The sequence below is a fragment of the Nonomuraea aridisoli genome (assembly GCF_003236395.1).
Taxonomy (GTDB): domain Bacteria; phylum Actinomycetota; class Actinomycetes; order Streptosporangiales; family Streptosporangiaceae; genus Nonomuraea; species Nonomuraea aridisoli.
In genome coordinates this window covers 1-52870 of the sequence record NZ_POUD01000025.1, presented here as the reverse complement: position 1 = coordinate 52870, position 52870 = coordinate 1, and the positions used below count along the sequence as shown (strand labels likewise).

The window sequence follows — 52870 nt, the reverse complement described above, 5'->3', positions numbered from 1 at the left end:
GGCCGCCTCCGCGCAGCGGCGCAGGATCGCCACCGCGCGGCGGTCGTCCCAGTCGTGCACGATCGAGCTCAGCAGGTACGTGTCGGCACCGCGCACCGGCAGCGGCTCGAAGAAGTCGCCCGCGCGGAAGTCGCACCGGTCCGCCACCCCCGCGGCGGCCAGCACGGCCCCGGCGGCCTCCGCCGACGAGGGCCGGTCGACGACCGTGCCGCGCAGGTGCGGGTGGGCGGCGAGCACGCAGGACAGCAGCGTGCCGTTGCCGCCGCCGACGTCCACCACGTGCCGGGACCGCCGCCAGTCGAGCCCGGCCAGCGCGGTCGCGGCCCAGTCGCGCTTGCCGCCCATCAGCGCGTCGTAGGAGGCGGCGAGCGCGGGATCGGCGGCGAGGTCGTCCCAGAAGCCCCGCCCATGGGTCATCGGGTAGCCGGGCTCGCCGGTCCGCACGACGTCGAGCAGCGCGCCGAAGGCCAGGTCGGCGCGGCCGATCGGGCCGGTGAGGTCGAGCCAGTCACGCAGCCGCCCGGGACCGCCGTCGCGCAGCTGCTCGGCGGCGGGGCTCAGCCCGAACCGGCCGGGGGCGGGCTCGCTGAAGACGCCGCGCGCGACCAGGTAGCGCAGCAGCCGCGTCAGCGCCGCCTCGTCGGCCCCCGCGGCGGCGGCGAGCGCGGCGGCCTCGCCCTTGCCGTCCGCGATGTGGTCGGCCAGCCGCAACGTGGCGGCGACGCGCAGGGCCATCGGCGTCACCAGGTCCGCGGCGGCGAGCAGCGTGCGCATCGCGTCCATTCAGGACACCCAGCCCATCGCGGCGAACGTCCGGGACAACACGTCGGAGCGGTCGTCGTCGGCCAGCCGGATGCCGTCGCGGTCCACCACCAGGTCGCCGAACTCTCCGGCCCGCGTGAGGAACGCGTTCAGCTCGGGCTCCTCGCACGCCGCCCGCAACGACACGCCGGTCCGGCGCTGGAACGTCGCCGCGTCGATGCCCTCTGCGGTGCCGAGCGCCCTGGGCAGCCACTGCACGGTGAGCGCCCCGGCCCCGGCGGGCACGTTCACGTCGAACTCCGCCGGCCTGCTGGTGAAGTCGCGCATCCGGCCCCGATGGTTCAGCAGGTAACGCTGGTTGATCAGCGAGTTCGCGCCGGTGCCGAAGCCGATCCAGTCCATGCTGAGCCGGTAGTACGCCTCGTCCGCGAGACAGCGGGGAGCGCCGAAGTACGACACCGCGTACTCGGGATGCCCGGCCGCGGTGAGCAGGCCGGCGGCGAGCCGGTAGGACCGCAGCTGATGCTCCAGCACGATCGGGGTGCCGCTGCGCTCGATCTGCCTGCGCATCACGGTGCCCTCGGTCGCCCGGTAGGCGTAGACGGAGAAGTGGTTCACCGGCAGGTCGAGCGCCCGCCGTACGGTCTCCTCCACCTCTCGCAGCGACTGGTCGGGGAAGCCGACGATCAGGTCGATGTTGACGTTGCCGAACCCGGCCTCGCGCGCCGCCTCGACGCTGCTCACCGCCTGCCCGACCGAGTGCGCCCGGCCGATCCGGCGCAGCCTCGTCTCGTCGAACGACTGCACGCCGAGGCTCACCCGGTCGAACCCGAGACCGCGCAGCAGCTTCAGCTTCGCCAGGTCGACCGACTCCGGGCTGCCCTCGATCGTCGCCTCCCGCAACGTGGACAGGTCGAACTCCGCGGCCAGGCACGCGTACGTCTCCTCGATCTCCCGCTCCGTCAGGACGGTCGCCGTGCCGCCGCCCCAGTACATGACCTCGCCGCGGTAACCGGCCGCCCGCAGGGCGGGCGCGTGCGCCCGGATCTGGGCGCGCATGGCGGCGAGGTAGCCGGCCCGGGGCGACGACTCGGGCGCGAGCCGCAGGTCGGAGACCGGCACGTCCACCACCCAGTCGCAGAAGTGGCACTTGGAGTTGCAGAACGGGACGTTCACGTAGAGCAGCAGCGGCTCGTCCGTCCGGCGCGCCGTCAGCGGGAGCGCGCTCGTGGTCGTCTCAGCGGTCATGTCCGCCTCCCACCAGGCTCAGCCCCTGCCGGCCGAGCGCCTCGATCCCGGCCAGGCCGTCGGGCCCGGTGACGAACGCCTCCAGCTCCAGGAACATCACCGACGTCGGCCGCGTGCCGACCGGGCCCGTCCTCCCGTCGGGCAGCAGCGGGATCTTGTCCCGGTCGAACGACGACATCGACTCCACCAGGTACACCGCCCCCCAGAGCCGTTTGCGTTCGTCGGAGAACCACGCCTTGAAGCGCATCCCCGGCAGCCTGGAGTAGTCGTCGGCCGCCCGGGAGCGCACCCAGGCGCGCAGCTCGGCGAAGTCGATGTCGACGTCCTTCAGGTCGAACGCCACGATCGCGACGTACACGCGAGATCCTTCCTGGTCACGGGAACGGGTGCGGATCGGTCGTACGCACGGCCGCCAGCCGCGGCAGGTTGTCCAGCCGCCGGTAGGCGTGGCCGAACGTCATGGGCAGCGCGCCGGGCACGAGCACCTTCACGCAGCGGAAGCCGCCCGCCAGGTGCTCGGGCGTGGTCTGGTCGACGACGACCACGTCCATCCCGGCGGCGATGACCGCGTCCGTCATGGCGCGCAGGTCCGCGGTGAGGTCGTCGCCGGTGAACCGGTCGTCGCCGAACCCGCTCTTCGGGCCGTCGGCGCGGCCGGTGAGGAACGCGAGCCGCGCGGCGGCCTCCGGCGCCGCGTAGAGGAGCGAATGGTCGTGCATGGTCGTGACGAGCTCCGGGTCGGCGGCCATGGCCCGCGCCCGGTCCTTCTCCTGCGGGTAGCGGCGGATCACGTCCGCCAGCAGCGGGCCCAGCTCGCTGAGCGCGTTCATCGCGGCCTGCTCCAGGGTGAGCGCCGACCCGGCGGCGTGGGCGGTGGCGGGCTGGTCGGGGCGCCGCTCGGTGTCCACGGCCATCACCCACACGCTGGGGATGCCGTGCTCCGTCGTGGTGTCGAAGCAGAGCACCCGGTGGCCGGTGTCCGCGGTGATCGCGGCGGCCTGCATCGGCAGCGCCGGATCGTCCGCCAGGGCGGGGTCCAGCACCGGCACCTGCCGCCGGGCGTGCCAGGTGAGAAGGAACGCGTCCCGTTCGGCGACCTCCAGCAGGCCGTGCAGGATCGCCTCCTCCAGGCACGAGCCGAGCGCGCAGCCGTTGGAGACCTCGAAGACGAACGGCTGCTCGCCCTCCGGCATGTGCCGCGCGTAGTAGTAGACCTGGTTCTCCGGCACGAGCACGGGCTGCGCCTTGGCGAAGGAATAGCCCCACACCCACCGGCACACCGTGTCCTCGGTGAAGCGCCGGAAGCCGAAGCCGGGGCGGTCGTAGTTCTCCTCCGGGTGCGTGCCGAAGCTGTCGGGGTGGACGGCGTGGCCGGCGATGGCGCGGTAGGCGGACTCGACGACGGTGCGCCGGCCGCCGGGGCTCACCCCGCCGTAACGCTCCAGCGCCTCCAGCACGGCGACGAGCTTGCTGGAGCCGTAGCTGCGGGTACGGCCGACGCCGGGCTCGAGGCCGGTGCCGGCGCGGATCGGCAACATCGCGCTCGCCACCGTGAGACCGCCCTGCACGCCCGCCTTCAGCGGCCGGATCATGCCGGTACGGTCGTCCACGTACGTCTCGATGAGGGCCTCCAGCTCCGGTCGCCTGGTCCTGGGGGCGCCGCCGAGCTTGCGCCGCGGGCGCAGGGCCGGCTCGGCCGGGCCGTCCGGCGGCAGGCCGCCACAGGAGGGGCAGAGCGGCTCCGGGAGGAATCGGTGCCTGGTGACCTCCAGCGTCCCGAGGTCGATCTCCAGTACGGCGTTGACCGTGCGGGGCTCCGCGCCGCTCGCCAGCGCGGCGGTCTCGCCGGAGACGAGCGCGTCCACCAGGTCGGCGGCGAGCGGAGTGAGCCACTCGCTCGGCGCGGGCGCGCGCCGCGCCCGCACGGCCTCCGCCTTGCGCCCGTCGGGCTGAACCCGGCTTCCTCGGATGCGCACGCAGGTACGGCACCCGGGAACGCCCGGCCGTTCCAGCGGCCCGACGGTGACGCGCCCCAGCTCGGTCCGCACCGGCAGCACCGGCCCCGCCCCCAGCGCCACGGTGACCTCCCCGCTCTCCGGCACCCGCGTCGGACTTCCTGGTACGCCCGTGGCGGGCGCACTCGGGCGACTTTCCGCTTCGCCCGTGGCCGGCGCACTCGGATGACTTTCGGGTACGCGCATCACCGGCACACCACCCGCACGACGAACGGCAGGACGGCGTGGACGGCGGGGTCGTGGTCCAGCGGCACCACCAGCGGCCGGTGTCCCGCCGCCGCCATCGCCGCCGCGAGCCCGTCCACGTCCATCTCGGGCCTGGCGGCCGCCTCATGGTCGCCGCGCAGCGCCGGCGGGACGGGCCGGCACGGCGGCGGGGCGTAGACCGGCTGGTCGTTGAGCTGCGCCTGGCGTATCAGCAGGAGGTCGCGCAGGCACGCCGCCACCGCGCCGTCCATGGTCAGCGCCGCCCCGTACGCGACGGCCCCGCCGGACAACATCCCCACCACGGTCGGCACGCCGAGCGGACCGGTGACGTCGTGCACGGTCAGCTCCTCACCCAGCGCCTCGATCATCGACAGGTGATACGCGGGCGCCCCGGCCGGATTCGCCCGCCCGTACGGCCGCGCGGCCCGCTCGACGGCGTCGAGGGCGAGCGCGGCGGCCTGCGCGACCAGCCCCTCCGCGACGGCCTCCTCCCACGAGTACGCCGCAGCGGTCCCGACCGGCACCCGGAAACCGACCCCCGCCGACGCCCCGGCAACGGCATCGCCGCCCGGCCCCCCGCCGGCCACGGCGTCCGGCGGTACGCCTGGCACCGCTCCGGCGTCCGGCGGTGCGTCTGGCACGGCGCCGATGTGCGGTGGCGCGCCCTGCATGGTCGCTGCGTTCGGCGGGCCGCCGAACACGGTCTCGGCGGGCAGCAGGCATGACGTCCGGTCCACCAGGTCGTAGGCGCGCACCTGACCGTCGACCAGGCGGCGCTCGTCGAGTGTCAGCGCGCCGGCGCACGCCAGGGCGGCGAGCGCCGCGCGGTAACGGGCCTCCTCGAAGGTCAGGCCCGCGCCGGTGACCACCGGGCGCGGTGCGGCGCCGAGCCGGCCGCACGGGTCGGACACCGAGGTGGACGTCACGTGCAGCGGCAGTTGCGCCAGATCACCCTCGTCGATCTCGGCGAACAGCCCCACCTCGGCGTCCATGAGCCCCTTGGCCCGCCGGGAGAACTCCGCCTCGCTCAGCGCGGGCGCGGCGCGCAGCTCGCCGATCCGTTCGAGGAACGCCGCCTCGTCGGACGGCGCGGCGGGCAGCTCGTACGGGTGCGCGACCACCTGGTGGGTGGTGGCGGCCAGGGTCCTCGGGTCGAGCACCACGATGCGGGGCGCGTCCTCGGCGCGCAGCCCGGCCAGCAGCCGGAACAGATCGTGCGCCACCTGGTTCGCCACCACCCGGACCACCACCGGATCCAACGCAGGCCCTGCCCGGTCCGGTGCGGGTCCGATCAGCGCGTGGTGTCTGCGCCAGGCGCTCGCCCAGCAGCCGCCGCGGGCGGCCGGCTGCCACCAGATGCCGTCCCCCGCGGGCATGACCTGCGTGAGAAGCACCCCTGAGGCGGCGCAGGCCCGTTCCAGCTCCGCCGCCCGCTCGGGCCGGGCGCGTTCGGCCACGTGGATCACGATGCGGGCCCCGTTCGCGTCACCGTCCACGTCACCGTTCACGTCACCGTTCACGTCACCGTCCGCGTCACCGTTCGCGGCGACGTTCCTCAGCCCGGCGGCGGCGCAGGCGCGGCTCGTCTCGGCCACCAGCGGCCCGGAGCCGACGATGACGGCCGGGACGTCGCGGACGTCCTCGAGGACGCGCCCGGGCGAGTCGTGGAAGTAGCCGAGGTAGGACAGCAGATCGCGGTGCTCCTCCCGCTCGGCGTCGGTGAGGGTGTCCGGCTCGGCGGGGCCGACCTCGCGGACCAGGCCGCGTTCGGTGAGCGTGCCGACGAGCCGGGCGACGAACGCGGCCCGGTCGGCGGGCAGGCCCTCGGTGAGCCGGTCGAGGGTACGGGTGCCGTCGAGCAGCGGCGCCAGGCGGTCGAGCCACCGGTGCAGCGAACCGCCGGAGATGAAGGTCTCGCCCTGGTGACTGATGACGTACACGCCGCCGTCGACCTCGGCGTAGTGGGCGTCGGGACGGAGAAGCAGGTTCAGAGCCGCCATACCGGGGTCTCCTCTCGCCGGCTGCCGAGCATGAACTCGCCGACCGCGCACTCGACGAGCCGGTCCCGGCCGGTGGCGGCGGTGAAGGCGGGGTCGTCGCCGCTGCCGAGCGCGCAGGGCGCGAGGTCCATGGCGCTCGCCACCGCGTACATCGTCTGCTGCAGCACGCCGACGTGCTTCAACATCAGCGCGTAGCCCATGGCCTCGTACTTCCACAGGATCCGGCCGACCCTCGCGCTGATCACGAACAGCACCTGCGGCGGCGACTTCGCGACCGACGACTCGGCGGCCACCTTCAGCATCCTGCGCACCGCCGGATGGTCCGCGCCGCGCACCGGGCGGAGCAGGTGGTCGTGGGCGTCGTAGTGGTACATGCCGGGCTCCAGCCCGTCCGCCAGCCGCACGACCGGATAGACCTCCAGCTCGTACGCCGAGCCGCCGCCCGGATAGGGCTTGCCGGCGTACTCGAAGCCGTCGAGGGTGCGCAGCAGCCGGACCCGCGCGCAGCGGTAGAGGAACGCGCCGAGCTGCTCGGCCGTGATCGGGTGGTCGTCGTCGTGGTCGCGCACGCTCTGCCGGTCCTCCAGCACGGCGGTCAGCGTGGGGTCGGTACGGCGCAGCGCGGCCAGGTCGGGCCGGGCGAGGGCCGTCGGCTCACCGGGATAGGGCGACGGCCGGGCGGGAGGCGGCTCGTGCGCACCGCGCGCCCAGAACGTGCCGCCGAAGCCCGCGCCGAACCAGCCGCGGTCGCCGAGCCGGCTGCGCTCGTGGAACCACAGCTCGTGCGTGCCCCACTGCCGCCGTTCGAACGGCTCGTCCTGCCCCGCCGCCACCAGCATGCCCGCGGCGACCAGGTCGGCGCGGAGCGTCGCGGCGGCCTCGGCCGGCAGGCCGGCGTCGCCGGACGGGTCGGCGAGCAGCGCGGCCACCGCGGGGTCGTGCACGTGGACGTCGCACCACGAGCCGGGCATCTCCAGCACCAGCCCGCCGGAGGCGTCCGTGCGCCGCAGCACCGCGAACCGCGACAGCGTCGGCTCGCCGTCGGGCGGCGCGGGCGGCGCGGGCGGCGCGGGCGGCTCGGCGGGCGCGGCGATCGGCGTGACGGTGTAGAGGACCCGCCCGGCGCAGGAGACGGTTCTGGCCAGCCAGCCGCCGTCGCGCAGCCTCTCCACGTCGGGGTCGGCCTCGTCCAGGGGCACGGGCCCGGCCGCCAGGGCGTCCAGCAGCGCCAGCAGGCGCGGTGACGCGCGGCCGAGCAACGTGGCGTGCGGCCAGGCGGCGAGCATCAGGTCACCGCCGGGGGCGGTCGCCCGGTAGACGCCGGGCCGCAGCGCCCACCGGTGGGTCACGGCCGACTCGATCTGCACGGACATCAGGCGCCTCCCACGGCGATCTCGATGGCGGACACCCCGTACTCCTGCTCGACCGCCGAGGCGGCGAAGTGGCACAGCAGCGACCGCTGCACGGCGCTCACCCCCAGCCGCGACAACTGCAGGTACGTCAGGTTCAGCAACAACCGGTAACGGCGGAACGGCCCCGACCGCAGCACCTCGTCGTGCCAGACCCGGTTACCGCGCAAGGCCCGATGGAACGCGGTGTCCGGCTCCACGGCCGCGCCCGGCTCCACGAGAAGCGCGCCGGAGGCGATCAGGTCGTTCCCGCGTTCGGCGAACTCGTCGAGCAGCTCCACCCACGCCTGCCCGCGCGGCGTCCCGGCCACGACGGCGGCGACCTGCGCGCGCAGCGGGCCGGCGCGCAGGGCGTACTGGGCGTCCCAGCGTTCGCGCATGTGCGGCACGTTCGCCAGGAACGCCTCGGCGTGCGAGCGGAACGACACGAACCCGCCGGTGATGCCGCCCTCGGCGTAGGCGTGCGCGGCGGCCACCATCAGCTCGAACGCCAGCCCCAGCCGCGACTCGCCCGCCGCCACGGCGTCGAGCTGCCCGAACGCGGCGGCGCTGGCCGCGGTGTGGAAGTCGTGGAACAGCTCCTCCGCCGCCGCCCCGCCGAGCACGTGCGCCCGGGACCGCGGAAGGGCCCGGTGCACCGAGTTGTCCGGGTAGAACGGCAGCAGCGGCTCGTCGATCTGCTCGGCGACGGCCAGGTGGCGGTGCTGCGGCAGCAGCCGTTCAGGGTCGATGCGCGCGCGGGACGGGTGGGCGCGCAGATGAGCCTCCATCACGTCGCGCACCCGGTCCCACGACGGCTCGGCGGTGCCGAACCACAACTCCAGGTGCGGCCCGCGTACCCAGTGCCGCTGGAACCACGCCCGCCCCGGCGCCCGCGCGAACAGCGGCCGGGCGGCCAGGATCACGCCGTCGAGCTCGGGATCGTGGTACGCCACGTCGATCCGCCGCCAGCCCATCATCGCCTCCCCGAAGCCGTGACCTCGTGCAGGGCCCGCGCCGCGAGCAGCCGCAGGCGTACCTCGGCCGCCATCGACACGCCCAGCCGGTTGGCCGCCAGATGCGCGCAGTTGTCCAGCACCCGCAGCCGGTCCGGCGCGGGCAGCGCGGCGGCGAGCCGCTCGAACGTCGCCGCCCACGCGTGCAGGCTCGTGCCGGGGTCGTCCGGTTTCGGCGGCAGGCCGCGCAACGAGCCGGCCAGCCGCAGCACCCGCTCCCGCACCGTGGCGAACTCGCCGTCCACCCGGTCCGCGGGCAGGTCCTGGCCGCCGCGCCAGCCCCGGCACAGCAGCTCCACGTCGCCGACCGGCCGCTCGTCGGGGACGCCGGAGGCGTACCAGGCCAGCAGCAGGACGCCGAGCACGGCCAGCTCACGCTGGTTGCCGGTGGGGCGGCGGCCGAGGACGTCGAGCGCGAGCCGGCTGGAGTCCGCGAAATGCCGCTCGACGGCGCGCAACGTCTCCCCGGTGCCGTACTTCTCGGTCTCGGGCCGGTACGGGACGAACTCGACGGAGTTGTTCGGCCGCAACGACGTGAGGTGGTCCGTCACGCCCTCACGGGCCGCCAGCACCGCCGCGACCTGGGCGTACTCCTCCTGAGTCGTGGTCTCCGGTGCCGGGTGCGCGGCGAAGTGGGCGTGCATGCGGGCGGCGACGGCGTCGCGGTCGCCGCCGCGCAGGCGCAGCCGCACGTGGCTGCCGCCGTCCCAGTAACGCAGGAAGAAGAAGTCGGCGCCGAGCTCGCGGACCAGCGGCGCCACCGCGTCGCGCAGCAGCGCGTCGAGGTCGCCGCGGTAGTGCAGGTGCACCCCCAGCCAGGTCATCGGCTCACTCCGATCTCGACGTGGTACTCGGTCACGTGCGCGGGGGCGCCCTCGGCCAGCGGGTCCGGCAGCGCCTCGTCGATGACCAGCACGGCGTTCGAGCGCGCCTCCCGCTCGAACAGCGCGACGAGATGCCAGGAGGAGAAGTCGACATAGCCGGGTTTGCGGGCCTTGCCCAGCTCGGCGCCGGGTTTCCAGCCGCGGACGAAACACCGCTCCGGGATGCCGAGCTCCGCACGCCAGCCGGCCAGCGCCAGCAGGTGCTCGCCGTCCGGCCCGGACCGTGCGGGCACCTGGTCGGCGGGGACCGTCCAGCGGGCGCGCTGCACGACGACGTCGCCCACGGACACCCGGGGGAACCGCTGCGGCGTCCCGGTGCCGGCGAGCTCGCGCAGCGAGATCAGCGGCGGGACGCTGGGGTGGAACAGGTACGTGGGCGCGAAGGCGCGTTCGAGGAACCCGGCCACGGCGGGCAGCGCCAGCTCGCCCATCATGCCGAGGTGGACCGGGTCGATCCGCCCGTGGCGCTCGCTGAACAACGAGACGAGATCCGTCCGCGGGTCGTGCTCGACGAGCAGCTCGCCCAGCGGCACCCGGTGCCGGGGGTCGCGGCCGGACGCCGCGCCGGGGAGGTCGATCTCGTGGACGGTGCTCGGGGTGCGGGTGTTGAGCGCCGAGCCGAACCTGCCGCCGAACTCGGCCAGCGGCAGCCCCGCGCGCTCCGGCCGCTCCGGGGCGACGCCCGCGCGGCCGAGCAGGTGGTGCAGCCGTCCGGAGGCACGGCCGTGACCGGCGTGCACGGCGTTCACCACGACCTTGCCGGGCCGGCCCTGCGGGCGGAGCCCGGCGGACTCGCCGGGCAGGGTCTGCAGGTAGAAGCCGGCGGCGGCGGGTGAGGTCAGCCACGCGGGCCAGTCGGCGGTGTCGGCCAGCACCTGCCCGCGCTCCAGCGTCGCCGAACGGGCGAGCGCCCGGGCCCGCTCGCGCAACCGCTCCAGCTCGCGCAGCCGGTCTTCGCCGGTCAGCTCCAGGAACCACGGCATGGCGGCCGGCCCGAACAGGTGCGGCAGCGCCGCCGTGGCCTGCCGGCACACCTCCAGGAACGGCGTGCGCGATCCGGCGCCGAACCGTTCGCGGCAGAACGCCCCCACCTCGACCCGTACCGGCACCTTCCAGTCGAACACCGACAACCACCGGCGCACGGCGTCCAGGTCGGCGAGCACTTCAGCGGAGAGGTCGGGCGGCGCCGGCCGGGCGGCGCTGACCTCGATCTCGTGCGCGGGCTCGGCGGGCGCGGCGACGCCGAGCCGCGCGGCCACGGCGGCGCTAGCGGCGGCGACGCGCGCACGGCGCTCACGGCCGTCGTCCGGGCCGGGCCGCACAGGCCGCAGCGCGGCCGCCAGCTCACGCAACTCGGGCGCGAGACCCAGCGGCGCGTCACCGAGTTCGCGCTCATTGCCCGACTCGGGCGCGTCGCCCAGCCAGCGGGCCCAGCCGCCGAACGGGTCCGGGTCGTCGTCCGCGACCGGCGACCAGGGGATCAGCAGTTGCGCCGCCACCAACCGGGCGACGAACCGGCCGGCGTCGTCAGGCTCGGCTCCTTCGGCGGCCAGCAGCTCGGCCAGGCGTGGCGCGGTCGGCGACGACCCGGCGTGCCGCAGGCAGAGATCGATCGCCGGCGTGCGCCTGACCGTGACGATCCGTTCGCCGGGCGACCTGCGCACGAACAGGCATTCGTCACCGGCGAGCCGCGTCAGGCTCGGATTGGCACGCAACGGCACCCGTTCCGCCAGCCGAGGATCGGCGAGCAGCGTGTCCCGTACGGCATCGAGGAAAGCGCCCGGCACCTCGGCCACCGTGACGGGATCGAGCGCACCGGCGGGATCGAGCGGACAGTCGTCCCAGCCGGTGAGCGCGCTCACCATGAACGAGCCGAACGGGCTGGTCTTGGCGGAGGCACGGGCGAGGTACTTGACCAGCCGCAGCACCTTGCCCTGTCGCGGCGGACGGCCGGGGTCGGCGAGCCAGCGGTCCAGCGTCGCCGACAGTTCCTCACCGGACAGCAGCAGGCCGCGCCGGAACACCGGGCGGGAGCAGGCGGCGCGCACCCGGTCGAGCGCGTCGGCGTGCTCCTTGGCCAGCACCTCGGCCAGCTCGGCCCGTCGTTCGTCCCACTCGTGCCGCCCCCGCAGCCACGCGGTGACCCGCTCGGCCAGCGGCGGCGGCAGCGGGCACAGCTCCACCAGCCGCGCCGAAGGAGGCCGATGGCCGGGCGCCAGGGCGCGCCGCAGCCCGACCAGCGCGGCCCGGGCGGAGTCGGCGCGCCCGATCAGGTCGAAGAGCTCGCCGGACAGCGCGGCCGCCTCGGCCGCGAGCCGGCGCCGTTCCACGGTGAGGTGCGCGACCAGCTCGGCGGTGTGCGGCAGCCGCAGCTCGGCCAGCACGGCCGAGGGCAGGCCCGCCACCCGGACCGCGATCTCGCGTCCCGCCTCCACCCGCATGCTCTCCATCCCCTCACCCGCGAATGCACCGGCTGGAGCGCCGCCGGCCGGATGCCGGCGGCGCTCCCGACTGCTAGGCGGACGGGCTGCAGGAGCAGCAGAACCCGCACACGCAGTTGCACGATGCGCCGACCTCGGGCATCCCGTGACCGGCGGTGAGGGACTCGACCTCCATGCCACTGTCCGCCATCTCGAAGACGTCCATGGGCAGGTCGTTGAGGTCCAGCTTGGATTCCATCTCGCTCATCTCCTTTCTCGGTGACCCTCATTCCTTCGCGAGCCCGCGGCGGTCGACCGGCGCACCCGTCCCCACGTGGGAGGGCACACGGAATCGCGAAGACTTGTGGAGCAGGGCGTCGGCGTCTACCCGCCGAGCTGCTCGGTCGCGGCGTACAGGTCGACGCTGTTCATCGTGATGTAGGTCGAGGCCATGTCCTCGCGGTGCAGGCGGATGCCGCGCGAGTCGGCGATCAGCCGGCCGCGCCGGTTGATCTGCTCGAGCATCGGCCGCACCGTCGGCTCCTCGCACGCCGCGCGCAACGAACGGCCGGTGCGCAGCTGGAACGTGCGCGCGTCCATGCCGTCCACGGTGGTCAGCGCCTGGGCGAGGAAGTGCCGCGTCAGCTGCGGCGAGGAGGCAGGGATGTCGGAGTCGAACCGGTGCGGCGCGGAGTTGAAGCGGTGCAGCCCGCCCCGGTCGTTCAGCAGGAACCGGGTGCCGATCAGGGAGTTGGCGCCGGAGCCGAACCCGATCCAGTCCATCGTGAGCTTGTAGTAGACCTCGTCGGACTCGCATCGGGGGCCGCCGAAGTAGGCGGTCGCGTACTCGCCGAAGCCGTGCCCGGCCAGCAGGTCGCGGGCGTGGGCGTACGACCGCAGCTGTTCGTCCACGTCGATCTCACTGAGCCCGCGCCGCACCTGCTTGCGCATCACCGTCCCGTTCGACGGACGGTACGGGTAGACGGAGAAGTGGTTGACCGGCAGCGTGACCGCGCGCTGGATCGTGCGCGACACCTCGTCGACGTCCTGGCCGGGGAACCCGACGATCAGATCGATGTTGATGTTGCCGAACCCGGCCTCGGCGGCCATGTCCACCGCGCGCGCCGCCTGCTCGGCGGAGTGCACCCGGCCGATGCGGCGCAGCCTCGCGTCGTCGAACGACTGCACCCCGATGCTGATCCGGTTGAACCCGGCCGCGCGGAAGAGCCGCAGCTTGACGGGGTCCATGGACTCCGGGCTGCCCTCGATCGTCGCCTCGGTCACGCCGCTGAGGTCGAACCGCGACGACAGCGCGCCGGCCACCGTCTCGATCTCGTCCGTCGTCAGGATGCTCGCCGTGCCGCCGCCCCAGTACATGATCTGCGGCCGGTAACCGAGGCCGGCCAGCGCCGGGGCGTGCGTCGTGATCTGCTCCGCGAGCGCGGCGACGTAACGCCGGCGGGGCGAGGACTCGGGGGTGAGCCGCAGGTCCGCGAGCGGCACCTCGGTCACCCAGTCGCAGAAGTGGCACTTGGAGTTGCAGAACGGCACGTTCACGTAGATCAGCAGCGGCTGCTCCGCCGGCATGGGGATCCCCTGTCCGATGGGTGGTGGTCAGACGAACCAGACCTCGGCGGATCGTTTGGTGGCCGAGACGTCCGCGAGCCGAGCGGAGCCGCCGCCGCGCCGCGCGCACAGCTCGTAGAACGCCACGTGGGAGCCGCCGAGCTCGGCGTAGTCGGCCGCGTAGCGCTCCAGCAGCCGGTCGGCGGGCTCACCGGAGATGGCGCTCGACATCAGCGACATGCTGCGCAGGAAGGACGAATCCCTGTCGGCCTCGACGTGCGCGGTGACGGTCAGCAGCACGTCGAAGTCGTGCTTCGCCGCCCAGTCGCCGAGCCCGTTCATCACGACGGGCACGTAGCCGTCGCTCAGCACGCAGCCGACGATCCGGCACGCCCCGCGGTCGGACAGGTGCTCCGGCAGGCCGTCCAGGATGGTCCAGGAGACGTCGAAGCCGTCACGGCCGCCGTCGCCGACGAACGCGAACTGCACGTCCTCCGGCACCGGCAGCAGCGGCGGGTTGGACACGATGTCGTCGAAGACCTCGCCCCGCACGACGTCGTAGAGGTCGCCGAGGCGGACGTCCATCCGGTCCGTGAGGTCGTTCATCGCGATGTTGGTACGGCACAGCGCCGCCGCCACCGGGTTGATCTCGACCGCGGTGACGCGCTCGCTGCGCAGCGCCGCCGTCAGCGCCTGCACCCCGGGCCCGGCGCACAGGTCGAGCGCGTGCCCGCCGCGGTGGGTGACCATGCGGTGGACCAGCGCGAGGGAGTCGTCGCCGAAGTACATCGTGGGGGAGGGGTGCGGGCGCTGGCACCACAACCACTGGCCCATGGGGCGCAGCAGGATGAGGTTCGGCAGCCACACCGCGCCCTGCCCGGTCTGCACCAGGCCCGCGGACGCCAGCCCCGGCAGGACGTCGGCGATCCGCGACGGCAGGTCGTCCTGCGGCACCGCCCGGCCCAGCAGGAACAGCTCCATGAGCGTGCGGAGCGGGCCGTCGATCTTGGCGGCGGTCTGGGCCCAGACGTGCGCCTGCGCCTTCTGCGGCAGGAAACACGTCAGGATCTCGCCGTAGCCGCTGCGGTCGAGCGCCGCCGCCAGCTCCCTGAGGTCGGCGGCCACGGCCGCCTCGTCGATGTCTACTTCGAGCGCGCTGCTCAGCATCCCGCCTCCGTGGGGTGTCGTGGTGTCGTCGTGTGTGGGGGCGCTAGCGCACCAGCGCGGCGACGATCTCGCGGTCGGCGCCGTCGGCCCTGGTGTGCAGCTCGAACTCGACGCCCTGGTACCGCGACCGGTTCACGGTGATGCCCTCACCGGCGTCCGCGTCCTCGGCGAGCGTGCTCGGGTCGAGGACGACGCGCTTGAGCAGCGTGCGCTGGTAGAACGTCGACAGGTAACACTCGGCCAGCCGCGCCGACAGCTCGCTGGTCGCGTATTCCGGGTAGATGCGCAGCGCGCCGCCCGGCTGGTGTTCTTTTTTCGTGTGGAACGGGTTGGGCTGCACCTTCTTGGCGATGTCGCCGCGATTGGCGATGGCGGTGACACCGCCTTCCCGGGAAATCCGGAACGAAATGTTGGGCCCGGCGGGCGGCTGCGTCTCGGCGCCGATCTCGCACAATTCAATCATCGAGTGAACGGTCGCCAGCCACGCCTCCCCGCTCAGCGCCGCCAATTTGCCGACGAAAGCCTGAAAAGCCTCCGGCCGGTCGAACGCCTGGTCCACACCCGCTCTACGCAGGGCGTTCTCCGGGTCGGCGCGCAACTCCGCGGCCACTGCGGGGTCGTTGTCGACCTCCCGCAGATATGCTGACAACGCGCGGACCCTGTCGCGATAGCGGTGTTCTGCCGACACGATTCTCCCTCGGTTTGTCGCACCGAATGTCTCGCTGTTTCGACAGTATGACTCCGCCGCGACACCCGACAAGAAATCCGAACCCGCTGACCAGATCCGTGTTTTCGGTATTCCGTCCACTACACCCGGATCGGAATTCCCGCAAGCGGGCTGACCGACAATTCCGCGCACGTCCGCTCGAGCCGGCCGGGGTCGGCGGACAGCCGGAGGCGGGGGACGTGCACGGCGAGCGCGCCGAGCGCCACCCGCAGCTCCATCCGGGCGAGCGCCATCCCCAGGCACGCGTGCGGCCCCCGGCCGAACGCCAGATGCCGGGCCGTGCGCCCGTTCACCGGCCGGTCGGGGTCGCGGTTGGCCGCCGCGATGGACGGGATCACCAGGGCGCCGGCGGGCAGCCGCACCCCGTCCAGCTCCACCGGCTCCGTGGTGCGGCGCAGCAGCGTGCGGTCGCCCGGCGGCGCGCGGCGGAGCGTCTCCTCGACCAGGTCGCCGATCCGCGCCGGGTCGCCGGCCAGGCCGGGCAGCGGCGCCTCCAGCGCGGCCAGCAGGCAGTAGCCCAGAGCGGCCACCACCGCCGCGTGCCCGCCGAAGACGATGTTGAGCACCACGCCGAGGGTGTCGGCGTCCACCTGCGCCGCCAGCCGACGGCGCAGCTCGCCGAAGGCCGCCGCCCGCTCCCCGGCGGGCACCGGCGCGAGCGTGAGAACGGTGGCCATCGGGCTCAGGTCGTCCGCCGGCAGGCCCACCAGCTGCCCGACGAACAGGCCGAGCACCCGGTGCGAGAACGGCTCCGCGAACGCGTTCACGAACTCGGCCCGCGGCGGGATGCGCGCGGCCAGCTCGGCCGCGATCTTCTCGGCCTGCGGCCTGAGCCGCTCCACGTGGGCGGTCCCGGTGTGGGCGACCACACGTCTGCGCAGCCTGTCGTGCTCCGGCGGGTCCGTGTTGAGCAGGACGCCGCCGTCGTCCTGCGCGGCGGCGGCCGCCCGGCTGAACCGCGCGTCGGTGAGCACCGCCGCCACGTCCGCGTACCGCGTCACCAGCCAGGCCGGGCCGTACGGCGAGTCGACCCGCGCCACCGGGCACTCCGCGCGGAGCCGTTCGTAGCCGGGGTGGACGCCGAGCGGGTGCGGGCGGTGCAACGGGTAGCGCGTCACTGCTCTCTCACCTCGATGGCCAGCTCCACGGCGCGTTCGCCGTCGGGCAGCGCCTCGGTCACCTCCAGGTCGCCGGCCGCCCGCGCCACGATCCGGTCGAACTCCAGCACCGAGGCCCAGCTGCCGAAGTCGACGAACACCGGCTTGTGCCGCTTGTCGAAGGCGAGCCCGTCCCTGCGCACCTGACGGTCGCGCATCCGCACGAAGCAGCGGCGCGGGAGGCCGGTGGCGCGCAACCAGGCGTGCAGGGCGACGAGATGATCGGCGTCGTCGGCACCCCGCCTGGGCGCGGTGGCCGGGCCGACCGTCCACTGGGCTCGGGCGAGGGTGACGCGCCCGAGGTCCAGGCGCGGCCCGGCGTCACGCCGGATCGCCGGGAGCGTCGGATGCGTCAGGTGCGTCGTGCCGAACGCCTCCACCAGCAGGCGTGCCGGCGGCGGCAGGAGCGTCTCGGACATCATGCCGGCGTGCACGGGAACGACCCGCCTGCCCGCCCGCGGCCACCACAGATCCACGACGCCTCGGGCGGGATCGTGCCGGACCTCCAGCTCGGTGAGCGGGATGCGGCGCTCGGGCGGCGCCTGGCCCACCGCGCCCGGGTATTCGAGCTCCCATGCGGTGGCGGGAGCGTGCAGGTTGAGCGTGTGCCCGAAGACGCCTGGCAGCTCGGCGGCCAGGTGGTCGGGGCGGCTCGGGGGCCGATGGTGCGGCAGGAGCCGCGTCCAGCGGGTGATGCCCCGCCCGTGGCCGCCGTGCGCCGCGTTGAGCACCAGCCGCAGGCCGTCGTCGCCGACGTACGGCTGGACGTAGCAGGTGACCGGCCCGGGATCGCGGACCCACGCGGGCAGCCCGCGTACCAGCGCCTCGGCCTGCCCTTCGCGCAGCGCCGCGACCGCTTCCTCCCGCAGCTCGCGCAGGCGGCGCAGCCGGGGATCGGCCGCGTCCGCGAGCGGATCGGGGCTTTCCAGGAAGTCCGCATGCAGCGGGGACCCCGGCGGCGCGTCCGCCGCCCGCGCGTACACCGCCGGCAGCGGGGTGCGCGAGCCCGGCCCGAACCAGTCGCGGACCCGGTCGGCGAGGGTGAGCCGGAGCGGCAGCATCGGATCGTGCACGGCCAGCCAGCGCCGCACCAGCTCCAGATCGTCCAGCGCCGGCCGCCACCACGGCAGCGCACACCGCACCGGCCCCCCGATCGCCGTCTCCCGCAACACCCGCCGGCGCAGGTCGGGGAGCGGCATCGTCGCCAGCCCCAGCGAGGGAAGCGCGCCCTCCATGGCCCTGGCCACGCCGGCACATGCCGACGCGGCGGGGTCGCCGGTGCCGAGCGCGCTCGTGCCGCCGTCCAGTGCCCGCTGGACGCGGCGCAGCGGCTCGGCCGCGGCGTCGTCGGCCGCCCAGTCCGCGAGGTCGGCGAACGGGCGGGCCGACTGGCCGGGCACCGGCACGACGGCCTCGGCGAGCCCGCCGCGCACCAGGCCGGTCAGCGCGCGGTCGGCCCGCGCCGGGTCGTCCGCGAGCTTGCCGGCCACCACGTCCCACCGGGCGCCCCCTTCGGCCCGCAGCAGCTCGACCAGGGTGTCCAGCGCCGGGGTCCGCGCGATCGTGCGCGTCCGCCCGTCCGGGCCGACCACGAGCAGCCCGTCCTCCGACACGTACGTCGCCGGCGACAGGCGTACCACCCGCGCGGCGGCCACACCCGGCCGGCGCGCCAGCACCGACTCGACCAGCGCGCGCAGCCCCACGTCGGCCTCCACCACCACGTCCGGCGGCGCGTCCGGCACCTGCCAGGCCGCGCCGTCGGCGCCGTCCGTGGCCCACCTGACCTCGTGGACGGTCGTGAACGTGCTGAACGGGCTCGTCTTCGCCGCCGTCCGCGTCACGTAACGCACCAGGCTCGCCAGCGTCCCCGCCCGAGGCCGCCGCTCCGGATCGGCGAGCCATTTCTCCAGGTCGGCGGAGAGGTCGGGGCTGGCGTGCGCGAGTCCGTGCCGCACCGCCGGGACGGCGGCCGTCTCACGCAACGCCGCCCATCCAGCCCGCGCCTCCCGGGCGAGCACCTCGGGCAGCTCGGCATGCGCGCGAGCCCGCTCCTCCCACAGCGCGACCCACTCCCGTACGGGACCCGCCAGCGCGGCGGGCAGCGCCTCGACCCGTTTCGGGCGGCGCAAGCCGTGCACGTCCCGCCGGATCGCCACCAGGACCGGCTTGTCGGCGCCGGCGGCCCCGATCACCTCGTACAACGCCTCGGACAACACCGCCGCCCGCCGGGTCAGCTCCGCCGTGAGCTCGACGATCCGGGCGGCCAGCGCGGTGGACTCAGGGCAGGCGAGCGCGTCCAGCGCCGACATCGGCAGCCCGCCGACCCGCGCGATCGCGTGGTTCACCGCCTTCATGGGAACGGATGGGGGTCGGGGTTGAGGTCGGCATGGGTGCGCACCGGCATGCCACGCCCCTTGACCACGGCGGGGTCGAGCAGCCGGGGCAGGCCCCACGTGCGGCGGTTCCGCTCCCCGAACGTCATCGGCACCGTGCCCGGCACCAGGACCTTGACGCAGCGCAACCCGCCCGCCTCGTGCTCCGGCGTCGTCAGGTCGACCACGATCACGTCGAGGCCCGCGTCCGCGAGCCGGCCGATCAGGAACCTCAGGTCGTCGGTCAGGTCCCCGTGCCCGAACCCGGCGGGCGGCGGGCCGAAGGCCACCCGGTCCGTGCCCTCGGTGAGGAACGCCAGCCGTCGCGCGGCCGACCGTACCCCGTACACCAGGTAGTGGTCGATCATCGACAGCACCCGGTCGCCGTCGGCGGCCAGCGCGCGCGCCCGCTCGGCGTGCTGCGGGAAGTGGTCGCGCACGGTCGGCACCATCGGGCCGAGCTCGGCCAGCGCCGCCGCGGCGGCTCCTTCGAGACTCGTGCCGGCGGCGGCCGCGCTGATCGTGGCGGGCTCGCCGGCGGGGACGCGGGCCAGCGCCCACACGCAGGGCACGCCGTGGTCGGGGGTGACGTCGTGGCACTCGACCAGGTAGCCCGTCTCGGCGGTGATCGCGGCCGCCACCGTCGGGACCTGGGGATCGGCGGCCGTCCGCAGGTCGATGCGGGGCGCGCGGGCGCGGGTGTACCAGGTCAGCAGGAACGCGTCACGCTCCAGCACCTCCAGGACGCCGTGGAAGATCGCCTCCTCCAGGCACGACCCGAGCGCGCAGCCGTTGGCCAGCTCGTAGCAGAACGGCTGGTCGTCGGCGGACTCGCCGTAGTGGACGCTCCGCTCCGGCACCAGCACGGGGCCGCCGGCGGCGAAGGAATGCCCCCACACCCACCGGCACACCGCGTCCTCCGTGAACGGCCGGTACGGGAAACCCGGCCTGGCGTAGTGCTCGGGCGGGTGCAGCCCCAGCGCGCGCGGATCCACCGCACGATCGTGTACGGCCGCGTAACTCGCCCGCACGACCGGGCGCCTGCCGCCCGGCCCCACCGCGCCGTACCGCTCCAGGGCCTCCAGCAGCGCGACGGCCGCGCTGCGCCGGTAGCTGCGCGAACGGCCGAAACCCGGCTCGAACGCCGTCTTCCCCCGTAACCTGATCGGCGCGCCCGCGACGGCGAGCGAGCCGAGGGCGGCGGGGTTGAGCGAGTGGACGAGGCCGGTGTGGTCGTCGACGTAGACCCGGGTCAGCCGGTCGAGCTCGCGTTCGGCGTCCCACACCCGATGCCGGTCCGGAGCGCTCTTCGGCCGCGGCCGCAACACGACGCGCGCCCGCTCAGGCCCGTCCTCCGGCAACCCCCCACACCGCGGACAGAAGGGGTCGGGCAGGAACGCATGACGCCTCACCCCGAGATCCGCCAGATCGACCAGCAGAACCCCCTGCCGCACCAACACGCCCGGTCCATCCGCGAGACCGGCCCCCGGGGGAACGCCGGGGGCATGGTGGAGCACCTGACCGGAGGACTCACCGACCACCGCGCCGCCCCCTCGCCCGGGCACCCCGGCGGAATCACCCACCCCCGCCGGGTCGCCCACTCCGGCGGAGTCGGACACCACGGCCGTCACCAGTGCGGACACCGTGTCGAGCGCCGTCGGCGCGAGCAGTGGTGACGCCGCGCCGGTCAGGCTTTCGCCGTGCCGGCGCCACACCGCCGCGCGTTCCGCCGACCGTGCGGCGGCGCGGTGCCTGCGCAGCTCCAAGCAGTCGGAGCACCCCGGCAGTCCCGGCCGTTCGAGGGGTCCGATCCGTACGCGTCCCATTTCGGCCACCACGGGCAGCACCGCCCCGCCCGCCGCCCGAGCGGCCACGATCACCCCGAAATCCGGCGAGTCGGAGACCGCCAGCGTCAGGCCCGCCTCGATCCCCGCCGCCAGATCCGACAGCCGACCGGCCAGCACCCCACGCCCGACGAGCCCCCTCGAACCGGCCGGGACGCGTGCGGACCTCGACGCGACCCCCGGCGAACCCGGGAAGGCGGATGCGCGCCCCACCACTACAGCGCCATGGAGCGCTCGACGTGCATGGGCTGCCCGGGCTCCATGAGCTCGTCGAACGCCTCGAACACCTCGGCGGCGGCGTGGCTGATCCAGTCCGGCTCCGGCACCGTCCTCGGTTCGAACGCCCGCTGGACCGTCACCATCACGCATCGCGCCAATTCGGAGGAACGCAACCCCTCCTGCTGCGGGCCCGCCGAGAAAGCCATTCCGCGCAGCATTTCGCAGGTGGCCGTCCGCATGATGTGCGGATCCACCTCGGGGCAGAGCAAATGATGTCTCCGGAGCGCTCCTAGATATCGGTACATCAATTCTTTGCCCGCCGCCAGCCGAGACAGAATGACCGGCGACTTCTCCGGGCGCAACGATCCCAGAGTCAGCCGGTCGTCAATAAGTAAAGCTTTCAACAATGGCCGTTCGGTGATTATCCGCATCAGATTGACCGCGGTCCGGTGGGCGAGCACCTGGATCGGGTCGCGCCTGACGTGGTCGACGGCGGCCCACGCCAGGACGGTGAACTCCCGGTCGAAGACGTCGTAGAAGATCTCGTCCTTGGTGTTCCAGTGCAGGTAGACGCTGCTTTTGGAGACGCCCGCCCGGCTCGCGATCTCCTCGACGGTCACCCGCCGGTATCCCCGTTGGCTCAGCAGCTCCGCTGACGCGTCGATGATGCGATCCACTCGTTCGGCGTTGCCTCGCGCCGGCACCGTCACGCGTTTTCCCCCCGAGTCCCCGCATCGGCACACGAACAGATACGGCTGATCATCACGCCTCCCAGCGGCGCCGTACGCCTGTCAGTGATCTCCCCGTGCGCTCGCCACCATAACGAGACGGTCACGCGAGTGTCAAGGAAAAATAGATCGTCAACGCCCTCCGGTGAGCGTCTGATCAATGGCCTGACCAGTGCGTTCACCGTATATCGCATGGTTTGTCATGCCGCCCGTTCAGGACAGGCCCCGAGCAATTACCTCGGCAAATCATGAACACTTCTCACTGCGCCGGCCGAAGCCGATAGGCAGTGCGTAAAAAGGCGGTCACGCCGCGGGCACCGCGTAGGCGGTGCCGCAGAAGTACCGGTTGAGCGCGTCGATGGCGGCGAAGATGAGCGGTGCGACCGCCGGGTCCTTGCGCTGGACGTTCATCGATATGGTCATCCGGCGCTCGCCAGACCCGTCGGCGAACGCCAACGTCTGGTAGCCGGGGACGGAGCCGGTGGCGCCCCACATCACGCCGCAGGTCAGCCCGGCCGCCTCCAGCCCGAGCCCGTAGTACGGGAAGACGGGCGCCTGCGGCGTCCCCACCCCCTCCCGCATCCGGCGCAGCGACTCCTCACCGACCAGCCGCCCGCCGAACAGCGCCTGGTAGAAGCGGTTCATGTCCCGCGCGTCCGACACCAGCCCGTACGCGGCCCACGCGAACGACGGGTTCAGCTCCGTGATGGGCCGCAGTGCCCCGGGAGCGGCGGGATCGACGCCGCCGGGCAGGTGGTAGCCGGTGGCGTGCGGCCCGCGGATGACCGGGTCGGTCAGCGGCAGGTAGGAGTGGCTCATCCCCGCGGGCCGCAGGACCCGCCGCGACACCTCGGTGGCCAGGGGGTGACCGGTGACCCGCTCCACCAGCAGGCCGAGCACGATGTAACCGGCGTTGGAGTAGGCGAACCGCCGCCCCGGCTCGCTCACCGGGCCCAGCTCCTCGGCGTACCCGACGAGCTGCTCCGGGCGGTACGTGCGCCCGCCGTACACCATGGGGTCCTCGAACTCCGGGTGGGCGACGTAGTCGGCCAGGCCGCTGGTGTGGTTCAGCAGCTGCCGTACGGTGATGCGGTCGGCTCCCGCGACGACGCCGGGCAGCCAGGCGCCCACCGGCCGGTCCAGGCTCAGCCGGCCCTCCTCGACGAGTTGCAGCACGATCGTGGCGATCACCGACTTGGTGAGGCTCGCCACCCGGAACCGCCCGTGACGCGGCACGGCCTCGCCCGTCCGGAGGTCACCGACGCCGCTCGTGGCGATCCAGTGGCCGTCCGCGTCGTCGACACGCGCCAGCACGCCGGGGGCGCCGGCCGCCACCATCGTGTCCAGCGCCTCCTGGACCAGAGCACGATCGCCCGCCGACACCACGCCGGCCTGCGACGGCGCCGCCACCGTCAGCACGCCCGCCATCAGGCACGCGAGCACCCCTGCCCGCCACCGAACACGCATGGCCACAGCCCTCTCCTCCAGAGATCGAGAACGCTTCACATCCTCCGGTCTCGTCGGAGCGCTGCCATCGGCACCGCTGAGGAACCTGAACTGCCCCTTCCGTCGCAGCCGGCCCGACGGACGTGCGACCGGGGTATGACACGGCCCGCGCTGGAGGACCGCGCCGATCGGCTCGACCGAGAGGCCGGTGGGCTCGTGTCACCGTACGGCGACGATCGCCGCCGTACGCCGCTCCAGGACGACGGCGGGAACGGCCGGCAGCGGGCGTCTCAGGAGACGCTCTGCTGCACGAAGTAGACGATCAGCGAGGCCAGGATGCCGGCGACGTACTGCAGGATCGCCGACGTCCTGATCGGCAGCGTCCGCAGCGCGGCGAAATAGGTGTACGCCGTGATGTCGGCCTCGGCAGCGCCGTGGCGGCTGAGCGCCTCGGACGGAGGGTCGCTCGGCGCCATCAGCGGCGCGATGACCTCGTCGAGGTGACGGCGGACCATGCGCGAGAGAGTCACGTACGGCTGGACGCCCACGTACAGCGCGATGGCCGCCGCCACCACCGGGAAGCCGAGCAGGAAGGCGTACAGGTACGGCCCGGGATTCTGGTAGGCCAGCACGATCGCCGCCGCTTCGATGGTGACGACGCCCAGCGCCATGGCCGCGGAGACCAGCGCGTAGCAGTGGCACAGCCGCACGATCGCGAACGTCCGGGCGGGGTCGATCCACGCCAGGCGCAGCCGGGTGTATTTGCGCAGCCGCAGCGGCAGGTCGGCCACCGTGATGAGCCAGTAGAGCGTGACGCCGCCCAGGAAGCCGAGCCAGCAGGTGTGCACGTACACGGCCGCGTTCGGCTCGATGACGTCGCCGGGCTGGACCGCGGTGAGAACCAGGATCGACGCCGAGACGGCGGCCCCGGCGAACGCGCACAGCAGCTGGCCGCGCGCCCTCAGCCGCCGGTGGAGCCAGCGGATCAGGTCCTCCCTCTCCGGCGCGTCGGCGAGCAGGTCGGCGAGCGGTGCCACGAGCTTCTCGGCGTGGTTCCAGGCGCCCCAGGCGAGGCCGAGCGCGGTGACGCAGACGAGCGTGGCCGCCACGGTGTACAGGGTGGTCCGCGTGTTGTGGAACGCCTGGTCGGGCGCGACGAACACGAGCACCAGGTCCACGAGGTACGGCCAGGAGGCCATCACCAGCACGGACACGCTCGCGGTGAACCAGTTGACCCTGGTGCGCGACAGGAGCACGGCCACCCGCCGCGCGAGCCACACGATCAAGGCCTCCCGATACCCCCGCGCCAGGGCCTCGGCGAGGCGACCGGCGTAGTCGGGGACGACACCTTCGGCCCGATCAGGTCGTACAGGCACTTCCACCGTGTCGCCGGACATATAGCCACCTCGAATAGGGGAACCGCGGAGGGGACGCTCACGTCGCCCTCCAGTATCGCGCGCCGATGATCTCCAATGCAGCGCGACCGACGAGGATCCCATCCCCGCGCCGATATCCGGGCCACCCCTCTCCAGCCCCGACACGCCTGTGTCAGCCGGCGGCTGACACGGCTTTGACGTGATGACCTCGCCGCCCCAGACGACGCAGAGCCTTGGGCGCCCGGCAGCACCGGGCGGACTGTCGGAGATGATCTCTATGGTGCCCCGCATGACGTCTTCATCTAGTGCCGCAGAAGCGGTCTCATGACGGCCTGGGCGCAGGTCCGCGACCTCATCACCGCGTGCGACGCCCGCGGTCTGGCCGACCTCGTGATCAGCCTGTCCGACGACGATCGCGCCGACGTCGCCCGGCGGCTGCCGGACCTGCGCAGAGACCTGCGCGAGGCCGCCGGCCGCCGGGAGCGCTGGTCGTTCGACGAAGGGGAGTGGGAGGAGGCGACGGATGGCATCGGCGGGCACGGCGAGGTGCTGCGCATCGCCGGGGCGGGCGTGCTGACCGGTCCCGCCGCCGCGGTCGCCTGGCTGACCCGGCGTGAGTTCGCCGGCCGCTGGGCCAAGGTCGACGAGGTGATCCGCGTGCTGACCGCGCGCCCGGCCGCCTGGCAGGCCGACGTGGCCGTCCGGCTGGCCAGGAAGATCCGCGCCGCCGACGACCGCAACGCCTCGCTGGCGCTGGCGCTGCTACGGGCCTGCGGGGCCCCGCCGCCCGAGCACGACCCGCTCGTGACCGCCTGGCTCAGCGCCCGGCCGGCCGCCGACGACCCGCTGATCGGCCCGCTGCTGCCGCGGATCTTCGAGGCCGAGGGCGCCGGCCGCGTGCTGCGCGAGGAACGCCTGGAGCCCGTTCCCACCCGCTGGTTGTCCCTGCTGCGGCAGCTGCAGGCGAGCGGCCGGGTGTCGCGCGCGGAGCTGCTGGACGGCTGCCTGCGCCGGTTCCTGCGCGGCGGGGACGCGATCGGCCTGCGCTTCTTCGTCCGGCTGCACCGGATGCTCGACCCGACGCCGCAGGAGGCCGCCGCCCGCGTCCGCGACTACCTGCGGCTGCTGCCCGCCGCTCCCGGCACGGTCGCCGAGCTCGCGCTCGCCCAGGTGAGGCACGGCGGCCCGCACGAGGAGGCCGAGGTCGTCGAGGCGATCGGCGCGCTGACCTTCCGCCCCGAGACCAAGCTCGCCATGGAGGGCCTGCGCTGGCTGGAGCGGGAGGTGCCGCGCCTGCCGAACGCCGCCGAGCTGGCGCCCGCGCTCGCCACCGCGTTCGCGCACGCGTCCTACGAGGTCCAGGGCCGGGCGGCCCGGATCGCGCTCAAGCACGCCGCGGCCTTCGCCCCGGCCGCCGAGACCGTCGCCGAGGCCGTACCGATGTTGCCCGCGGCGCTCGGAACGCGCGTGGCGGCCGTGTACGGCGGGGAGGCGGCGGCCCAGGAGCGGCGCGAGGTGTTCACCCCGCCGCCGCTGCCCCCGCCGTCGGCGCCCGAGCCGTTCCCGGAACCCACCCTGGACGTGCCCTGGAACATGTACCAGTGGCCCGACTACGAGCGCTGGCTGGCCGCGTTCGTACGGCAGGCGGCCGGCGACCGCGAGGAGATGCGGCCGGCGCTGGCCGCGAACTACGGCGGCGACCAGTCCTACCTGTTCCAGCGCGAGAGCTGGGACGACACCCGGTCGTGGTTCACCGCCCTGGCGCTGGAGGTGCTGACGCCCGGCACCGACCCCGGCCCGCCCGAGCCCGAGCCGTTCGACCCGTGGGCCGGGGCGAGCTTCCGGGTGCGCGTCAAACCCGTGCTGGACGGCGACGACCAGAGCGGGGAGGAGGAACGGGCGGAGGAGGAGGGCGAGCCGCAGCGGGCGTTCGACGACGTGCCCGAGCACGTTCGCGAGGAGATCTTCGAGCAGTTGCTGGGGATCGGCGTGTCCAAGGAGCGGGTGGCGGCCATGCGCGACGGGCTGCGCGTCCCGCCGCCGGGGCCGGGTGAGCCGCGCGGTTTCCGCGTCCGCATCGGTTACGTCGGGCACCGGCGGCCGTTCATGAAGCCCGAGCCGCCCGACCCGGCGGTGGAGCGGCGCCGCAGACGGCGCCTGCCGCAGCCGTCGCTGATCTCGCCGCCGCACCAGTTCGTGGTGCACCGGCTCAGCGAGATCTACGAGGCGCTGCGGGACGGGACGCTGCCGCCTCTGCTGCTGGCCACCCCCACCCTCATGACCGGCCACCTCGACCCGGACGTCCTGGTGGACCGGCTGGCGGAATGCGCGGCCGCGGGCGCCGAACCGCTGCCCGCCGACCTGGCGCAGGCACTGGTGCGCCTGCCCCGAGGCCGCCACCCGGAGGCCGCCGAACGAGCCGCGCGTCTCGGCTCGCGGGCCGCCGCGACCGCCGCCGCCTGGCTGGCGGGGGAGGGGCTGCCCGACCCGGAGACAGGCGTGCGCTGGACCTACCTCGACGGCGCCACCGACCGGTTCTTCGACGAGCAGGAGCCGGAGCACCCCCAGTGGGAGATCCGGCTGGTGGCGAAGGTACGGGCCGAGCCGACCGGCCACGAACTGCTCGACGAGCTGCTGCGCGAACCGTCGCGCTGGCGCTGGGACGAGCACGGCCGTGAGACGGGCTGGTGGCCGGCGGTCCTGCCGTCGCACCGGGAGGTCGTGGCCACCAACTACCTGCCGTTCCTGCTCTACCCGAGGATCGCGCCGGTGTTCGTGCGGGCGCTGGCCGACGCGGACGGCCCCACAGGCGAGGCGATGGCTCTCGCCCTGGCCTACTTCGTGGCCGCCGGCCACGCGGAGGCGGCCCCGCTGCTGCTGCGGATGGCGTCCAGAGGTGATCTGCCGGCCGAAGCGGTGGGCGAACAGCTCGCGCTGCTGCTCCGCCGAGCGTCCCAGTTCCAGGAACGGGAGACGGTACGGGTGCTGACCGACGCGGCCCGGCAGGGAGCGTACGCGGAGGTCTGGCGCATCCTCACGATCCTGCTCCCCACCCTGCTGCCGAAGCCCGGCGAGCGCCCGGCCGCCGTGCACACCGAGGCGATGACCCTCGCCGCGGACACGGCCACATGGTCCGGGGCACACGGCGCGATCCCGCAGGTGACGGCGCACGCGTCAAGCGGCGGCCGCAGCCGTTTCGTACGCGAATGCACCCGCCTGCGCGACCAACTCGCCTGACGCCGACCAGAAGGTGGGACAGGAACCCAGGACTCTGTCCCACCTTCGCCCGCCGACACTCAACGAGCGGCGGAGCCTCTTGGTACCTTTCCCCCATGTCGTCATTCAGCTGCTGGGCCGGCGTCGACGTGGCCGACGGACACAGCCCAGAAGCCTTCGTCGCCGCGCTCCGTGCGGCGAGTGACGAGTTCCTCGATGGCACGCCCGTGCGCGTGGCGGTGGTCGGCCGCAGAGTCTTCGTCCACGCGGACTTCGCTCCGCATTTCACCGCCACCATCGCGGACCTGGTCGCGGCCTGGGGCAACCGGGCGATCACGGCCGCCGACTTCGACGAGTACGGTGTCGTGAACGAGGTGCTCGGCCCGAACGGGAAAGCGGTTCATGTCGCTTCCATCAGCGAGCACGAGGCGCCGCTGCCCGACGGCGACACCCCGCGGACCCGCCGAGCCGCCGCCGAACTGTTCGGCGTGGACCCCGCCGTGCTCGACGAGGTCTCGGCGACGTGGGCCGTCGATGGCGCCATGCCGTCCTGCCCAGGGGAGCCCTACCTCAAGTGGTGGGAAGCGCTCGGCGCGCCTTGGCCGGACGACTTCGGGGAGCGTTCGTTCGATGCCCAATAGAGATCATGGTCTGTGATCATCGACGGATGAAACGCACGAGCGTCGCGCTGGTGGTGGCCGGCCTGCTGACTGTCACGATTCCCGGCGGCGCCGTGTACGCGGCTCCCGAATCGAAGTCGCTCGACTCCGTCGTCAAAGCGATCAAGAAGCAGTTCGCGAAGAAGAGCAGCGTGCGCTTCTCCGTCAGGCGACGCGGCGGGCCCCCGCCGGCCTGGGACATCAAGGCGTACGGCGCGTACCGCTTCAACGCTCCAGGCGTGTACGCCACCGACACCACGACGATCACCCAGGAGGTGGAGGGGACAGGCCGCTCCCGCGAAATCAGCATCGGCCGGAAGTTCTACTCACAGGCCTACGTGCGTTCCAAGAACGGCAAGTACGTCTGGAAGTCGCCGTCGACGGTGGGGAAATGGACCTACGGACAGAACCTGGCCGGGGTCATCTGGGGAGAGGACCTGATCAACGGGATCAATCCCGGCTTCCTCCAGCTGGTCGCCTCTCACGGTGCGACCAGCGCCGACGGCGGGATGTTCGAGGGCGTGCGGACGACTCTCCACAGCGGCACGGTGAAGGTTCCCAAGCTGGGTGAGAGGCAGGCCGGGATGACCTTCGGGACCGAGGAGGAGGAATTCGTCTGGGGCGGGCCGATCACCTGGAAACTCTGGGTGGGCCCGGACGACCTGCCGAGACGTTTCCACGCCATCCTGCGGTTCACTCCGCCGGAGGGCGGTGACGTCGACACCATGACGATGAACATCATCTACCGGGGATGGGGAAAGCCCGTCAAGATCACGCCTCCGCCCGAGCACCTCATCACCGACGATTGGTGATCGTCGATACCGCGCCGGGTTTCGGAGCCTGCGCGAAGGCGGCTGGCGCAAGCTTTGCCTCCCGCATCGGGGAAGCGGGCCGAGCACGGGGGATCTGTGTGGCGAGGCCCCTTGGAACTGCGGAGAGCTCGCCGCTTACGCGCTTCGGTTGCCAAGGTGCCGTCCGCTGACCCATGTCTTCCCCAGGAAGGAAGGCACCGCATACGGGGAGACCGCTGATGGTACGCAAGACTCGTCTGGCTCTGGTCGTCGTGCTGGGCGTGGGGGTCGTGGCGCTGAGCGCCGCCACCCTGGGCGAGATGATGCCGGGACGGGACGGCGCCCCGGCCGGTGCCGAGATCAAGAACCCCGACGGCCGGACGGTCGGCTCGCTGCGCGTGGAGGACGCCGGGAACGGCAAGTCCAAGATCACAGTAGCGGTGAAGGGCCTGCCGGCCGGCTATCACGGCTTTCACGTGCACGCCAAAGGCGTCTGCGATCCACAGTCGAAGGACCCGGCCACGGGCAGCCCCTTCTTCAGTGCGGGCGGACACTTCGACCTCGGCTCGCATCCCCACGACGACCACACCGGGGACCTGCCCAACCTGCTCGTCGGCGCGGACGGCACCGGCACCGCCACAGTGGTGACCGATCGTTTCCGCGTGGCGCAGCTCTTCGACGGCGACGGCAGCTCCATCATGATCCACGCGCTGGCCGACAATCACGCCAACATCCCGGACCGCTACCGCAACGCGGCGGGCGAGGAAGGGCCTGACGCCGAAACCCTGAAAGCGGGCGACTCCGGCGGGCGCATCGCCTGTGGTGTGATCACCGGGAGCTAGCCGCGCGGGCCGGGACGACGGCGCGCACCTTGCCGCCCGCGCTGTGCTGGGGCGGTGCGTTCCAGACGTACGTGACCGAGGCGGTGACGGATCAACAGCTCGCTCAACCGGGCCTCGACCGTGTGCCACACGGTGTCGGGGTCGGCGCCGGGAGCCGGGTGCAGTCGCAGGCGCAGCGTCGCCGGGCCGGCCTGGACGATCTGGAACAGCTCCAGTCCGGCACCGTCTCCAGCAGCGTGGCCGGCGGCAGCGGGGCCGGCGTGACCGGTGCCCCGCCGGCCCCGGGGAAGGTGAGCAGGTCGGCCGCGCGGCCTCGGACACGGACGGCCGGGCCTGTAGCGGCCGGCCGATCCGGCCGGGATCGTCGGCGAAGGCGGCGCGTTCGCCAAGGTGATGGCGGGGTCAGTGACCCATTCGTCGAAAGCCGCCATCAGACGGCGTTTGTCGGTGACCGGCAGGGCGGTCACGTCGTCCACGCCGGAGGGCACCCCGCATTCCTGATAGAGGCGGCGACAGTAGGGGGAGTGGGTTCGCGCGTGAGAGATGAGCGCGGCCAGCCGGGCCCGCTGCCGGTCGGCCATCGCGCGCTCGCCGCCCCGCCTGGCCGCTCAGGCATCGGCCCTCAACCTCAAGAGCTTGGTCGAGAACGTCACCGAGACGCCCTTCCCCGTGCGGCCGGTACGTTCTGCAGCAGCTCGGCCAGATCGGCGGGGATCGGCATGGGCTGGGTCAGGGCCACGGCGGCGCGGCCGGTGTTGCCCTCGGGGTAGCGGCGCAACGCCGAGCCCGGCGCGGCCACGATGATCCGGATGACCTGGCCGAAGGCTTCACGCCGGTCGCGCTGAGCGACGGCCGAGGCGAACATGGCGACGTGGTTGCGCGTGTGCGGCCATGGCCAGGGCTGGGAGATGACGTGCGCGCGTTCCAGGTGCCGCCACCGGGCCTCAGGGGCGGCGGCGGTGCGGGCGGCGCGCATCTCGGCCCGGTAGGCGGCCCGCACGCGGGCGGGCATCGGGCGTCCGATCATCGGGGTACTCCTCGGTTCGTCAGGCGTTGTGGCACCGGTGGGAAGGGCGGGCGTCGCGGCGCTTGGCGCTGACACACCGGCCACCCGCACAATCAATCGCCATATCGCGATGATAGCCCGATATCGTTATATCGGCGCAAGGTAGAGCGGCGGGCGCGACGTTCTGGCCTCAAGGGGCTGGTCGCGGAGAAAGCGGAACGAGTGTCGCTTCCCGGGCGGCGGGAAGCGGGCAGGTATGGAGGGCAGGTCGCTGGTGGAGGTCGTCCGGGAGAAAGGGGTGACCGATCCCCGGCTGCTCGCCGCCGTCGCCGCCACGGCGCGCGAGGGGTTCGTGCCGCCGCCCTACGCCGCCGGCGCCGGCCTGGACGAGCCGATCCCGATCGGTCACGGTCAGCCCACCACTCAGCCGTCGCTGGTCGTCGAGATGATCGACGCGCTGCGGCTGTCGGGCGGGGAGACCGTCCTGGAGATCGGCACCGGGTACGGCTACCAGACCGCCTTGCTGGCGCGCCTGGCCCGCCTGGTGTACTCCGTGGAGCGCTACGCCGACCTGGCCGACCACGCACGGGCGAACCTCTCCGCCGCGGGCGTGACCAACGTCGAGGTGGTGGTGGGCGACGGCACGGAAGGCCTGCCGGATCACGCTCCCTTCGACGCGATCATCGTGTCCGCCGCGGCCTCGAGAGTGCCCGATCCGCTGGCCGAGCAGCTCGCCGAAGGCGGCCGGCTCGTCATGCCGATCACCACCGCCGTGGCCGACATGGTCACCCTGTACGGCAAGCAGGGCGGCCGCCTGGTGCGGCGGCGTTCACTCCTGCCCGCCAACTTCGTCCGCCTTGTCGGCGCGTACGCCTGAGCGGAGCGGTGTTCTCGACGATATCTTGTGAGACAGGATATCCTGGATGGGTGAACATCACGGAGCCCATGTTTCTGGCGATGACCGCGCTGGTGGACGAGCCCCGGCACGGCTACGGGATCGTCCAGGAGGTCGATCGGCTGTCCGAGGGGCACGTACAACTCAAGATCGGCACCTTGTACGGCGTGCTCGACCGGCTCTCGGCCGCCGGCCTGGTCGAGCTCGACCGGGAGGAGGCCCAGAACGGACGGCTGCGGCGCTACTACCGGTTGACCGATGACGGCGCCGAAGCGCTCCGGGACGAGGCCGCCAGGATGGCCGCCACCGCCCAGGCCGCCACCGCCCGCCTGCGGGCCAGGATGGCCGGAGGCGCCGCATGAGCCTGCTCGAACAGCGCTACCGCTCCGTCCTGCGTCTGCTGCCGGCCTCCTACCGAGCCGAGCGCGAGGAGGAGATGGTGGACGCGTTCATGGAGCTGTCGGGCGAGGTGCCCGACGAGGCGAACCCGCGGCCTCGGTGGGGCGAGATCGCCAGCGTGCTGTCTCTTTCCATGCGGGTGCGCCTCGGCGGCGCGGGCGCCTCTCCCCGCTTCGTCGCCTGGGGCGAGGCCGTCCGGCTCGTGGCGCTGCTCGGACTGGGCCATCAGGCTGTGGGCAGCGTCATCGAGCTCCTGAACTGGGGTCACGCGCTGGCGTTCGGCACGCACGTCGCGTGGACGGGCCCGCCGGGCTCCCTCGAAAGGCTGGTGTCGATCGCCGTCTCCGCGGCGGCTCTGTGCTCGGCTGTCGCGTTCGTAGCGATCATGCGCGGCCACGTCAGGACGGCGAAGATCACGGCGTTGATCGGCGTGGCACCCCCATTGGCCTACACGGTGATCCCGATGCTCCTGGTTGAGCGGCCGCTGTCGGAGCTCGCGACCCTGGTGTTGACGGTGGCGCCGGTGATCGCGCTCCTGATGGGCTTCCACAGCGATGTCACGCCGCGACGCCGGTCGTGGACGGTCACCCTGTCACCGGCGGCCGTCGGCCTGGCGGTGCTGGGCGGCACCTGGCTGGTCGTCGCCGTGCGACCGTACGACCAGGACTGGCCCTATTTGTGGCTGGGTTTCGGCACGACGATCCTCGTGTGGGCGGCGGGCGCCGTGGTCGTGCTCGCCCGCCGGAGCTCCCCGTCATGGGCGCTGGCCATGACGGCCACCGGGCTGCTCCTGCTGGCGGTGCGGCTGCCACTGCTCGACAACCTTCCCGAGGGCGCCTCGTGGACGATGGTCTGCGCCCAGTGCGCGGTGCTCTGGGTTCTGTCCACCGCGCTCGCCTGGGTGGGGGCGCGGGGCCTGCCGCGCGCGTCCGTGGCCGCGGCCGCCGAAACCGGTCCGATCCTCCGCGAAGGCTGACCGAGACGCTGAGTCCCGGAGTCGAGACTCCGGATAGCAAGAGTCGGGCCTGGGGGTGCAGGACCGCCGGGGTGGGAAGATGGGGGGATGCGGAGCGACGCGCGGGCGAATCGGGACCGGGTGCTGGCCGCGGCCGAAGAGGTCTTCGGCGAGTCCGGCATCGCCGGTTCGACCGAGGAGGTCGCACGCCGGGCCGGTGTCGGAATCGGCACCGTCTTCCGGCACTTCCCGACCAAGCAGGCGCTGGTCAAGGCCACCGTCGTTCGGCACCTCACCCTGCTCGCCGAAACAGCGCGGGCGCGGGGCGAGGGCGGCGAGGCCGGGGCGGCGTTCCGGGAGACGTTCCGGGAGATGGTCTCAGGCGCTCCGGCGAAGCTCGCGCTCGTCGCGTTGCTGGAGGAGCCCGCCGACTCGACAGGCTCCGCCGACGAGGTGGAGTCCGCGGCCACCATGGTGCGCGAAGCCGTCGAGGAGTTGCTGTCCCGCGGCCAGCAAGCCGGTGAGGTGCGCGCGGATGCAACGGTGGATGAGGTCTACATGCTGATCAGAGCGCTGGCCGACGCCCGGGGCGACCGGACCGTCATGGACCGAGCGGTCGACATAGTGCTGGACGGCCTGTCCCCGCGGCGTTCCGAGTAGCCACCCCGCGCGGTCCGCGCCCCGCGTTGACCACGTGCCCGCGCAGTGACACGTAACCGGGCCGGGCCGGGTTCTTGACCCGGGTCCGCCATGCGCCGGAGTGCCGGGACACGGGGGTCTTCTGCCAGGTGGCACCGTCGTCGTACGACACCTCGACCCCGACCGTGCGCACCTCGCTGGCCGCGCCCTGCGAGGTGAGCGTGATCGGGATCTGCATGGTCCGGTGCGTCTCGGCGGTGTTGGTGAGATCCAGGCTCGGGGCGAAGCCGATCGCCGTGAACGGCAGGGTCAGGTCCGGGTCGGCGTGCGCCGGGGTGAACTCCAGCGTGATGTCCCGCCGCGTGGACAGCCGCAGCGAGGGGGCCCGCACGTTGAGCTCCGCCCGGTACCGGCCGGGGGTGGGATCCACGTCGATGCCCACCACCGAGCTGGTGCGCTCGGCGGCCAGAGCGCCGTCCCGGTAGAGCGTGAAGCGCGGCGCGCCGTCGCCCCAGTCCGCCTCGGCGCTGCCGACGTGGCCGTCCGCGTCCGCGTACCCGCCGAGCCGTAGCACCAGCTCGTCGCCTCGCCGTTCCACCGTCGGGTACGGGGGATACGACGGTGTCATCGGCGTACTGTGCACGGCGCCGTTCCAGCGCTCGGTGTTGGCGTCGTGCCCGTGCCGCCTCGAGGGGTGGCGCGCGATGACCTCGTCCTGTGGCCGCTGGATCCGGACAACATCGGCAGCGTGCTGCGCGGACCACGTCGCCGGTGGACGCAATCGCATGCAGCATTGCATCGTTGGATCTTCCATGCATGACCTCACTCAGCGTTGACAGTGATAGCAAGCGCTTGCATGATTGCTTGCATTGTCTCGAAGGAGGAGCGATGACGCCCGACCAGTCCAAGCTCACCCGGCGTACCTTCGGCGTGGGAGCGGCGGCCTTAGGCGCCGCGGCCCTCTTCACCCCGGCCCAGGCCAGAGCCGAGGGCGCTGCGGCGGCGCAGGTCCCGGCCTTCCCCGGCGCGGAGGGCTGCGGCATGTACGTCTCGGGAGGTCGCGGCGGCGACGTCTACCCCGTGACCACCCTGGCCGACTCCGGCCCCGGCTCGTTGCGGGAGGCCGTCAAGGGCAGCAACCGTACCGTCGTGTTCAAGGTCTCCGGCACCATCTACCTGAAGTCGCGGCTGGACATCAGCGGCTCCAACCTCACCGTCGCCGGCCAGACCGCGCCCGGCGACGGCATCTGCATCGCCGGCTATCCCACGCGCATCGCGGGGCAGAACGTGATCGTCCGCTATCTGCGCTGCCGCATGGGCGACATCGCCGGGGTGACCGAGGACGCGATGTGGGCCCGCCGTACGCAGGATGTGATCATCGATCACTGCTCGCTCAGCTGGAGCACGGACGAGGCGCTGTCGGTCTACGAGAACGCGCGCGTGACCGTCCAGTGGTGCCTCCTCTCCGAAAGCCTGACGATGTCGGTCAACCCGGAGGGGCGGCACGGCTACGGCGGCATCTGGGGCGGCGAGAACGTCTCCTACCACCACAACCTGATCGTCCACCACACCAGTCGCACCCCGCGCTTCGCGCCGCGCAGCGCCGCCGGGCCCGACATCGCGCTCAAGGTCGACTACCGCAACAACGTCGTCTACAACTGGGGCTTCAACTCCGCCTACGGGGGCGAGGACTCGGCCGGGATCAACATGGTCGGCAACTACTACCGGTCCGGGCCCGACACCCTGGCCGAGGTGCGCGACCGCATCGTGGAGCCGACGGTCAGCACGCTCGGCGGGCCCGGGTCCTGGTACGTCGCCGACAACCACGTGGACGGGTTCCCGCAGGTCACCGCCGACAACTGGCTCGGCGTGGACGGCGACGTGGCGATCACCAGGTTGACCGCGCCGGTGACCTTCCCGCAGGAGCTCCCAGCCGAGTCTGCCGTGGTGGCCTTCGAGCGGGTCCTGGCCGGGGCGGGCGCGATCCTGCCTCGGCGCGACTCCGTGGACGCCCGCGTCGTGCAGGACGTACGGCAGGGGACGGGCCGGTTGATCAACTCCCAGACCGAGGTCGGCGGCTGGCCGGAGCTCCGTTCCACGACCCCGCCGGCCGACAGCGACGGCGACGGCATCCCCGACGCGTGGGAGACGGCCAACGGCCTGAACCCGCAGGATCCGGCCGACGGCAAGGCGGTCGGCGCCGACGGCTACACCAACCTCGAGCGCTACCTGAACTCCATCGGCCGGACCGGCGCCGCCAACCCCGACGTCCGACTGCTGCAGCCCACGGGCGACGCGCTCGTCACCACCTCCGGAGCCACCGCCAAGGTCTTGCTCGTCGCCGAGGCGGCCGGGCGTGGCGTCCCGCTCGCGCGCGTGGAGTTCCGGGCGGGTGACAAGCTCGTCGGTACGGTGACCAGCCGGCCGTACCGGCTGGAGTGGAAGGACGCCCCCGAGGGCACCCACTACGCCACCGCGACGGCCGTCGACGCGACCGGCACCGCGACGACCTCGACCGCGCTGCCCGTGCACGTCAACCGGGCCACCACGATCGGCGAGTGGAAGGCGGTCGACGTCGGCAGCACGCCCATCCGCGGCGCCGCTTCGCTGGTCGACGGCGTGATGACGGTCAAGGGGTCGGGCGCGATCGGCGGCACGGCCGACCGGTTCCGCTTCGTCTTCCGGCCCTGGCGCGGCGACGGCGAGATCGTGGCCAGGGTCGAGTCGATCAGGAAGGTCTACCCCGAGGTGGTCGGCGGGGTCATGATCAGGAGCAACCTGGGCCCGTCGGCGTCGTTCGCGCTGATGCAGCTCACCTATTTCGGCAGCGGCATGGTCTCCCGCTTCGGCACGCGGGTGAGCGACGGCGCCGAGGCGCAGACGCTCCAGTATCCCGACGTCCCCGAGGACGCGAGCGTGGCCACGCCGTACTGGGTACGCCTGACCAGGAAGGGCGGCACGGTCACCGGCGCCGTCTCCGCGGACGCGCAGACCTGGCACGAGGTCGGCTCGGGCGCCGTCGAGCTGCCCGAATTGATCTTCGTGGGCCTGGCCGTCGACGGGCGGAAGGAGAGCAACGCGATCGCCAACTACGGCACGGTACGGTTCTCCGGGATCTCGCTCGGCTGACAACCGCTGTCATCCATATATTGCCAGTGTCAGGATGGGCAAATACAACAAGGCACTGCAAGTGCTGCATGCGCTTGCAGTAGGGTGGGGACGGCTAACCCCCGCACGGAGGAGACTCAGTTGCCAGCAGCACTTGCACGGTTCACGGCGGACCGGCTACCCGTCGAGGTCTACGAGAGCGAGGCCGCCCTGGGTCGGGCCGCGGCCGAGCGCGCCGCCGCGCTCCTCCGTGACGCGGTACGGCAACGCGGCGCAGCCCGCGTGGTCATCGCCACGGGAAACTCCCAGTACGCCTTCACCGACGCGTTGCGCGACCAGGACATCCCCTGGGACCGGGTGACGGTCTTCCACATGGACGAGTACGTGGGGATCCCGGCCGACCACCCGGCCTCGTTCCGCAGGTGGATCAGGGAGCGCATCGAGGAGCCGTTCGCCCCCGCGGCGGTCCACTACATCGCCGGCGACACCGGTGACGCCGAGGCCGAGTGCGCCCGCTACGAGGCGGAGCTGCGGTCGGCGCCGCTCGACCTGGTGTGCATGGGCATCGGTGAGAACGGGCACCTGGCCTTCAACGAGCCGCACGAGGCGCGTTTCGACGACGACCGATGGGCACGGGTGATCACGCTGACCGAACGCTCGATCGCCCAGCAGGTCGGCGAGGGCCACTTCCCGGCCGTCGCCGACGTGCCGCGGACGGCGATCTCGCTCACCGTCCCGGCGCTGCTGGCGGCCACGGCGGTGCAGGTGTGCGTGCCCGAGCAGCGCAAGGCCTCCGCAGTGGAGACCGCGCTGACGGCACCCGTCTCGCCGGGTTGCCCGGCGACGATCCTGCGGCGGACGCCGCACGCGACGCTGTTCCTCGACCTCGCCTCCTCCAGCAAGATCGACCTGCCGCGGTGATCATCTCCGGCGGACGCGTCCTCCTGCCGGAGGGGATCCGCGACGATCTGGACGTGTTGATCGACCACGGCCGGATCGAAGCCCTGATCCCAGCCGAGGAAAGGGGCCACAGAGCCAGGGACGGCGGCGGCAGGGTGGACGTCGGCGGGCGGCTGGTCACTCCCGGGCTGATCGACCTGCACGTGCACGGTTTCGCCGGCGGGTGCTTCGACGACGGCCCTGGTCCGGCCGCCGGTGTCCTGCGTGGCCTGGCCGCGCAGGGCGTCACCGCCGTCCAGGCGTCCCTGGTCTCGGCCCCGGTCGGCGTCCTGGCCGAGCGCCTGGCGGCCTTCGCCGCGATGGAACGGCCGGCCGACGGCGCCCGACTGCTCGGCGTGCACCTCGAAGGCCCGTTCCTGGCGGCCGCCCAGTGCGGGGCGCACGACCCTGCCGTCCTCGGCCCGCCCTCAGCCGACGACGTCCGCCGGCTGCTCGACTTCCGCGACGTCCTCGGCATGGTGACGCTCGCCCCCGAACTCCCCGGCGCCGCCGAGGCCACCGGTCTGCTCGCCGGCGCCGGGGTCATCGTGGCCGCCGGCCACAGCGAGGCGCGCGGCGACGCGCTCAGGGCCGCGGTGGACGCCGGCCTCACCCACATCACGCACCTGTGGAGCGGCCAGTCCAGCACGGTCAGGGAGGGGCCCTGGCGCGTCCCCGGCCTGCTGGAGGAGTCGCTGGCCGCCGACCACCTCACCGCCGAGGTGATCGCCGACGGGCGCCACCTGCCCCCGGCGCTCCTGGAGATCGCCCGCCGCTGCGTGGGCGAGCGGCTGTGCGTGGTGTCCGACGGCACCCCGGGCACCGGCCTGCCCAGAGGCTCCCGCTACCGGCTGGGCACGGTGACGTGCGAGGTGGGCGACGGCGTCGGGGTGGTGGTCGGCGCGGACGCGTTCGGCGGCTCCACCTCCACGCTGCCCGACATGCTTCGCCACCTCACCGGCGACCTGGGCTGGCCCGTGGCCGAGGCGGTCGCCGCCGCCACGGCCGTACCGGCGCGCGTGCTGGGCCTCGCCCATCGCAAGGGCGCGATCGCCCCCGGCCTCGACGCCGACCTGGCCGTTTTCGACGAAGGATTCCACCCGTGGGCGACCGTGCTGCGCGGCGCGTGGCTCGGCCCAGAAAGGACTGCCCCATGACGAGGGCCTTGGTGCTGGCAGAAGGCGACTCCGTGGCGGTCGTCCTCGACGGAGCCGCCGCCGGTGACCCGATCGCCGCCGGCCCCACCGCCGGCCTCACCGCCGCCGAGGACATCCCGCCGGGCCACAAGGTGAGCATCGCCGCCGTCGCCCAGGGCGCGGAGGTCCTCAAGTACGGCCAGGTGATCGGCCACGCCACCACCCCCATCGCGCCCGGCCAGCACGTGCACACGCACAACCTGGGCTTCCACGACACAGAGGCCGCCCAGTACGGCCCCGCCGCCACCCGGGCCGTCACGCCGGCCGAGCCCGAGACCTTCCAGGGCATCGTCCGGCAGGACGGCCGCGTCGCCACCCGCAACTACGTCGGCATCATCACCTCGGTCAACTGCTCGGCCACGGTCGCCAAGATCATCGCGGATCAGGTGAGCCGGTCGGGGATGCTGGAGGAGGTGCCGGGCATCGACGGCGTCGTCGCCATCACCCACGGCACGGGCTGCGGCCTAGCCTCCGACGGCGAGGGCCTGGAGCTGCTGCGCCGCACGCTGTCCGGCTACGCCGCCCACCCCAACTTCGGCGGGTTGCTGGTGCTGGGCCTGGGCTGTGAGGTCAACCAGATCGCCGACCTGGACCTGCCCGGCGACACTCCGGTGACCACGATGACGATCCAGGACGCGGGCGGGACCGCGGCAGCCGTACGCCAAGGTGTGGAAGCGATCCGCGACCTGCTGCCCGCGCTCAAGGCGGAGCGCACGCCGGTGCCGGCCTCCCACCTGGTGCTGGGGCTCAAGTGCGGCGGCTCGGACGGCTACTCGGGCATCACGGCCAACCCCGCGCTCGGCGTGGCCGCCGACCTGCTAGTCGCGCAGGGCGGTACCGCGATCCTGGCCGAGACCCCGGAGATCTACGGCGCCGAGGGGCTGCTGGCGGCGCGGGCGGCCGACGAGAAGGTGGCGCGGGCGCTGCTGGAGCGGATCGAGTGGTGGCGCGACTACACCGCCCGGCACGGCGGCTCGCTCGACAACAACCCCTCACCCGGCAACAAGGCCGGCGGGATCACCACGATCCTGGAGAAGTCGCTGGGCGCGGTCGCCAAGTCGGGCAGCACGCCGCTGAACGGCGTCTACCGCTTCGCCGAGCAGGTGCGGGACCGGGGCCTGGTCTTCATGGACACCCCCGGCTACGACCCCGTCTCGGTGACCGGCATGGTCGCGGGCGGCGCCAACGTGGTCTGCTTCACCACCGGGCGCGGCTCGGTCTACGGGTGCAAGCCGGTGCCCAGCCTCAAGCTGGCCACCAACAGCGACCTCTACCGCCGGATGCGCGACGACATGGACATCGACTGCGGCCCGATCGCGGCCGGCGAGCTCACGATCGAGGAGTCGGGCCGCGCGATCCTCGACCTCGTCCTGGCCACGGCGTCAGGGGAGCGGACCGCCAGCGAGCGCTTCGACTTCGGCCAGGAGGAGTTCGCGCCATGGCAGCTGGGCGCGGTCATGTAGCGGTCAGGTGGCCGGGGCGAGCGCGGTGGAGCCGCGGACGACGAGCCTGGTCTCGAGCTGGACCACCGGCGGCTCCTCGTCCGACGGGTTCTCGATCATGCCCAGCACCAGGTCGACCGCGGTCATCCCGGCCTCCGCGCCGGGCACGTGGATGGAGGTCAGCGTCGGGTAGGCCATGCCGGACATCGGGCTGTCGTCGATGCCGATCACGCTCAGGTCGTGGCCGACCCGCACGCCCCGCTCGGCCAGCCGCGTCATCAGCCCCAGCGCGATCAGGTCGTCGTAGGCGATCACGGCGGTGACCTCGCTGGCGTACACGAGGTCGGCGGCCCGCACCCCGGCCTGGATCTGCGGCTCGAACGGCCCGTACTCCACCAGTTCCACGCCCTGGGCGGCGCAGGCGGCCACGATCGCCTCGCGGCGCTGGGTGTTGGACCACGAGCGGCGCGGGCCGTTGAGGTAGGCGAGCTTGCGGTGGCCGAGCGCGGTCAGGTGCTCGACCGCCTCCGCCATGCCGTCGGCGTTGTCGACCAGCACGTTGGCCGCCCCCGCGACCTGTCGGTTGACGAACACGATGGGGTTGAGGTGGGCCAGCTCGTGGAGCCGCTCCTCCGAGGCGCGCGGCGAGACCATGATCAGGCCGTCCACGCGCTTGCGGATGACCTGGGCGCGCTGCACCTCGTCGCCGGGGTGCTCGTCGACGTCGGTGATGATCACCGTCTTGCCCTTGAGCCCGGCCCTGGCCTGGATGGCCTTGATGATCGGCGGGAAGAAGGGGTTGGCGATGTCGGGGACGATGAGCCCGATGATGTCGTGGTGCCCCGAGCTCAGCGACCTGGCGGTCTGGTTAGGGACGTAACCCAGCTCACGTGCGGCCCGCCGGACGCGGTCGCGGGTGTGCGGGTTGACCTTGTCCGGGTCGGACAGCGCCCGCGAGACGGTCGACGCGGACAGCCCCGTGGCCTGGGCGACGTCCGCAAGCGTGACTGGCATGAGCTGCGTCCCCCTCCGTAGTTTGCAGCAACGCAACGACGATATCGCACTGGCGGAACGCCGGAAGCGAAGTTGTGTTGCAGAAAATTCTGGTATTGCGGCAATCGCTTGCAGTATGTAGGTTCGCCGAAACGGCTCAGCGTTACCGGAGGAGGCTGGCGATGGCCACGAACATCTCACGCAGGACACTCTTCGGGTACGGCGGCGCACTGACAGGCGTGGCACTCCTGGGCGTGGCGTGCACGGGCGGAGAGACCCCGCTCCCCCCGCCGGTCTCGGGCGGAGACCCCGCCGCGCTCGAGTCGCCGATGCTGGCCCAGCGCGTCAAGGCCGGCACGCTGCCCCCGCTCGACCAGCGGCTCCCCGCCAAGCCCATGATCGTCAAGCCGCTGCAGGAGGCCGGCCGGTTCGGCGGCACGCTGCGGCGGGCCCAGACCAGCGCCGCCTCCGACACCGTCACCGTCGCGTTCTGCGCGGCGGGGCTGGTGGAGTGGACGCTCGACATCAAGGGGGCCCAGCCGAGCCTGGCCGAGTCCTACACCCGCAGCGACGACAACCGCGTCTACACCTTCGTGGTGCGCGAGGGCCTGAAGTGGTCGGACGGCCAGCCTTTCACCGCCCAGGATGTCGCCGACTCCATCCAGCACTTCTTCGGCAACAAGCTCTTCAACGTCCAGCCGCCGGTCTACATGTCCGACGGCGGCAAGCTGCCCAAGGTGGACATCAAGGACGGCCGCACGCTGACGATCTCCTTTGAGGAGCCGTCGGCCATGTTCGAGAAATTCATGTGTCATCCGGGCATCAGCATCCAGCTCGTCAAGCCGTGGCACTACCTCAAACAGTTCCACATCGACCTCGCCGAGACAGAAGACGACAAGGCCAAGGTGGAGGCGGCGGCCAAGGCGGCCGGATTCGACTCCTGGGACATGTACTTCCTCGACCGCGACGACATCTGGAAGAACCCCGAGCGCCCGGTCATGGGCGCCTACATCGTGACCAAGCCGGCCGGCGCGCAGAGCGGCACCGCCGAGTTCGAGCGCAACCCGTACTACTTCAAGACCGACCCCGACGGGCGGCAGCTGCCCTACATCGACAAGATCCAGGTGCAGATGCTGGAGCAGGACGCGCTCGACCTGCGCGCGGCCAACGGCGACCTCGACTTCCAGGCCCAGTTCCTCGGCTACAGCACCACGCAGGTGTACCTGCGCAACGCCGAGGCGCGCGGCTTCAAGGTGCTGCGCTGGGAGCCCGGCTGGTCGCTGCTGTCCATCAACCCGAACCTGTCACACAAGGACCCGGTGCTGCGCAAGCTGTTCCTGGACAAGCGGGTCCGCTTCGCGCTGTCCCACGCGATCAACCGCGAGGAGATCAACAAGACGCTGCTCGGCGGGCTCGGCGTGCTGCGCCAGCCGGTCTCCACCGAGGCCGAGCCGTACTACACCCAAGGCGACGGCGACACCGCGCTCGCCTTCGACCTGGCCAAGGCCAACGCGTTACTGGACGAGGCGGGACTGACCGAGCGCGACGCGGCCGGCACCAGGCTGCGTCCGGACGGCAAGCCGTTCGAGCTGGTCATCACCTTCATCGAGGACAACTCCGAGGTGCCGCGCACGGACGCCTTCGAGGCCGTGCGCCGCCACTGGGCGGCGGCGGGCGTCAAGCTCGCGCTGCGCCCCGTCGACAAGACCCTGTACGCCGAGGTGCGCAGCAGCAACGACTTCGACCTCGACGGCGTCGGCACCCCGGAGAACAGCTGGGACATCGAGCCGGTGTGGTACGTCCCCACCGCCAGCAACAGCCACTTCGCCCCCGCGTACGGCAACTGGTACGCCAGCAAGGGCAAGGCAGGCGACGAGCCGCCGGCCGAGATCAAGGAGCTGATGGACCTCTGGGACACCATGGCGACGGCCACCAGCGACCAGGAGCGCATCGAAGCGGGCAAGAAGATCATGACCGCGCACGACCGGAACCTCTACATCATCGGCATCGTCCGGCTCCCGTTCCAGCCCGTCGTGGTGAACGCCAAGCTGCGCAACGTGCGCGACGACAAGCCCCCCATGCTGTTCCACTACGGCCGTGAAGGTGTCACCAAGCCCGAGCAGTTGTACTTCGCATGATCCGCTTCGTCCTGCTGAGGCTGCTCCACGTCGTCCCCATCCTGGTGGCGATCTCGATCGTGGCCTTCTTCATCATCCAGTTGCCGCCGGGCGACTTCCTGAGCACGCACGTGGCCGCCTTGGAGGGCCGGGGCGAGAGTCTCGACCCGGCCTACATCCAGGCGCTGCGCGAGCGGTACGGGCTCGGCGACCCGTTCTGGATCCAGTACTGGAAGTGGATCACGAACATCCTGCTGCACGGCGACTTCGGGCAGTCCTTCGAGTTCCGCCGCCCGGTCGCCGGGCTCATCGGCGAGAGGCTGCCGCTGACGCTCACGCTCGGCATCGCCACGCTCGTCTTCACCTGGGCCGTGGCGCTGCCGGCCGGCATCTACTCCGCGCGCAAGCAGCACTCGTGGATCGACTACGCGATCTCCGGCATCGGGTTCGTGGCGCTGGCCGTGCCGGCGTTCCTGACCGCGCTCGTGCTCGCCTACCTGGGCTTCGAGTTCTTCGGCCAGAGCGTGGGCGGACTGTTCTCGCCCGAGTACGCCAACGCGCCGTGGAGCCTGGGCAAGCTCGCCGACCTGCTGCAGCACCTGTGGATCCCGGTCGTCGTGCTGGGGCTGGCGGGAACGGCCGGGATCATCCGGATCACCCGCGCCAACCTGCTGGACGAGCTGCACAAGCCGTACGTGGTGACCGCGCGCGCCAAGGGGCTGCCCGAAGGGCGGCTCACCCGGAAGTATCCGGTGCGGATCGCGCTGAACCCCTTCATCTCGACCGCCGGCTGGCACCTGCCGTCCTTGTTCGACGGCGAGATCATCGTGGCCCAGGTGCTGGCGCTCGGGACGATCGGCCCGCTGCTGCTGCAGGCGCTGAAATCGCAGGACATGTACCTGGCCGGCGGCATCATCCTCATCGTCGCGGTCCTCACGGTGGTCGGGACCCTGCTGTCGGACATCCTGCTCGCGGTCGCCGACCCGCGCGTGCGCTTCGGAAAGGCGTGATCATGGCTACCGTCGAGCGCGCCTCCCAGCGGACGCTGATCTGGCGCCGCTTCCGCAAGCACCGGCTGGCCATGGTGGGCCTGTGGCTGCTCGGCCTGATGTACGCCGCGGCCGCGCTGGCCGGGTTCCTGGCCCCGTTCGGCAAGGACAGCCACTCCTCCGACCACGCCTACCAGCCGCCGCAGATCCCGTCGTTCTCCTTCGAGCACGGCTTCTACGTGCACCCGACGGCCGGCCGTACCGACCCGGAGACGCTGGAGCAGGTCTTCACGGAGGACACCTCGCGGGTGGTGGAGCTCGGGTTCTTCGTCAAGGGTGATCCGTACACGCTGCTGGGGTTCATCCCGGGCGATGTCCACCTGTTCGGTCCGGAGGACCCGGGGGAGCGCTTCTACCTGCTGGGAGCCGACCGCACCGGGGCCGACCTGCTGTCCAAGATCTTCTTCGGCTCGCAGATCTCGCTGTCCATCGGGCTGGTGGGCGTGGGGATGTCGTTGGTGCTGGGCCTGCTTCTCGGCGGCGTCTCCGGATATTTCGGTGGATGGGTCGACCTCGTGATCCAGCGGGTCATCGAGTTCATCATGTCGATCCCCACGCTGCCGCTCTGGCTGGGGCTGGCCGCCGCGATCCCGCCGCAGTGGGGGCCGCTCCAGACGTACTTCATCATCACGGTGATCCTGTCGCTGCTCGGCTGGACCAGCCTCGCCCGCGTCATCCGCGGGCGCTTCCTGCAGGTGCGCGGTGAGGACCATGTCCTGGCGGCCCAGCTGGACGGCGTGCCGAAGTCGCGGATCATCTTCCGCCACATGCTGCCGTCCTTCGCCTCGCACGTCATCGCGACCGTCAGCCTGTCGGTGCCCACGATGATCCTGGCCGAGACCTCGCTGTCCTTCCTCGGGCTGGGTCTGCGCGCGCCGGCGATCTCCTGGGGCGTGCTGCTCCAGGACGCCCAGAGCGTACGGACCGTCGTCACCGCGCCCTGGCTGATGATGCCGGCAGTCGCGGTGGTGCTCGCGGTCGTGGCCTTCAACTTCGTCGGCGATGGGCTGCGCGACTCGGCCGACCCCTACGGAAAGAGGAGCTCGTGATGCTGGAGATCCGTGACCTGCGCGTGAGCTTCGACGGCGACGACGGCGAGGTGCGCGCCGTGGACGGCGTCGACCTCACCCTGGAGCGCGGGCGCACGCTCTGCGTGGTGGGGGAGTCGGGCTCCGGCAAGTCGGCCACGGCACGCGCGATCCTCCAGCTCCTCGGACCGGCCGGGCGCGTGGCCGGCGGGCGAATCCTGCACCGGCCGCTGCCGGACTCCGACGTCACCGACCTGGCCGCGCTCGACCCGATGGGCCCGGCGATCAGGGCCGTTCGCGGGCGGGAGATCGGGCTGGTCTTCCAGGAGCCGTCGGCGTCGCTGAGCCCGGTGCACACCATCGGTAACCAGATCGCCGAGGTGCTGGCCGTACACGAGGGGATCAAACCCCGCGACTCGCGCGAGCGGGTCATCCAGGAGTTGCGGCGCGTGGGCATCCCGCGCGCCGAGGAACGCGTCGACGCCTACACCTTCCAGCTGTCGGGCGGCATGCGGCAGCGGGCGGCGATCGCGATGGCACTGATCTGCCGCCCGTCGCTGCTGATCGCCGACGAGCCGACGACGGCGCTCGACGTGACCACGCAGGCCCAGATCCTCGACCTGTTGGCCGAGCTGAAGGAGTCGCTGGGGATGACGCTCATGTTCATCACCCACGATCTGGGCGTGGTCGCCGAGATCGCCGACGACGTGGTGGTGATGCGCAAGGGCAAGGTCGTCGAGGCGGGCACGGTGGAGCAGGTCTTCCACGAGCCCGAGCACGACTACACCCGGGCCCTGCTGGCCACGCTGCCCCAGCGCGACACCGCCGCGCGGGCCGCCGACGAAGCGCCGCCCGAGCCGCTGCTGCGGATCAAGGACCTGAGGATGACGTTCGAGACCTCCTCCGGCTCGATCTTCAGCCGGAAACGTGAGCGGGTCGAGGCCGTCGGCGGCGTCTCCTTCGACGTGCCGGAGGGGTCCACGGTGGGCCTGGTCGGCGAGTCCGGCTGCGGCAAGACCACGCTGGGCCGCTGCGTGGTGCGGGCCTACCGGCCGACGGCCGGGGAGATCCTCTACCGCCGCTCCGACGGCGCCGTCGTGGACCTCGCCACGCTTCCCGGGCGCGACCTGCTGCCCTACCGGCGGGAGATCCGCATGGTCTTCCAGGACCCGTACGGCTCGCTGAACCCGCGCATGACCGTCGGCCAGGTGGTCGGAGAGCCGCTGGTCGTGTCCGGCGTGGAGGACGTCGAGGACCGGGTGGCCGCGATGATCGAGAAGGTGGGACTGCCCCGGGCCGCGCTCAACCGCTACCCGCACGCCTTCTCCGGCGGCGAGCGCCAGCGCATCGGCATCGCCCGCGCGCTGATCAGCGAGCCACGGCTGGTCATCGCCGACGAGGCCGTCTCGGCCCTGGACGTGTCGATCCGCGGCCAGATCCTGGACTTGATGGCCGAGCTGCAACGCGACCTCGGCCTGACGTACCTGTTCGTCTCGCACGACCTGTCGGTGGTGGAGAAGGTCTGCGACCGGGTCGTGGTCATGTACTTCGGGAAGGTGGTGGAGGAAGGCACGGTCGCCGAGGTGTTCGGCGACCCGAAGCACGGCTACACCCGGGCGCTGCTGTCGGCGGTGCCGGTTCCCGACCCCGATCTGCGCGACACCCGGGAGCGCCTGGCCTACTCCGGCTGAGCTCCTTCGACGATCTTGAGGAGGGTCCGGGCCATCTCGCGGTGGCCGGCGGCGTTGGGATGGGTCGGGTCGCCGTACCAGCTACGGTCCGCGTGAGCGGCCCAGTGGGCGGCGTGGTCGACCAGCACGGTCTCCTGCCCGGCGGCCACGTCGCGGACGGACTGGGCGTAGGGGGCGAACCACTTCACCCGCTCGGGCGGGGCCTCGGGGAGCACGGGGACCGGCGTCTGGAGCACGACCAGCGCGCCTGCCTGCCGTACGCGGGAGACGATCCCGGAGAGCACTTCGGCGAAGGCGGTCAGCCCGCCGGCGCCGGCCTGCGAGTCGTTCACGCCCACGCCGACGAGCACCACGTCGGGGCGGTGGTGGAGGACGGCCCGTTCCAGGTGCTCGGCCAGGTCGGTCGCGCGCCAGCCGCTGACGCCGGTGTTGATCACCGCGTCCATGCGCCGGCCCAGCTCGTAGCGGACCCGCTCGGTGAACAGCTCGGCGTAGCCGCGGGCCCCGTCGGTCCACCGGGCGCCCTGCACGATGCTGTCCCCGGCGAACAGCCAGGTCACTGGCTCCGCCCTGGTGATCACATCCATCTCGAATCCTCCTGCAAGCGCTTGTTGCAATTTCAGCACACGGCCGCAATCATGTCAGCATGAATGTGAAGCGGTATGTCGTGTGCGGGTTGTCCAACCGTGGCCTGGCGAGCTTCGTGCTCCCGCTGTTGGAGGCCGGAGGCACTGTAGCCGGGGTCGTGGACCCCGATCAGGCCAGGGTCGCCGCGTTCAACGACACCGTCCTCCCCGAGGGCCACGAGCCCCTGCCCTGGTACGCGCCGGAGGACTTCGACCGCATGGCCGACGAACTGGCCCCCGACACGGTCATCGTCGCCTCGCCCGACCACACCCACGCCGACTACATCCTGGCCGCGCTCGCCCGCGACCTCGACGTCATCTCCGAGAAGCCCATGGTGACCACCGCGGCCGACGCCAAGCGCGTGCTGGAGGCCGAGCGCGACAGCAAGGGCTCGGTGCTGGTCACCCACAACATGCGCTACATCCCGCGGCACCGCCAGGTCAAGGAGCTCATCCTGAACGGCAAGCTGGGCCGCGTCACGCACGTCGCGCTCGACTACCACGTCGACATCCGCCACGGCGGCAGCTACTTCCAGCGCTGGAACCGGCTGCGCGCCCTGTCCGGCGGGCTCTCGGTGCACAAGAGCTGCCATCACCTCGACCTCGTCGCCTGGTGGCTGGACGCGGTGCCGCAGCAGGTCTTCGCGTACGGCGCGCTGAACTACTTCGGGCCCGACAGCCCGCACCGGCCACGTGACGCCTCCGGCCGGCCGTACACGGGAGCGGAACTGCGGCGGCACGACCCCTACTACCAGGCGCAGGCCGGCAGCGGCGCCTTCCCTGAGCCGGGCGGCGGCCGCACCGGGCTCTACGGCCTGTCCTACGAGCACCAGTATCCGGCCGGCGGCGACACCTACATCTACGACGACGAGATCGATGTGGAGGACACCTACTCCGCGCTCGTCCGCTACGAGAGCGGCGCGAGCCTGGCCTACAGCCTGGACTTCTCCTCGCCGTGGGAGGGCTACCGGGTGGTGATCAGCGGCACGCACGGCCAGATCGAGTCGCGGCACGGCCGCACACCGGACGGCACGCCCCTGCCCGGCTCGACCACCTTCACCTACTCGCCGCTGTTCGGCGAGCCGTCGGTCATCGACGTGATCGTTCAGGAGGGCGGGCACGAGGGCGCCGACCCGGTACTCAGGAACGACCTGTTCGGCGAGCCCGGCCCCGACTCGCTCCGGCTGTCGCTGCCCGCCTCGGCCACCGACGGCGCGCTGGCCGTGGCCACCGGCGAGGCGATGTGGCGCTCGGTCGTCGAGTCGCGGCCCGTCGACATCGCCGAGCTCCTGTGATCCTGCACTTCGGCCTGGGTGCCTTCCACCGCGCCCACCAGGCCGTCCACACCCAGGAAGCCGGTGACGGGTGGTGGATCCGCGCCGTGGCGCCGCGCTCGGCCGAGATCGTCGAGGCGCTGCGGGCGCAGGCGCACCGCTACACGGTCCTGGTCAGGGACGGCCGGCAGGTCACCTCCGTGCCGGTCGCCTCGATCCGGCAGGCACTGCACGCGCCGACGGACACCCCGGAGGTCCTGGAGCTCGTCGCCGACCCGGCGGTCCGCGTGATCACCCTCACGATCACCGAGAAGGCCTACGCCGACCTGAGCCCGTCAGGCCCGATCGGCCTGCTGGCCGCCGGGCTGGCCAGGCGCACCGCGCCCGTGGCCGTGGTGAGCTGCGACAACCTCCTCGACAACGGCCGGCGCACCCGCGAGGCGGTGGCCAAGGCCGGGGCCGCGGACCTCGGCCACGTCACGTTCCCCGCGACCGTCGTGGACCGCATGGTGCCCGCCACCACGCCGGCCGACCGCGCCTACGCCCGCGACCGGGCCGTGGTGGTGGCCGAGCCGTACAGCCAGTGGGTGTTGCAGGACGAGTTCCCGGCCGGGCGGCCCGCGTGGGAGCGGGCCGGCGCGGTGTTCGCCGCCGACGTCGAGCCGTACGAGCGGGCCAAGCTGCGGATCCTCAACGGCGTGCACAGCGCCCTGGCCTACACGGGGGCGCTGACGGGGCACGAGCACATCTCCGACACGCTGGCCGATCCGGCACTGTCCCGGCTGGCCGTCCTGCTGCTGGAGGACGTGCTGCCCACGCTGACCCCGCCGCCCGGCCTCGACCTGGCCGCGTACGGCGAGTCGGTGCTCGGGCGGATGCGGAACACGGCTCTGCGCCACCGGTGCGACCAGGTGGCGCAGGACGGATCCTTGAAGGTGCCCATCCGGCTGCTGGGGACCGTCCGCGACGCCCTGGCCGCCGGGACCGTGCCCCGGTGGACCTGCCTGGCCGTCGCCGCCTGGCTTCGGCACGTCACGGTGTCGGTCTCCGACGCCGGGCTGCCGGTCGTCGTCACCGACCCGGCCGCCGACCACCTGCGCTCCCTGTCGGGCGACCTCGGCCACCTGCTCGCGGCCGTGGCGCCCGACCTGGCCGAGCACCAGGCGTTCCGGTCCCAGGTCGCCGCGGACCTGGCGGCCTTCGCCAAGCACGGCGTCGGGCACGTCATTTCATGTATTTCCCATTAACGCCGCCGTCATTTGCGAGTCCGTCGAACGCGTCGCCCGCCGCACCTACTTCGGCACGAAGATCGAGTACGGGCTTCAGATGCTGGAGCTGTCCTGGGAGGCCTTCTGCGAGCGCACCGAACAGGGCTGGAACGTTGGCAAGCCCTGCTACGGCTACCGAGCCAAGAAGATCCCGCACCCGGTCGCAGCCAAGCGCGCCGAGGGCAGGCACAAGAGCCGCCTGGTTCCCCATCCTGAGGCCGGTGGACCCGCGCCGGGCGCTGGGCCGCTGGAGTGGTTCGGCGGTGCGGGAGATCCAGTGCAACCCGAAGTACACCGGCTACATGGCGTGGAACCGCCGCGCCACGAAGAAGGGCGGCAAGAACAACCCACCCAGCGAGTGGGTCTGGTCACCCCATCTCACCCATGAACCGCTGGTCACCAAAGAGCTGTTCCAGTCGGTCTCGCCCATCGGGAAGATCCGGGAACGTTCCCGGAGCGGCGCGGGACCCAACGCGCACCCTCAGACCCGCCGTACGTACCCGCTGCGGCTCGTACGTCCTCTGCGGGATCTGCGGCCACCGCATGCACAGTAGGAGCCGCCGTGACGTGCCGTACTACGCGTGCGAACCGAACGTGCACCACCACCAGCAGCGCCGCGACTGGTACGCGCGCCACCCCAAGAGTCTGCGGCTCCGGGAGGACGACCTGCTGGACTCGTCCACGAGTTCTTCGCCGAACGCGTCTTCAGCCCGCACCCGCGTGGCCGCCCTCGGCTCGGAAGCGCAGCCTTTCGAGGCCTTCAACCTGGAGCTGCGCTACCGGCTGGACAGGCACGAAGTGCTGATCAGCATCACCGTGAAGGAGGACAACGTGCCCGCGATCAAGGCCCTGACAGACGAGATCGCCGCCCCTCCCGAAGGAGAGACGGCGAATGACTATCGTTCACTGCTGATCGGTGCCCCCTGCAGGATTCGAACCTGCGCGCCCGGCTCCGGAGGCCGGTGCTCTATCCCCTGAGCTAAGGGGGCTCGATGCGTGACAAGGCTATCAGCATCTGAGCACCACTCGGCACCAGATAAAGGTCGGCGAACAGTTCGTGTGAAACCGCACGTGACCGGGCCGGCGCGGGTACCTTTGCGGCCGTGGGCGAGGTTCTTGGGAAAGTGCTGGTCGTTGACGACGACGAGGTGATCCGGCAGCTCATCGCGGTCAACCTGAACCTCGAGGGGTTCGAGGTCGTGACCGCCACCGATGGGCAGGACTGCCTTGATCAGGTGCTCGACGTCATGCCTGATGTCATCACGCTCGATGTGATGATGCCGTGTCTGGACGGGTGGACGACGGCGGAGCGGTTGCGTACCGATGAGGCCACGCGGCACATCAAGGTCGTGCTCATCACGGCCAGGGCGCAGGACGACGACAAGAAGCGGGGCCGGGGCATCGGGGTGGACGCCTACCTGACCAAGCCGTTCGACCCGGCCGAGTTGATTCAGGTCGTGCGGGATCTGGCCGCGGATCCCGGTGCGGGTGCACGTGGCTGAGTGGGGCCTTGGTGCGGTGCCGGTGGTCGTAGGGGCCGGTTGACGGCGTCGCGTGCGGGTGATCGGGTTCGTACGCGCGTGGGGGCGGGCTTGTCCGTAGGGTGGCGGATGTCAGTTCCCCTGCGAAAGGCTGGACCGTGCGTAGCTCGATTTTCGGGAATCTCGACCCTCGGCAGTCGCCTCCTGGGTTCGCGCTGGAGAACGGCAAGATGTTGCGCGTGCAGCTGCCCGAGGTGCTGGCCAAGCAGGGGTCGATGGTCGCCTTTCAGGGGCAGATGGACTTCGACTACGAGGGTGCCGGCGGGCTCGGCAAGCTGCTGAAGAAGGCCGTGACGGGTGAGGGCGCCTCGCTGATGCGGGTTCGCGGGCAGGGGGTGCTCTATCTGGCCGACAACGCCGACGACGTTCACCTGTTCTATCTGGAGAACGAGGGGATCACGGTCAACGGGCGTAACCTGCTGGCGTTCCAGCCGCAGATGACCTGGGACATCCAGCGGGTCCAGGGGGCCGGGGTGGCGGCCGGCGGGTTGTTCAACACCACGGTCACCGGTACGGGGTGGGTGGCGGTGACCACTCATGGGACGCCGGTGTTGCTGGATGTGGCGCGCATGCCGACGTTCGTGGACGGGCAGGCGGCGGTCTGCTGGCTGTCTCTTATTCACATCTGACGCTGCCGACGATCTTACGCGTGTA

45 protein-coding genes and 1 tRNA gene are annotated in these 52870 nt (G+C 72.3%); 21 read left to right on the top strand and 25 right to left on the bottom strand.

Going from position 1 to position 52870, the window contains the following annotated elements; translation table 11 throughout:
• The 19 genes from C1J01_RS09295 to C1J01_RS09205 form a co-directional block, all read right to left on the bottom strand.
• A partial coding sequence (locus C1J01_RS09295) for a methyltransferase (RefSeq protein ID WP_111178119.1) occupies positions 1-783 on the bottom strand: 783 nt, incomplete at its 3' end.
• A complete protein-coding gene (locus C1J01_RS09290) occupies positions 784-2010 on the bottom strand; it encodes a coproporphyrinogen-III oxidase family protein (RefSeq protein WP_111178117.1) in 1227 nt (408 codons plus the stop codon).
• On the bottom strand, positions 2000-2368 hold the full coding sequence (locus C1J01_RS09285) for a hypothetical protein (RefSeq protein WP_111178115.1): 369 nt from the start codon (positions 2366-2368) through the stop codon (positions 2000-2002). Before C1J01_RS09285 ends, C1J01_RS09290 begins: the two co-directional genes overlap by 11 nt.
• A gap of 16 nt (positions 2369-2384) precedes the next feature.
• Complete coding sequence (locus C1J01_RS09280) at positions 2385-4112, bottom strand: TOMM precursor leader peptide-binding protein (protein ID WP_181448653.1); 1728 nt, start codon at positions 4110-4112, stop codon at positions 2385-2387.
• 98 nt (positions 4113-4210) lie between these two features.
• Positions 4211-6232, bottom strand: coding sequence for a hypothetical protein (locus C1J01_RS09275; protein ID WP_111178111.1), 2022 nt, complete (start codon positions 6230-6232; stop codon positions 4211-4213).
• Positions 6220-7605: a SagB family peptide dehydrogenase gene (locus C1J01_RS09270; protein ID WP_111178109.1), complete on the bottom strand. Its 1386-nt coding sequence runs from the start codon at positions 7603-7605 to the stop codon at positions 6220-6222. The genes C1J01_RS09275 and C1J01_RS09270 overlap by 13 nt, the downstream gene beginning before the upstream one ends.
• Positions 7605-8600 (bottom strand): thiopeptide maturation pyridine synthase, encoded by a 996-nt coding sequence (locus C1J01_RS09265; RefSeq protein WP_111178107.1) that lies wholly within the window; start codon positions 8598-8600, stop codon positions 7605-7607. The genes C1J01_RS09270 and C1J01_RS09265 overlap by 1 nt, the downstream gene beginning before the upstream one ends.
• The gene (locus C1J01_RS09260; RefSeq protein WP_111178105.1) at positions 8597-9460 is read right to left on the bottom strand and encodes a thiopeptide-type bacteriocin biosynthesis protein; all 864 of its coding nucleotides are present in this window, start codon (positions 9458-9460) and stop codon (positions 8597-8599) included. The genes C1J01_RS09265 and C1J01_RS09260 overlap by 4 nt, the downstream gene beginning before the upstream one ends.
• Entirely contained in the window at positions 9457-11970 is a 2514-nt protein-coding gene (locus C1J01_RS09255; RefSeq protein WP_111178103.1) for a lantibiotic dehydratase, read from the bottom strand. The genes C1J01_RS09260 and C1J01_RS09255 overlap by 4 nt, the downstream gene beginning before the upstream one ends.
• Positions 11971-12034: 64 nt before the next feature.
• Positions 12035-12199 carry a thiomuracin/GE37468 family thiazolyl RiPP peptide gene (locus C1J01_RS09250; protein WP_181448652.1) on the bottom strand — a complete coding sequence of 55 codons (165 nt, stop codon included), beginning with the start codon at positions 12197-12199 and terminating at the stop codon, positions 12035-12037.
• A gap of 125 nt (positions 12200-12324) precedes the next feature.
• Positions 12325-13527, bottom strand: a complete 1203-nt coding sequence (locus C1J01_RS09245; protein ID WP_111178101.1) for a coproporphyrinogen-III oxidase family protein — start codon at positions 13525-13527, stop codon at positions 12325-12327.
• A 27-nt stretch (positions 13528-13554) separates the two neighbouring features.
• Positions 13555-14673, bottom strand: a complete 1119-nt coding sequence (locus tag C1J01_RS09240; protein ID WP_111178099.1) for a methyltransferase — start codon at positions 14671-14673, stop codon at positions 13555-13557.
• Between the two features lie 43 nt (positions 14674-14716).
• Positions 14717-15322: a DUF5969 family protein gene (locus C1J01_RS09235; protein ID WP_146615520.1), complete on the bottom strand. Its 606-nt coding sequence runs from the start codon at positions 15320-15322 to the stop codon at positions 14717-14719.
• A gap of 158 nt (positions 15323-15480) precedes the next feature.
• Positions 15481-16518 (bottom strand): cytochrome P450, encoded by a 1038-nt coding sequence (locus C1J01_RS09230; protein WP_111178095.1) that lies wholly within the window; start codon positions 16516-16518, stop codon positions 15481-15483.
• A complete protein-coding gene (locus C1J01_RS09225) occupies positions 16515-18902 on the bottom strand; it encodes a lantibiotic dehydratase (protein WP_111178093.1) in 2388 nt (795 codons plus the stop codon). Before C1J01_RS09225 ends, C1J01_RS09230 begins: the two co-directional genes overlap by 4 nt.
• Before the next feature lie 5 nt (positions 18903-18907).
• Positions 18908-20893, bottom strand: coding sequence for a TOMM precursor leader peptide-binding protein (locus C1J01_RS09220; protein WP_181448651.1), 1986 nt, complete (start codon positions 20891-20893; stop codon positions 18908-18910).
• 95 nt (positions 20894-20988) lie between these two features.
• Complete coding sequence (locus tag C1J01_RS09215) at positions 20989-21702, bottom strand: TetR/AcrR family transcriptional regulator (protein WP_181448650.1); 714 nt, start codon at positions 21700-21702, stop codon at positions 20989-20991.
• A 321-nt stretch (positions 21703-22023) separates the two neighbouring features.
• A complete protein-coding gene (locus C1J01_RS09210; protein ID WP_235854342.1) occupies positions 22024-23187 on the bottom strand; it encodes a serine hydrolase domain-containing protein in 1164 nt (387 codons plus the stop codon).
• A gap of 269 nt (positions 23188-23456) precedes the next feature.
• Positions 23457-24563, bottom strand: coding sequence for a hypothetical protein (locus C1J01_RS09205; protein ID WP_146615519.1), 1107 nt, complete (start codon positions 24561-24563; stop codon positions 23457-23459).
• A gap of 303 nt (positions 24564-24866) precedes the next feature.
• Here C1J01_RS09205 and C1J01_RS09200 point away from each other — a divergent pair, with 303 nt between their 5' ends.
• From C1J01_RS09200 to C1J01_RS09185, 4 genes are all read left to right on the top strand, one after another.
• Positions 24867-27779, top strand: coding sequence for a DUF7824 domain-containing protein (locus tag C1J01_RS09200; protein ID WP_111178083.1), 2913 nt, complete (start codon positions 24867-24869; stop codon positions 27777-27779).
• A 95-nt stretch (positions 27780-27874) separates the two neighbouring features.
• Positions 27875-28399 carry a hypothetical protein gene (locus C1J01_RS09195; protein WP_111178081.1) on the top strand — a complete coding sequence of 175 codons (525 nt, stop codon included), beginning with the start codon at positions 27875-27877 and terminating at the stop codon, positions 28397-28399.
• A 26-nt stretch (positions 28400-28425) separates the two neighbouring features.
• On the top strand, positions 28426-29229 hold the full coding sequence (locus tag C1J01_RS09190) for a hypothetical protein (RefSeq protein WP_111178079.1): 804 nt from the start codon (positions 28426-28428) through the stop codon (positions 29227-29229).
• Positions 29230-29498: 269 nt separating this feature from the next.
• Positions 29499-30050 carry a superoxide dismutase family protein gene (locus tag C1J01_RS09185; RefSeq protein WP_181448649.1) on the top strand — a complete coding sequence of 184 codons (552 nt, stop codon included), beginning with the start codon at positions 29499-29501 and terminating at the stop codon, positions 30048-30050.
• Here C1J01_RS09185 and C1J01_RS49030 read toward each other — a convergent pair.
• Both C1J01_RS49030 and C1J01_RS09180 read right to left on the bottom strand, forming a co-directional pair.
• Entirely contained in the window at positions 30047-30526 is a 480-nt protein-coding gene (locus tag C1J01_RS49030; RefSeq protein ID WP_146615518.1) for a hypothetical protein, read from the bottom strand. The two genes, C1J01_RS09185 and C1J01_RS49030, sit on opposite strands and share 4 nt — an antisense overlap.
• A 173-nt stretch (positions 30527-30699) precedes the next feature.
• Positions 30700-31077: a DUF3703 domain-containing protein gene (locus tag C1J01_RS09180; protein WP_111178075.1), complete on the bottom strand. Its 378-nt coding sequence runs from the start codon at positions 31075-31077 to the stop codon at positions 30700-30702.
• 235 nt (positions 31078-31312) lie between these two features.
• On the opposite strand from C1J01_RS09180, the gene C1J01_RS09175 reads away from it, so the two are divergent.
• The 4 genes from C1J01_RS09175 to C1J01_RS09160 all read left to right on the top strand — a co-directional run bounded on the left by C1J01_RS09175 (position 31313) and on the right by C1J01_RS09160 (position 33965).
• Positions 31313-31933 carry a protein-L-isoaspartate(D-aspartate) O-methyltransferase gene (locus C1J01_RS09175; protein ID WP_111178073.1) on the top strand — a complete coding sequence of 207 codons (621 nt, stop codon included), beginning with the start codon at positions 31313-31315 and terminating at the stop codon, positions 31931-31933.
• 50 nt (positions 31934-31983) lie between these two features.
• A complete protein-coding gene (locus tag C1J01_RS09170; RefSeq protein ID WP_235854341.1) occupies positions 31984-32313 on the top strand; it encodes a PadR family transcriptional regulator in 330 nt (109 codons plus the stop codon).
• Positions 32310-33326: a hypothetical protein gene (locus C1J01_RS09165; RefSeq protein ID WP_111178071.1), complete on the top strand. Its 1017-nt coding sequence runs from the start codon at positions 32310-32312 to the stop codon at positions 33324-33326. The genes C1J01_RS09170 and C1J01_RS09165 overlap by 4 nt, the downstream gene beginning before the upstream one ends.
• An 87-nt stretch (positions 33327-33413) precedes the next feature.
• On the top strand, positions 33414-33965 hold the full coding sequence (locus C1J01_RS09160; protein ID WP_111178069.1) for a TetR/AcrR family transcriptional regulator: 552 nt from the start codon (positions 33414-33416) through the stop codon (positions 33963-33965).
• On the opposite strand, the gene C1J01_RS09155 is transcribed toward C1J01_RS09160, so the two are convergent.
• Positions 33907-34572 (bottom strand): hypothetical protein, encoded by a 666-nt coding sequence (locus tag C1J01_RS09155; RefSeq protein ID WP_111178067.1) that lies wholly within the window; start codon positions 34570-34572, stop codon positions 33907-33909. The genes C1J01_RS09160 and C1J01_RS09155 overlap by 59 nt on opposite strands.
• A gap of 260 nt (positions 34573-34832) precedes the next feature.
• Here C1J01_RS09155 and C1J01_RS09150 point away from each other — a divergent pair, with 260 nt between their 5' ends.
• The 4 genes from C1J01_RS09150 (at position 34833) to C1J01_RS09135 (ending at position 40650) form a co-directional block, all read left to right on the top strand.
• Positions 34833-37073 (top strand): Ig-like domain-containing protein, encoded by a 2241-nt coding sequence (locus tag C1J01_RS09150; RefSeq protein WP_111178065.1) that lies wholly within the window; start codon positions 34833-34835, stop codon positions 37071-37073.
• A 120-nt stretch (positions 37074-37193) separates the two neighbouring features.
• Entirely contained in the window at positions 37194-37973 is a 780-nt protein-coding gene (locus C1J01_RS09145) for a glucosamine-6-phosphate deaminase (protein WP_181448648.1), read from the top strand.
• On the top strand, positions 37970-39148 hold the full coding sequence (locus C1J01_RS09140) for an N-acetylglucosamine-6-phosphate deacetylase (protein WP_181448647.1): 1179 nt from the start codon (positions 37970-37972) through the stop codon (positions 39146-39148). Before C1J01_RS09145 ends, C1J01_RS09140 begins: the two co-directional genes overlap by 4 nt.
• The gene (locus C1J01_RS09135; protein ID WP_111178059.1) at positions 39145-40650 is read left to right on the top strand and encodes a UxaA family hydrolase; all 1506 of its coding nucleotides are present in this window, start codon (positions 39145-39147) and stop codon (positions 40648-40650) included. Before C1J01_RS09140 ends, C1J01_RS09135 begins: the two co-directional genes overlap by 4 nt.
• 3 nt (positions 40651-40653) lie before the next feature.
• Here the strand turns inward: C1J01_RS09135 and C1J01_RS09130 are convergent, their stop codons facing one another.
• Positions 40654-41643 (bottom strand): LacI family DNA-binding transcriptional regulator, encoded by a 990-nt coding sequence (locus tag C1J01_RS09130; protein WP_111178057.1) that lies wholly within the window; start codon positions 41641-41643, stop codon positions 40654-40656.
• 161 nt (positions 41644-41804) lie between these two features.
• Between C1J01_RS09130 and C1J01_RS09125 the strand changes: the two genes are divergently transcribed.
• From C1J01_RS09125 to C1J01_RS09110, 4 genes are read left to right on the top strand one after another with little or no spacing between them, the layout of a single operon-like run.
• Positions 41805-43760: an ABC transporter substrate-binding protein gene (locus C1J01_RS09125; RefSeq protein WP_111178055.1), complete on the top strand. Its 1956-nt coding sequence runs from the start codon at positions 41805-41807 to the stop codon at positions 43758-43760.
• A complete protein-coding gene (locus C1J01_RS09120; protein ID WP_111178053.1) occupies positions 43757-44749 on the top strand; it encodes an ABC transporter permease in 993 nt (330 codons plus the stop codon). Before C1J01_RS09125 ends, C1J01_RS09120 begins: the two co-directional genes overlap by 4 nt.
• A 2-nt stretch (positions 44750-44751) precedes the next feature.
• Positions 44752-45837 (top strand): ABC transporter permease, encoded by a 1086-nt coding sequence (locus tag C1J01_RS09115; RefSeq protein WP_111178121.1) that lies wholly within the window; start codon positions 44752-44754, stop codon positions 45835-45837.
• Positions 45837-47507: an ABC transporter ATP-binding protein gene (locus C1J01_RS09110; RefSeq protein ID WP_111178051.1), complete on the top strand. Its 1671-nt coding sequence runs from the start codon at positions 45837-45839 to the stop codon at positions 47505-47507. The genes C1J01_RS09115 and C1J01_RS09110 overlap by 1 nt, the downstream gene beginning before the upstream one ends.
• On the opposite strand, the gene C1J01_RS09105 is transcribed toward C1J01_RS09110, so the two are convergent.
• Positions 47495-48094 (bottom strand): SGNH/GDSL hydrolase family protein, encoded by a 600-nt coding sequence (locus C1J01_RS09105; protein WP_111178049.1) that lies wholly within the window; start codon positions 48092-48094, stop codon positions 47495-47497. The two genes, C1J01_RS09110 and C1J01_RS09105, sit on opposite strands and share 13 nt — an antisense overlap.
• A gap of 59 nt (positions 48095-48153) precedes the next feature.
• Here C1J01_RS09105 and C1J01_RS09100 point away from each other — a divergent pair, with 59 nt between their 5' ends.
• From C1J01_RS09100 to C1J01_RS51145, 3 genes are all read left to right on the top strand, one after another.
• A complete protein-coding gene (locus C1J01_RS09100; RefSeq protein ID WP_111178047.1) occupies positions 48154-49428 on the top strand; it encodes a Gfo/Idh/MocA family protein in 1275 nt (424 codons plus the stop codon).
• Entirely contained in the window at positions 49425-50654 is a 1230-nt protein-coding gene (locus tag C1J01_RS09095; RefSeq protein ID WP_181448646.1) for a mannitol dehydrogenase family protein, read from the top strand. Before C1J01_RS09100 ends, C1J01_RS09095 begins: the two co-directional genes overlap by 4 nt.
• 242 nt (positions 50655-50896) lie before the next feature.
• Positions 50897-51229: a recombinase family protein gene (locus tag C1J01_RS51145; protein ID WP_220039803.1), complete on the top strand. Its 333-nt coding sequence runs from the start codon at positions 50897-50899 to the stop codon at positions 51227-51229.
• A 363-nt stretch (positions 51230-51592) separates the two neighbouring features.
• Here the strand turns inward: C1J01_RS51145 and C1J01_RS09085 are convergent.
• Positions 51593-51664: transfer RNA gene (locus tag C1J01_RS09085), tRNA-Arg, on the bottom strand.
• A 114-nt stretch (positions 51665-51778) separates the two neighbouring features.
• Here C1J01_RS09085 and C1J01_RS09080 point away from each other — a divergent pair.
• Positions 51779-52177 carry a response regulator transcription factor gene (locus C1J01_RS09080; protein WP_235854340.1) on the top strand — a complete coding sequence of 133 codons (399 nt, stop codon included), beginning with the start codon at positions 51779-51781 and terminating at the stop codon, positions 52175-52177.
• Between the two features lie 137 nt (positions 52178-52314).
• Entirely contained in the window at positions 52315-52845 is a 531-nt protein-coding gene (locus tag C1J01_RS54265; RefSeq protein ID WP_500047596.1) for an AIM24 family protein, read from the top strand.
• Positions 52846-52870 lie beyond the last annotated feature (25 nt).

Coding starts and splice junctions, on each gene's coding strand:
- C1J01_RS09290 (WP_111178117.1), bottom strand. CDS start 2,010: ATGACCGCTGAGACGACCACGAGCGCGCTCCCGCTGACGGCGCGCCGG.
- C1J01_RS09275 (WP_111178111.1), bottom strand. CDS start 6,232: ATGGCGGCTCTGAACCTGCTTCTCCGTCCCGACGCCCACTACGCCGAG.
- C1J01_RS09270 (WP_111178109.1), bottom strand. CDS start 7,605: ATGTCCGTGCAGATCGAGTCGGCCGTGACCCACCGGTGGGCGCTGCGG.
- C1J01_RS09265 (WP_111178107.1), bottom strand. CDS start 8,600: ATGATGGGCTGGCGGCGGATCGACGTGGCGTACCACGATCCCGAGCTC.
- C1J01_RS09260 (WP_111178105.1), bottom strand. CDS start 9,460: ATGACCTGGCTGGGGGTGCACCTGCACTACCGCGGCGACCTCGACGCG.
- C1J01_RS09255 (WP_111178103.1), bottom strand. CDS start 11,970: ATGGAGAGCATGCGGGTGGAGGCGGGACGCGAGATCGCGGTCCGGGTG.
- C1J01_RS09250 (WP_181448652.1), bottom strand. CDS start 12,199: ATGGAATCCAAGCTGGACCTCAACGACCTGCCCATGGACGTCTTCGAG.
- C1J01_RS09245 (WP_111178101.1), bottom strand. CDS start 13,527: ATGCCGGCGGAGCAGCCGCTGCTGATCTACGTGAACGTGCCGTTCTGC.
- C1J01_RS09240 (WP_111178099.1), bottom strand. CDS start 14,673: ATGCTGAGCAGCGCGCTCGAAGTAGACATCGACGAGGCGGCCGTGGCC.
- C1J01_RS09210 (WP_235854342.1), bottom strand. CDS start 23,187: ATGCGTGTTCGGTGGCGGGCAGGGGTGCTCGCGTGCCTGATGGCGGGC.
- C1J01_RS09205 (WP_146615519.1), bottom strand. CDS start 24,563: ATGTCCGGCGACACGGTGGAAGTGCCTGTACGACCTGATCGGGCCGAA.
- C1J01_RS09200 (WP_111178083.1), top strand. CDS start 24,867: ATGACGGCCTGGGCGCAGGTCCGCGACCTCATCACCGCGTGCGACGCC.
- C1J01_RS09195 (WP_111178081.1), top strand. CDS start 27,875: ATGTCGTCATTCAGCTGCTGGGCCGGCGTCGACGTGGCCGACGGACAC.
- C1J01_RS09190 (WP_111178079.1), top strand. CDS start 28,426: ATGAAACGCACGAGCGTCGCGCTGGTGGTGGCCGGCCTGCTGACTGTC.
- C1J01_RS09180 (WP_111178075.1), bottom strand. CDS start 31,077: ATGATCGGACGCCCGATGCCCGCCCGCGTGCGGGCCGCCTACCGGGCC.
- C1J01_RS09175 (WP_111178073.1), top strand. CDS start 31,313: ATGGAGGGCAGGTCGCTGGTGGAGGTCGTCCGGGAGAAAGGGGTGACC.
- C1J01_RS09165 (WP_111178071.1), top strand. CDS start 32,310: ATGAGCCTGCTCGAACAGCGCTACCGCTCCGTCCTGCGTCTGCTGCCG.
- C1J01_RS09160 (WP_111178069.1), top strand. CDS start 33,414: ATGCGGAGCGACGCGCGGGCGAATCGGGACCGGGTGCTGGCCGCGGCC.
- C1J01_RS09155 (WP_111178067.1), bottom strand. CDS start 34,572: ATGACACCGTCGTATCCCCCGTACCCGACGGTGGAACGGCGAGGCGAC.
- C1J01_RS09150 (WP_111178065.1), top strand. CDS start 34,833: ATGACGCCCGACCAGTCCAAGCTCACCCGGCGTACCTTCGGCGTGGGA.
- C1J01_RS09135 (WP_111178059.1), top strand. CDS start 39,145: ATGACGAGGGCCTTGGTGCTGGCAGAAGGCGACTCCGTGGCGGTCGTC.
- C1J01_RS09130 (WP_111178057.1), bottom strand. CDS start 41,643: ATGCCAGTCACGCTTGCGGACGTCGCCCAGGCCACGGGGCTGTCCGCG.
- C1J01_RS09125 (WP_111178055.1), top strand. CDS start 41,805: ATGGCCACGAACATCTCACGCAGGACACTCTTCGGGTACGGCGGCGCA.
- C1J01_RS09120 (WP_111178053.1), top strand. CDS start 43,757: ATGATCCGCTTCGTCCTGCTGAGGCTGCTCCACGTCGTCCCCATCCTG.
- C1J01_RS09115 (WP_111178121.1), top strand. CDS start 44,752: ATGGCTACCGTCGAGCGCGCCTCCCAGCGGACGCTGATCTGGCGCCGC.
- C1J01_RS09110 (WP_111178051.1), top strand. CDS start 45,837: ATGCTGGAGATCCGTGACCTGCGCGTGAGCTTCGACGGCGACGACGGC.
- C1J01_RS09105 (WP_111178049.1), bottom strand. CDS start 48,094: ATGGATGTGATCACCAGGGCGGAGCCAGTGACCTGGCTGTTCGCCGGG.
- C1J01_RS09100 (WP_111178047.1), top strand. CDS start 48,154: ATGAATGTGAAGCGGTATGTCGTGTGCGGGTTGTCCAACCGTGGCCTG.